At 63.8% G+C, this 56,838-nt stretch carries 52 protein-coding genes; 30 read left to right on the forward strand and 22 right to left on the reverse strand.

What is annotated here, in order from left to right; all coding sequences use genetic code 11:
* Positions 1-657 (forward strand): amidohydrolase family protein (locus VIM95_RS19695; RefSeq protein WP_331989134.1); only part of this gene is annotated, 657 nt, incomplete at its 5' end.
* Positions 658-666: 9 nt separating this feature from the next.
* Here VIM95_RS19695 and VIM95_RS19700 read toward each other — a convergent pair.
* On the reverse strand, positions 667-1,938 hold the full coding sequence (locus VIM95_RS19700) for a mechanosensitive ion channel family protein (RefSeq protein ID WP_331989136.1): 1,272 nt from the start codon (positions 1,936-1,938) through the stop codon (positions 667-669).
* A gap of 75 nt (positions 1,939-2,013) precedes the next feature.
* Here VIM95_RS19700 and pcaC point away from each other — a divergent pair, with 75 nt between their 5' ends.
* From pcaC to VIM95_RS19720, 4 genes are all read left to right on the forward strand, one after another.
* Positions 2,014-2,391, forward strand: a complete 378-nt coding sequence (pcaC, locus tag VIM95_RS19705) for a 4-carboxymuconolactone decarboxylase (protein ID WP_331989138.1) — start codon at positions 2,014-2,016, stop codon at positions 2,389-2,391.
* Positions 2,384-2,965 carry an adenylate/guanylate cyclase domain-containing protein gene (locus VIM95_RS19710; RefSeq protein WP_331989140.1) on the forward strand — a complete coding sequence of 194 codons (582 nt, stop codon included), beginning with the start codon at positions 2,384-2,386 and terminating at the stop codon, positions 2,963-2,965. Before pcaC ends, VIM95_RS19710 begins: the two co-directional genes overlap by 8 nt.
* 129 nt (positions 2,966-3,094) lie before the next feature.
* Positions 3,095-4,393, forward strand: a complete 1,299-nt coding sequence (locus VIM95_RS19715) for an HD-GYP domain-containing protein (protein WP_331989142.1) — start codon at positions 3,095-3,097, stop codon at positions 4,391-4,393.
* 80 nt (positions 4,394-4,473) lie between these two features.
* On the forward strand, positions 4,474-5,373 hold the full coding sequence (locus tag VIM95_RS19720; protein WP_331989144.1) for a DMT family transporter: 900 nt from the start codon (positions 4,474-4,476) through the stop codon (positions 5,371-5,373).
* Between the two features lie 11 nt (positions 5,374-5,384).
* On the opposite strand, the gene VIM95_RS19725 is transcribed toward VIM95_RS19720, so the two are convergent.
* Positions 5,385-5,852 (reverse strand): Dps family protein, encoded by a 468-nt coding sequence (locus VIM95_RS19725; protein ID WP_331989146.1) that lies wholly within the window; start codon positions 5,850-5,852, stop codon positions 5,385-5,387.
* Positions 5,853-6,100: 248 nt separating this feature from the next.
* On the opposite strand from VIM95_RS19725, the gene VIM95_RS19730 reads away from it, so the two are divergent.
* The gene (locus VIM95_RS19730) at positions 6,101-6,946 is read left to right on the forward strand and encodes a tryptophan 2,3-dioxygenase (RefSeq protein WP_331989148.1); all 846 of its coding nucleotides are present in this window, start codon (positions 6,101-6,103) and stop codon (positions 6,944-6,946) included.
* 48 nt (positions 6,947-6,994) lie between these two features.
* Here the strand turns inward: VIM95_RS19730 and VIM95_RS19735 are convergent, their stop codons facing one another.
* Genes VIM95_RS19735 through VIM95_RS19745 form a run of 3 tightly spaced genes read right to left on the reverse strand, consistent with a single transcriptional unit; the run spans position 6,995 to position 8,684 of the window.
* Positions 6,995-7,387 (reverse strand): group II truncated hemoglobin, encoded by a 393-nt coding sequence (locus tag VIM95_RS19735; protein ID WP_331989150.1) that lies wholly within the window; start codon positions 7,385-7,387, stop codon positions 6,995-6,997.
* 20 nt (positions 7,388-7,407) lie between these two features.
* Positions 7,408-7,746, reverse strand: a complete 339-nt coding sequence (locus tag VIM95_RS19740) for a YkgJ family cysteine cluster protein (RefSeq protein WP_331989151.1) — start codon at positions 7,744-7,746, stop codon at positions 7,408-7,410.
* An 8-nt stretch (positions 7,747-7,754) separates the two neighbouring features.
* Positions 7,755-8,684 (reverse strand): tRNA dihydrouridine synthase, encoded by a 930-nt coding sequence (locus VIM95_RS19745; RefSeq protein WP_331989152.1) that lies wholly within the window; start codon positions 8,682-8,684, stop codon positions 7,755-7,757.
* 212 nt (positions 8,685-8,896) lie between these two features.
* Here VIM95_RS19745 and VIM95_RS19750 point away from each other — a divergent pair, with 212 nt between their 5' ends.
* Positions 8,897-10,525: a methyl-accepting chemotaxis protein gene (locus tag VIM95_RS19750; protein WP_331989154.1), complete on the forward strand. Its 1,629-nt coding sequence runs from the start codon at positions 8,897-8,899 to the stop codon at positions 10,523-10,525.
* On the opposite strand, the gene VIM95_RS19755 is transcribed toward VIM95_RS19750, so the two are convergent.
* Entirely contained in the window at positions 10,507-11,127 is a 621-nt protein-coding gene (locus tag VIM95_RS19755) for a GNAT family N-acetyltransferase (protein ID WP_331989156.1), read from the reverse strand. The genes VIM95_RS19750 and VIM95_RS19755 overlap by 19 nt on opposite strands.
* 10 nt (positions 11,128-11,137) lie before the next feature.
* Positions 11,138-11,671: a peptide-methionine (S)-S-oxide reductase MsrA gene (gene msrA, locus VIM95_RS19760; RefSeq protein WP_331989158.1), complete on the reverse strand. Its 534-nt coding sequence runs from the start codon at positions 11,669-11,671 to the stop codon at positions 11,138-11,140.
* Positions 11,672-12,029: 358 nt separating this feature from the next.
* Between msrA and VIM95_RS19765 the strand changes: the two genes are divergently transcribed.
* The 4 genes from VIM95_RS19765 to VIM95_RS19780 all read left to right on the forward strand — a co-directional run bounded on the left by VIM95_RS19765 (position 12,030) and on the right by VIM95_RS19780 (position 18,499).
* Positions 12,030-13,211, forward strand: coding sequence for an efflux RND transporter periplasmic adaptor subunit (locus tag VIM95_RS19765; protein ID WP_331989160.1), 1,182 nt, complete (start codon positions 12,030-12,032; stop codon positions 13,209-13,211).
* A 12-nt stretch (positions 13,212-13,223) separates the two neighbouring features.
* Positions 13,224-16,364 (forward strand): efflux RND transporter permease subunit, encoded by a 3,141-nt coding sequence (locus VIM95_RS19770; RefSeq protein WP_331989162.1) that lies wholly within the window; start codon positions 13,224-13,226, stop codon positions 16,362-16,364.
* Positions 16,361-17,806: an AdeC/AdeK/OprM family multidrug efflux complex outer membrane factor gene (gene adeC / locus VIM95_RS19775; RefSeq protein WP_331989164.1), complete on the forward strand. Its 1,446-nt coding sequence runs from the start codon at positions 16,361-16,363 to the stop codon at positions 17,804-17,806. Before VIM95_RS19770 ends, adeC begins: the two co-directional genes overlap by 4 nt.
* Before the next feature lie 78 nt (positions 17,807-17,884).
* Complete coding sequence (locus tag VIM95_RS19780; protein WP_331989166.1) at positions 17,885-18,499, forward strand: TetR/AcrR family transcriptional regulator; 615 nt, start codon at positions 17,885-17,887, stop codon at positions 18,497-18,499.
* Between the two features lie 2 nt (positions 18,500-18,501).
* Here VIM95_RS19780 and VIM95_RS19785 read toward each other — a convergent pair whose 3' ends face one another.
* The 4 genes from VIM95_RS19785 to VIM95_RS19800 form a co-directional block, all read right to left on the reverse strand.
* Positions 18,502-19,398 carry a DMT family transporter gene (locus VIM95_RS19785; protein ID WP_331989168.1) on the reverse strand — a complete coding sequence of 299 codons (897 nt, stop codon included), beginning with the start codon at positions 19,396-19,398 and terminating at the stop codon, positions 18,502-18,504.
* A complete protein-coding gene (locus tag VIM95_RS19790) occupies positions 19,349-20,641 on the reverse strand; it encodes an MFS transporter (protein WP_331989170.1) in 1,293 nt (430 codons plus the stop codon). The genes VIM95_RS19785 and VIM95_RS19790 overlap by 50 nt, the downstream gene beginning before the upstream one ends.
* A gap of 21 nt (positions 20,642-20,662) precedes the next feature.
* The gene (locus VIM95_RS19795) at positions 20,663-21,853 is read right to left on the reverse strand and encodes an aminotransferase class V-fold PLP-dependent enzyme (protein WP_331989172.1); all 1,191 of its coding nucleotides are present in this window, start codon (positions 21,851-21,853) and stop codon (positions 20,663-20,665) included.
* Positions 21,854-22,027: 174 nt separating this feature from the next.
* Positions 22,028-22,732, reverse strand: coding sequence for a putative metalloprotease CJM1_0395 family protein (locus VIM95_RS19800; RefSeq protein WP_331989174.1), 705 nt, complete (start codon positions 22,730-22,732; stop codon positions 22,028-22,030).
* Between the two features lie 246 nt (positions 22,733-22,978).
* Between VIM95_RS19800 and VIM95_RS19805 the strand changes: the two genes are divergently transcribed.
* The 17 genes from VIM95_RS19805 to VIM95_RS19885 all read left to right on the forward strand — a co-directional run bounded on the left by VIM95_RS19805 (position 22,979) and on the right by VIM95_RS19885 (position 40,461).
* Positions 22,979-24,730, forward strand: a complete 1,752-nt coding sequence (locus VIM95_RS19805) for an autotransporter assembly complex family protein (RefSeq protein WP_331989176.1) — start codon at positions 22,979-22,981, stop codon at positions 24,728-24,730.
* A 3-nt stretch (positions 24,731-24,733) separates the two neighbouring features.
* Complete coding sequence (locus VIM95_RS19810; RefSeq protein WP_331989178.1) at positions 24,734-28,636, forward strand: translocation/assembly module TamB domain-containing protein; 3,903 nt, start codon at positions 24,734-24,736, stop codon at positions 28,634-28,636.
* A 74-nt stretch (positions 28,637-28,710) separates the two neighbouring features.
* A complete protein-coding gene (locus VIM95_RS19815) occupies positions 28,711-30,147 on the forward strand; it encodes a 3'-5' exonuclease family protein (protein ID WP_331989180.1) in 1,437 nt (478 codons plus the stop codon).
* A 97-nt stretch (positions 30,148-30,244) separates the two neighbouring features.
* Positions 30,245-31,339: a bifunctional 3,4-dihydroxy-2-butanone-4-phosphate synthase/GTP cyclohydrolase II gene (gene ribBA, locus VIM95_RS19820; protein WP_331989182.1), complete on the forward strand. Its 1,095-nt coding sequence runs from the start codon at positions 30,245-30,247 to the stop codon at positions 31,337-31,339.
* A gap of 70 nt (positions 31,340-31,409) precedes the next feature.
* Complete coding sequence (gene ribH, locus VIM95_RS19825; RefSeq protein ID WP_331989184.1) at positions 31,410-31,895, forward strand: 6,7-dimethyl-8-ribityllumazine synthase; 486 nt, start codon at positions 31,410-31,412, stop codon at positions 31,893-31,895.
* A gap of 116 nt (positions 31,896-32,011) precedes the next feature.
* On the forward strand, positions 32,012-32,497 hold the full coding sequence (gene nusB / locus VIM95_RS19830; protein WP_331989186.1) for a transcription antitermination factor NusB: 486 nt from the start codon (positions 32,012-32,014) through the stop codon (positions 32,495-32,497).
* 51 nt (positions 32,498-32,548) lie between these two features.
* Positions 32,549-33,508, forward strand: coding sequence for a thiamine-phosphate kinase (gene thiL / locus VIM95_RS19835; protein WP_331989188.1), 960 nt, complete (start codon positions 32,549-32,551; stop codon positions 33,506-33,508).
* Positions 33,509-33,520: 12 nt separating this feature from the next.
* The gene (locus tag VIM95_RS19840) at positions 33,521-34,012 is read left to right on the forward strand and encodes a phosphatidylglycerophosphatase A (RefSeq protein ID WP_331989190.1); all 492 of its coding nucleotides are present in this window, start codon (positions 33,521-33,523) and stop codon (positions 34,010-34,012) included.
* A 117-nt stretch (positions 34,013-34,129) separates the two neighbouring features.
* Entirely contained in the window at positions 34,130-35,146 is a 1,017-nt protein-coding gene (locus tag VIM95_RS19845) for a LacI family DNA-binding transcriptional regulator (RefSeq protein ID WP_331989192.1), read from the forward strand.
* A 156-nt stretch (positions 35,147-35,302) separates the two neighbouring features.
* Positions 35,303-36,001 carry a pirin family protein gene (locus tag VIM95_RS19850; RefSeq protein ID WP_331989194.1) on the forward strand — a complete coding sequence of 233 codons (699 nt, stop codon included), beginning with the start codon at positions 35,303-35,305 and terminating at the stop codon, positions 35,999-36,001.
* A gap of 31 nt (positions 36,002-36,032) precedes the next feature.
* Entirely contained in the window at positions 36,033-36,419 is a 387-nt protein-coding gene (locus VIM95_RS19855; protein WP_331989196.1) for an OsmC family protein, read from the forward strand.
* A 44-nt stretch (positions 36,420-36,463) separates the two neighbouring features.
* The gene (locus tag VIM95_RS19860; RefSeq protein WP_331989198.1) at positions 36,464-37,030 is read left to right on the forward strand and encodes an NAD(P)H-dependent oxidoreductase; all 567 of its coding nucleotides are present in this window, start codon (positions 36,464-36,466) and stop codon (positions 37,028-37,030) included.
* 54 nt (positions 37,031-37,084) lie between these two features.
* Positions 37,085-37,408: a hypothetical protein gene (locus tag VIM95_RS19865; protein ID WP_331989200.1), complete on the forward strand. Its 324-nt coding sequence runs from the start codon at positions 37,085-37,087 to the stop codon at positions 37,406-37,408.
* Between the two features lie 159 nt (positions 37,409-37,567).
* Positions 37,568-37,912, forward strand: a complete 345-nt coding sequence (locus VIM95_RS19870) for a metalloregulator ArsR/SmtB family transcription factor (RefSeq protein WP_331989202.1) — start codon at positions 37,568-37,570, stop codon at positions 37,910-37,912.
* Positions 37,902-38,345, forward strand: coding sequence for a YeeE/YedE family protein (locus VIM95_RS19875; RefSeq protein ID WP_331989204.1), 444 nt, complete (start codon positions 37,902-37,904; stop codon positions 38,343-38,345). The genes VIM95_RS19870 and VIM95_RS19875 overlap by 11 nt, the downstream gene beginning before the upstream one ends.
* Positions 38,342-38,752, forward strand: coding sequence for a DUF6691 family protein (locus tag VIM95_RS19880; protein WP_331989206.1), 411 nt, complete (start codon positions 38,342-38,344; stop codon positions 38,750-38,752). Before VIM95_RS19875 ends, VIM95_RS19880 begins: the two co-directional genes overlap by 4 nt.
* Positions 38,749-40,461 (forward strand): SulP family inorganic anion transporter, encoded by a 1,713-nt coding sequence (locus VIM95_RS19885; RefSeq protein WP_331989208.1) that lies wholly within the window; start codon positions 38,749-38,751, stop codon positions 40,459-40,461. The genes VIM95_RS19880 and VIM95_RS19885 overlap by 4 nt, the downstream gene beginning before the upstream one ends.
* A gap of 12 nt (positions 40,462-40,473) precedes the next feature.
* On the opposite strand, the gene VIM95_RS19890 is transcribed toward VIM95_RS19885, so the two are convergent.
* Positions 40,474-41,574, reverse strand: coding sequence for an anhydro-N-acetylmuramic acid kinase (locus tag VIM95_RS19890; protein ID WP_331989210.1), 1,101 nt, complete (start codon positions 41,572-41,574; stop codon positions 40,474-40,476).
* A gap of 80 nt (positions 41,575-41,654) precedes the next feature.
* Positions 41,655-42,758 (reverse strand): aldo/keto reductase, encoded by a 1,104-nt coding sequence (locus VIM95_RS19895; RefSeq protein WP_331989212.1) that lies wholly within the window; start codon positions 42,756-42,758, stop codon positions 41,655-41,657.
* 109 nt (positions 42,759-42,867) lie between these two features.
* Between VIM95_RS19895 and VIM95_RS19900 the strand changes: the two genes are divergently transcribed.
* Positions 42,868-43,770, forward strand: coding sequence for a LysR family transcriptional regulator (locus tag VIM95_RS19900; protein ID WP_331989214.1), 903 nt, complete (start codon positions 42,868-42,870; stop codon positions 43,768-43,770).
* 87 nt (positions 43,771-43,857) lie between these two features.
* Complete coding sequence (gene tyrS, locus VIM95_RS19905; protein ID WP_331989216.1) at positions 43,858-45,132, forward strand: tyrosine--tRNA ligase; 1,275 nt, start codon at positions 43,858-43,860, stop codon at positions 45,130-45,132.
* A 7-nt stretch (positions 45,133-45,139) separates the two neighbouring features.
* Here tyrS and VIM95_RS19910 read toward each other — a convergent pair whose 3' ends face one another.
* The 9 genes from VIM95_RS19910 to VIM95_RS19950 form a co-directional block, all read right to left on the reverse strand.
* The gene (locus VIM95_RS19910; protein ID WP_331989218.1) at positions 45,140-46,561 is read right to left on the reverse strand and encodes a CoA transferase; all 1,422 of its coding nucleotides are present in this window, start codon (positions 46,559-46,561) and stop codon (positions 45,140-45,142) included.
* A gap of 39 nt (positions 46,562-46,600) precedes the next feature.
* On the reverse strand, positions 46,601-49,024 hold the full coding sequence (locus tag VIM95_RS19915) for a PBP1A family penicillin-binding protein (protein ID WP_331989220.1): 2,424 nt from the start codon (positions 49,022-49,024) through the stop codon (positions 46,601-46,603).
* Between the two features lie 92 nt (positions 49,025-49,116).
* Positions 49,117-50,604 carry a glycerol kinase GlpK gene (gene glpK / locus VIM95_RS19920; RefSeq protein ID WP_331989222.1) on the reverse strand — a complete coding sequence of 496 codons (1,488 nt, stop codon included), beginning with the start codon at positions 50,602-50,604 and terminating at the stop codon, positions 49,117-49,119.
* Between the two features lie 126 nt (positions 50,605-50,730).
* The gene (locus tag VIM95_RS19925; RefSeq protein WP_331989224.1) at positions 50,731-52,455 is read right to left on the reverse strand and encodes an ABC transporter substrate-binding protein; all 1,725 of its coding nucleotides are present in this window, start codon (positions 52,453-52,455) and stop codon (positions 50,731-50,733) included.
* Positions 52,456-52,550: 95 nt separating this feature from the next.
* Positions 52,551-52,823 (reverse strand): DUF2160 domain-containing protein, encoded by a 273-nt coding sequence (locus VIM95_RS19930; RefSeq protein WP_331989226.1) that lies wholly within the window; start codon positions 52,821-52,823, stop codon positions 52,551-52,553.
* Positions 52,824-52,848: 25 nt separating this feature from the next.
* The gene (locus VIM95_RS19935; protein ID WP_331989228.1) at positions 52,849-53,646 is read right to left on the reverse strand and encodes a carbohydrate ABC transporter permease; all 798 of its coding nucleotides are present in this window, start codon (positions 53,644-53,646) and stop codon (positions 52,849-52,851) included.
* A 2-nt stretch (positions 53,647-53,648) separates the two neighbouring features.
* Complete coding sequence (locus tag VIM95_RS19940; RefSeq protein ID WP_331989230.1) at positions 53,649-54,527, reverse strand: sugar ABC transporter permease; 879 nt, start codon at positions 54,525-54,527, stop codon at positions 53,649-53,651.
* Positions 54,528-54,537: 10 nt separating this feature from the next.
* The gene (locus tag VIM95_RS19945; RefSeq protein WP_331989232.1) at positions 54,538-55,608 is read right to left on the reverse strand and encodes an ABC transporter ATP-binding protein; all 1,071 of its coding nucleotides are present in this window, start codon (positions 55,606-55,608) and stop codon (positions 54,538-54,540) included.
* Between the two features lie 2 nt (positions 55,609-55,610).
* Positions 55,611-56,735, reverse strand: a complete 1,125-nt coding sequence (locus VIM95_RS19950) for an ABC transporter ATP-binding protein (protein ID WP_331989234.1) — start codon at positions 56,733-56,735, stop codon at positions 55,611-55,613.
* Between the last annotated feature and the right edge of the window lie 103 nt (positions 56,736-56,838).

The raw sequence follows: 56,838 nt of genomic DNA on the forward strand, positions 1-56,838 counted from the left end.
GCGGGCAAGCCGGCCGACACCTGTCCGAATGGCGATACCGTGCCCAAGAGTCTGAATGCACTGACGGTGGACAGCCCCGAGATGCAGGCACTGCAGCAGCACCTGCTTGAACGCAAGGTGGCCCTGACCTCGACCCTGACCATATTCGAGACCTTCGCCAGCGGTCGGCCCATTGCCCCGCAGGGCGCGCTGGACCTGTTGATGCCGCAGCTCAAGGAGATGTACCTGAGCCGCTGGTCCGCCATCGCGGCCCAGCCGGGCAATGTCTGGAGCGCCCTGCTGCCCAAGGAGATGGCCTGGGAGAAGCAGTTCTTCGACGCAGGTGGGCTGCTGGTGGCCGGTACCGATCCGACCGGCTACGGCGGCGTGGTACCGGGCTATTCCAATGTGCGGCAGATCGAGCTGCTGGAGGAAGCCGGCCTGAGTCGTGCCCAGGCCCTGCAGGTGGCTACCCTCAACGGTGCTCGCTACCTGGGGCGTGAGCAGGAGATCGGTTCGGTCGCCGTCGGCAAGCGGGCTGACCTGGTGCTGTTCCAGGGCAGCCTCGCGGACGAGCCGGCTAGCCTGCGGCGCATCGTCTGGACCATGAAGGCGGGCGTTGCCTACGACGCGGCCAAGATCCGTGCCGCTTACAAAGGCAAGGTCGGCCTCATGTAGGTCAGCTTGCTAACCCCGCTCCCGGCTATCGGCGGGAGTGGGTGGATACCAGCGCTCGGGCGGGGTCAATACATCGCCGCGCTCCCGGTCATAGTAGTGCGGCGACATGATCTGCACGCCCGCACGGTTGAAGCTGTCTTGCACGCTGGCATTCAGGGCCGATAGTACAAAGGGCAAGCGCTCGGGCTGGTTGGTATAGGCGTTGAGCTCGTAGCGGATATAGAAGTCCTGCAGCTCGGTCTGTAGCACGAAGGGCGACGGGCTGTTCATCACCTCCTCGGTATCGGCCGCCGCCTGCAAGAGCAGGGCATGCACCTGTCGCCAGGGCGTGTCGTAACCTATGGTGACTGCGGTCGTTACCAGGGCGCCGCGCGAAGCTCCGCTGGAGGAGAGATTGGTCACAGCCCCCTGCAGTACCACGGAGTTGGGGATGGTGATCTCCTGATTGCGTATGGTGTGCAGCTTGGTCACCAGCAGCGAGTGACTGGTCACCACGCCCTGTACCTCGCCTATGCGCACCAAGTCGCCAGCCCGATAGGCGCGCATATAGGTCAGGATCACGCCGGCCACCACATTGGAGACGGCGCCGGTGGAGCCCAGCGAGAACAGCACCCCGATAAACAGCGAGACCCCCTTGAAGGCGTCCGAGCTGGAGCCCGGGATATAGGGGTAGGCTACCATCAGGGCAAACACGATCAGGAGGAAACTCACGATCTTCTGTGTCGGCCCGGCCCAGTCCGGGTAAAAGCCCTCCACCCGCAAATTGCCGCGGGCGATCTCGCGGAACAGGTAGCGCACGACCCGTAGCAGGTAACGGGTCACCAGCACGACCACCATCAGGAACAGTAGCTGGGGCAGGGCGGTCAGGAGCGCGAGTCCACCGTCGGCCAGTGGGTCCAGCAGCCAGCCGGCAAGCTGTGCCGCCATGGGCCGGGTGGTGGGGAAGTAGCTCAGCACCTGGCTCAAGGTCAGATAGAACAGCAGCAGTTGCAGCAGCAACTTGCCCAGTTTGAGCAGACCGCTTTCAAGTTGCAGCAGCGGTATGGCCCTGAATACCCGGTGACTGCGCCGTTCCAGCGCACGGGCGGTACGCCGGCTCCGTTTGACGATTAGCGCATGCAGGCGGCGATAGAGGCGGCCGAGGAGCGCCGTTGCCAGCAAGGCTGCGACCACGGTCAGAAGGGCATAGAGCAGGCGGTAACCGGTTGCGGCATCGAGGGTATCGGCAGCCTGGGCGGCAGTGGCGCAGAGGGCAAGGATGCTGGCGGTGAGTGTGCGCATGGACGGTGAGCGAGTGAGGACTGCAGCTATTATGGGAACCCTTTGCGACCGACGCCAAAAATAGGGAGGGCAACAATGAGCGAGCAATTCGAACGGGGTCTCAAGGTACGCCGCGAAGTGATGGGCGATGCCTTTGTCGACAAGGCCTTTGCCGATGCCGACGACTTTACCCGCCCGCTGCAGGAATTCGTGACCGAGCATGCCTGGGGCACGGTATGGAACCGCGAGGGGCTGGACCGCAAGACCCGCAGCTTCATCACCCTGGCCATGCTGGCTGCGCTGGGTCGCACCCAGGAGCTCAAGGGTCATGTGCGTGGTGCGCTGAACAACGGCGCCACGGTGGATGAGATTCGCGAAGTGTTGATGCATTCGGCGATCTACGCCGGTGTACCACTGTGCATCGATGCCGTCCGGGCCGCCCGCGAAGTGATCGCGGAGGTAAGCGGTGGCTGAAGCCGACGAGCTGCGCGCCCTTTTACGCCAGCGGCAAGCGCCCGGTGCCGATCAGCGTGCGATTGAAGTGGAGATCACCCGTCGCTTTGGCTGCCAGCGGGCGGTGATGTTCACCGATCTGGTGGGATTTTCGCGACAGGTCGAGGCGTTTGGCATCGTGCATTTCCTGCAACTGATCGAGGAATCGGAAGCGCTGTTCCTGCCGCTGATCACTCAGCATGGCGGCAACTGTCTCAAGCGCGAGGGTGACTCCATGCTGGTCCTGTTCGATACCGCGGGTGCGGCACTTGCCACCGCCCGTGCCATGGTGGCCGCAACCGTGGCACGCAACCGGGCACGCGCAGCCGACGAATGCATTGAAGTCTGCATAGGGCTGGGCCTGGGTGAAGTGCTGCTGATCGATGGCCGCGAGGTCTGGGGGGCAGAGGTCAACGCCGCCTCCAAGCTGGGCGAGGATAAGGCCAAGGGTGGCGAGATTCTGGCAACCGGGCCGTTCCGGCAAGCGCTGCCGACGGAACACTTTGTCGAACACGGCCTGCTCTTTGGTAGTCGCCCGGTTTACCGTCTGAGCTAGGGAAACGCCGCACAAGCATCGGGCCACGGCCGCCAGGAGTACGGCTTGCTTAGTGATGGGCTATGTTGGCATTGGAAGAGGAGCGCAGCATGCCTTCTAAGGCCCGGCCCGTCACAATGAGCCGCGACCGTGCCCGACCTACAGCTTGAGAATCCCAATCCGCACCTGCTGGATAGGGTGATGGCGCTCGCCGACAGCAAAGAGGTGCTGGCGGCTGAGGATATCTACACGGACAAAGGTATCAAATTGCTGTCGCGCGGCAGCCAGCTCGACCGCGCCATGCAGGAGCGGTTGCTGTCGCACAAGCTCAAGCGCCCCTTGGTGCAGAGTTTGAGCGTTGCGGAGCAGATCACGGGCGAAGCACTGGGGCTCTTGGCGCAGATACTGCTCGAAGAGCAACCCATGCTGGTGCGGCTGTGCGCGCCTTATGGGGTGGAGAGCCTCTTGGCCGATCTTGCGGCCGCGCCGCTGAGCAAAGTCTCCCTGCTGCTCCTGACCTTGTCGCAAAGGACCGAGGGGGCGGCCATGCGGCACGCGGTCATGGTGTCATTGATTGCCCTCTCGCTGGGCCGCAGCCTCAGACTGTCGCCCGATGCCATGCGCCAGCTGGCGGTGGCGGGGCTGCTGCACGATATAGGCGAACTCTATATCGACCCGGCCGTACTGGCCGCGAGTCACCATGTCACACAGGAAGAGTGGCGCAGTCTGGCGGTCCACCCGGTGGTAGGACACCGGCTTATCCTTGAGACCACGGACCTGGGCGACATGGTTGCCCGCATCGTGCTGGAGCACCATGAGCGCATCGACGGCAGTGGCTATCCGCGAGGCTTGCTCGAAGCAGCGATCAGTCCGGCAGGACAGGCCTTGGCGGCGGCCGAGATGGTCGTGGGCCTGTTGGGCAAGGTGTCCGACAGTGGCAACCGCCTGGATCTTGCGCTCAAAGTGGTCTCCTCGGGCCATGCACCGCCCGTCATGCTCAAGCTGCGAGATTCGCTGGTGGCCGAATCAGCCATGTGCGGCCTGCCGCTTTACAGTTCAGAAGGTGTGATCGGTGCACTTGATCGTCTGGTCGGCAACCTCGACATCATCCATAACGCGCTGATCCGCTCTCACGACGAGGCCACGGTGGCTGAGACACGAGAGCTGGTGGCGGGCGCGGTGGAGCGCTTCGGTGTCATACGCCGCGCCTTCCTGCGCACCGGTCTGGGCAGTATCCCGGCCGCCGAGATCCGTACCTTGTTGGCCGATACCCCAGCCGAAGAGCTGGCCGAGGCCATGGGCATCGTCGATGAGCTCAACTGGCGGGTGCGCGAGCTGTCGCGAGCCGTGTCCTTGCGCATCAGCATGCTGCCGGTTGACGAGCGCAACCACCTCGCCCCCTTGCTATCCACCCTTGCCGACCCGCTGGCACACCGGGTACCGGCTTGAGGCCTGAGCAAGAATCGGATGTCCACCCCGGTCGGCCGGCCTTACACTAGACCCTTGTTCAAATGGGCTTAGGGACAGGCATGCGCTCAAGCGATATGGTGGAGCTGGTCGTACTGGCAGCAATCTGGGGCGCATCCTTTCTGTTCATGCGGGTGGCGGCCCCGGCCTTCGGGCCGCTTGCGCTGATCTTTGTGCGGGTGGGGGTTGCCACGCTCTGCCTTTTGCCCGTGCTGTTCTGGCGCGGTGAGGGAGCGGGGCTGTTGACGCACTGGCGCGGTCTGGCCGTGGTCGGCCTGCTCAATTCCGCCTTGCCCTTCTGCCTGTTTGCCTGGGCGGCGCTGTCCCTGTCGGCGGGTTTTACGGCAGTGCTCAATGCCACCACGCCACTCTGGGGCGCAGTGGTTGCCTTTGCGTGGCTGGGTATGGTGCTGCCGCGTTTGCGGGTTGCCGGGCTGGTGATCGGCTTTGTGGGTGTATTGGTGCTGGTGTGGGGAAAGATCAGCTTCAAGCCGGGTGGTGATGGGCTGGCGGTATTGGCGGCCCTGGCGGCACCGGTGTCCTATGGCATTGCTGCCAACTACACCAAGCAGAAGCTAACCGCGGCCTCGCCACTCCTGGTGGCAACGGGCAGCCAACTGACGGCGAGCCTGATGTTGCTGCCACTGGCCAGCTTCGCCTGGCCCCAGACAACAGTACCGGCACAAGCGTGGCAGGCAGCGCTGGCGCTGGCTGTGGTCTGTACCGCGGTTGCGTACCTGATGTTCTTTCGCCTGATCGCTCATATCGGCCCCAGCAAGGCGATCTCGGTGACCTTTTTGATCCCGCTCTTTGCCGTGGTCTGGGGCGGCATCTTCCTGGGTGAACGCCTGACCCCCAGCATGGTGCTGGGTGGGCTGGTGATATTGCTGGGTACGGCACTGTCCACGGGACTGTGGCAGCCTCGCCGGGCACCCAGCCAGCAGTCGGGCGCTGCCGGTTGAGCGGCCCGCGCTCAATCGAGCATGGCGCGCAGCATCCAGGCGGTCTTTTCGTGTACTTGCAAGCGCTGGGTCAGGAGGTCGGCGCTGGCTTCATCGTTGACCTCCTCCAGCAGCGGGAACAAGCCACGCGCGGTGCGGACCACGGTTTCCTGACCCTTGAGCAGGATGGCGATCATGTCGCGTGCTGCGGGCACGCCTTCAACCTCGTCCACGCTTGATAGCTTGGCAAAGGCGGAATAGGTGCCAGGAGCGGGGAAGCCTAGCGCCCTTATCCGTTCGGCAATCAGGTCCACCGCCAGGGCAAGCTCGGTGTATTGGGTCTCGAACATCAGGTGCAGGCTGTTGAACATCGGCCCGCTGACATTCCAGTGGAAGTTGTGGGTTTGCAGATAGAGGCTGTAGGTATCGGCCAGCAGCCAGCTCAGGCCGTCGGCAATGGCTTTGCGCTGGGTTTCGGGTATGCCGAGATGGATGTCCATACTGTGTTCCTGTCCTCAAGTTGACATGCCAGGGTTGGCCGCACTTTGGATGTGGCCTGTCGGGCTGCCATTTGTTCCGGTTGCTTGGCGGCCAAGCCGGCTGTGCCCTTGCAGTATGGTCAGGCGATCGTCATTGTTGAAGTTGATTTAATTCAATAAATAGATAGCAGTTCTCTATGTCGCGCTGCGGCTTGAGTCCGAGCTCGCCTGCGCGCATCATCGCGGCCTTGCTTTCAAGGACGTCGTCCATGCAGCCCAATCAACGTGATCTCGAAGCCGGCATCCAGACCGACTTTACCGACCGGCTCAGCTACGGCGGCTATCTGCGGCTGGACCAGCTGCTGGCCGCGCAGCAACCGCTATCGAGCCCCATGCAGCACGATGAGATGCTGTTCATCATCCAGCATCAGGTCTCCGAACTGTGGCTCAAACAACTGATCCACGAACTGCGCGCCGCAGTGGAGCACGTGCGGCACGATGAGCTTGAGCCCTGTTTCAAGATCCTGGCCCGGGCCAAGCTGATCCAGCAGCAGCTGTTCAATATGTGGGCAGTGCTTGAGACCATGACCCCGTCGGAGTATGCCGAATTCCGGCCGGTACTCGGGCAATCATCTGGCTTTCAATCGCATCAGTACCGCACGCTGGAATTCCTGCTGGGTAACAAGCATGCTGGCCAGGCGGATGTCTTCAAGTACGACCCGGCCCTGCACGCGGAAATCCTGCGCGACCTGAATGCGCCCAGCCTATGGGACGAGTTTTTGCGCCATCTGGCGCGACGTGGTTTTGCGATCCCGCAGGACAGGCTGGAGCGCGATTTTAGCCAGCCCTATACCGCCAGCGAAGACGTGGTAGCGGCGCTCAAGATTATCTACCAGGCACCGCGCCAACACTGGGATGCCTACGAGATGGCGGAAAAGCTGGTGGATGTGGAAGAGGCCTTCCAGCTCTGGCGCTTCCGCCATATGAAGACGGTAGAGCGCATCATCGGCTTCAAGCAGGGCACAGGCGGTTCCAGCGGCGTCGCCTTCCTCAAGCGTGCGCTGGAGCTGACCTTCTTCCCCGAACTGATACAGGTCCGCTCAGCCTTGGGCTGAGCGTTGAGCGTCGCCAACTGAACCTTGCCGGCGGCGCTTGAGTTCAGTCTATTGCGCGTTGCGCATGAAATCCGCGGTGCGCCAGAACGCCTGTTCCAGGTGTTCGCGCAGCGCGGTTTCCAGGTTCATCTGCTCCATCGCCTTGTACATGCAGTACAGCCACTCATCCCGCATACGTTCGTCGATGCGGAAGGGTAGGTGGCGGGCGCGCAGCATAGGGTGGCCGTACTTCTCGACATAGAGCGCCGGGCCACCCATCCAACCGGTCAAAAAGAGCCGCAGCTTCTCGCGCGCACTGCTCAGGTCTTCGGTGTGGGCTTTGCGTACACCGGCCGCGACCGGGTCGCTATCCATGATGTCGTAGAAGCGTTGGACCAGCTCGGCGACGCGGGCTTCGCCACCAATCAATTCAAAAGGGGTTGCTTCGAGTATCTGGCTCATGGTGCTTATAGGGCTGGGAGTTATTCGTGGCTGACCGCCAGGGGTGGCAGGCCGTGGCGGGCGCGGGCCCGGTTGCAGGCCGGCGGGAAGATGCCGTGCTCGGCCAAGGGGGCGAACTCGCGGCAGGGGCCGGGCCGCTCGGCATAGATGCCGCACTGCACGGCCTCGCCAATGCGCCCGACGAGGGCAATACAGCGGGGCTTCAGGTAGTCCGTGCCGCGTAGACGGCACAGGGTGTCGTTCTCATAGTCGACCAGGCCGCTGGGCACCCGGCCACCTTCCTCGTCCAGCTCGCTGCGATCAAAACTGACACGAAAGGCGGCGCAGCAAGCACCGCAGCTCAGGCAGGGGTTGCTCATGGGGCGGCTCAGGCGGGCAGGGCGCCCAGCTGCTGCTGGGTGCGGATCTCTCGGAACAGGGCGGTCGCTTCCGGGTAGCTGCGGCGCAGATAGCCCAGCCACTGCTTGAGCCTGCCCGGGGCATAGGTGGGAGCTCCGGTACCGATCAGACCGTTGTGGAAGCGCCGGATGATGCCCAAGAGCTCCGGCCATTCCACCGTATCAGGTGCCTCGCCCGCAATCGCCGCGCGGATCTGTCGCGCCAGGTCCGGCCGGGCCACCAGGCCGCGACCGAGCATCACGTCGTCGCAGGCCGATTCGCTACGGCAGCGGAAATAGTCCTCCACGGTCCAGATCTCGCCATTGGCCACCACCGGCGCCTTGACCACGTCCTTGATGCGGGCAATCCAGTGCCAGTGGGCCGGCGGCTTGTAGCCGTCCGCTTTGGTACGGGCGTGTACCACCAGTTCGGCACTGCCCCCTTCATCCAGGGCGCGCGCGCAATCTAGTACCAGCGCGGTGTCGGTATAGCCCAGCCGCATCTTGCTGGTGACCGGAATATGGGCGGGCACTGCGCGGCGCACCTCCCGCACAATGGCGTGCAACAACTCGGGCTCCTGCAGCAGCACGGCGCCGCCGCGATGGCGGTTTACCGTCTTGGCCGGGCAGCCGAAGTTGAGGTCTATGCCTGATGCACCCAGCTCGGCCGCGCGGGCGGCATTGTCGGCTAGGCAAACGGGATCCGAACCCAGCAGCTGCATCTTGAGCAGCACGCCGGCCGGGGTTTTCCAGCCATGCTGCGACTCAGGCGCGACGCGCCGGAAGTAGCGCGGTGGCAGCAGGGTGCTGGTGACGCGCACGAACTCGGTCACGCACCAGTCCACGCCGCCGATCTCGGTCAGGGCGGTGCGTAACGGGGCGTCGACGAGCCCTTCCATGGGTGCCAGGGCAATGCGCAAGATACGGTCCAAGCCTTTGAAAAGCCGGCGATTTTAACAAAATCCCGAGGGGCGTGCCGAATATCAAGCCTGCCTATGATTTGGCGCATGATTGCTTATGCTTTAAGCAGCCCCCGTCCAATTGGCGGGAGCTTGGCGTAAACCGCACCGCCCAGGCCCGGGATGAGATAGCGGGTAGCCAACCAGCTTAGGGTCATAGCGGAGAAGTAACCATGAACAACCTCAGTTTTGCGGTACGAATAGGCGCGGGTTTTGCGCTGCTCTTGGCGCTGATGCTGGCGGTGGCGCTGATCGGCTCGTGGGGCGTGGAGAGCCAGTACGAAAGGGTCAAGGCATTGGTGGAAGGCGATATCGCGCTGAACACGGCCGCTGGCGATGCCCGCTACCACATGGGCAATCTAAGACGCTTCGAGAAAGACAGCTTCATCAATATCACCAGCCCTGACAAGGTCAAGGAGTACCGTGAGAAGTGGGCCGATTCGCTGGCAAAAGCCCAGGAAAGCCTGCAGCGGGCCGAGGGGTTGGCAGGTAGTGAGGACAAGCAGCGCATAGGCGAGCTACGGGGTCAGATGCAGCAGTACGCCGAAGGCTTTGGCAAGGTGGCGGGGCAGTTGGGGCAGGGGCTGGCCAGCACGGCTGACGCCAACAAGGCCATGGGCGAGTACAAAGCCTATGTGCATGGGATGGAAGAATCCCTGAATGCTTTGCTCAAGAGTACCAGCGAGAAGGCGGCCGGCGTAACCAAGGAGTTGGCCGGCACCCGCGCCAATACCGAACGGGCGTTGTGGGTACTGGCTGGTATCGCCCTCTTGCTTGGCGTTGGCGTGGCTGCTGCGGTGGCGCAGTCGATACGACGCCCGCTGAACGCTGCAGAGCATGCAGCCCAGCGTATCTCGGCCGGCAATGATCTGACCGTGCCCATGCCCAGCAGCGGCGACAATGAGATCGGCCGTACGGTCACGGCCTTCCATCGCGTCCTGCAGGGGCTGCGCGGCCTGGTGATCGATACCCGCGGCGGGGCGCGGCAGGTGGCGGAATCGGCAACCGAGATGGGCACCATTTCCGAGCAGGTTGCCAGCGCGTCTTCGACCCAGGCGCAGGCCTCGGCTGCAGTGGCCGCGGCCATCGAGGAGCTCACTACCAGCATCGCCGTGGTAGCCGACAATGCCGATTCAGTCCGGACTGCCGCGACCGATGCAGTAGGCCAGGCTGGCGATGGGGAGGCTCTGGCAGGCAGGACGGCGGAGGAGATTGCCCAGATTGCCGAAGCCTTGGCCCGTGCTTCGGTGGCTATCAGCGCGCTGAACGCCCGTTCCGATGAGATTGGCGACATTGTGCGGGTGATCAAGGAGATTGCCGACCAGACCAATCTGCTGGCCCTCAATGCCGCAATCGAGGCTGCCCGCGCGGGTGAACAGGGCCGTGGCTTTGCGGTGGTGGCGGATGAAGTGCGCAAGCTGGCCGAGCGCACTGCCAATGCCACTGCCGATATTTCCGGCAAGATCGAGACGGTCCAGCAGGACACCATCAGTGCCGGCAACCTGATGCAGGTGGCCAGCAGCAAGATACAGGGCGGCGTGACCCAGGCGCAGGAACTGGCAGCCGCCATGGAGCGCATCCGCGCCAGCTCATCCTGTACCTTGCAGACCTTGACCGAGATCGCCAGTGCGGTGCGGGAGCAACGCATTGCCGCCACCCAGATCGCGCAAAATGTGGAGCAGATTGCGCAGATGAGCGAGGAAAACCATGCCTCGGTCTCGTCCGCCAATATGCTGGCCAAGCGTTTGGGCGAGCTGTCGCGGGGCCTCAATGCCCAGATTGGTCAGTTCGTGGTCGATTGAGCTTGGGCGGCCGCTGGCTGGAAGGTCAGGCCCAGCCAGTGGCAGCCAGGCTGGCTGAACAGGGGGCTAAATCCCCAGCGTGCATACCAGCTAAGGGCCCGCGTGTTGCGCGGGTCCACTCCCAGGTGCGCCCCCGGTGCACCCGCTGCCTGCAACTGTGCCAGCAGTTGCTGTATCAGTACGGCGCCCGCGCCACGGCCCTGCGCCCGTGGCAACAGGTCGACATGCAGATGAGCCGGCCAGTCTGCGAGGCGCGAGTCGGTCTGCCAGTTCGCGTGTAGTTGCGATACCAGCCAGGCATCCTCCGGTGCCCGCGGCACCGGATGGCGCTGGCGCAAGGGTGGCAGCCAGTCTGTCGTCATGCGGGCATAGAAGCGCGTCGAATCTGGTGTGCCCAGCGCATAGCCGCATACACCCAGCTCATCTTCCACCACCCAGGCGTAGGCCGGTTCCAGCGCAAGATAGGGGCCGGCATACAAATGGCCGTAGAGTTCACCCTCGCGGCCTGGCTGGGCCGCGTTCTCTCCTGCGTTGCCGGTGGCGAGGCAGATGGCGTAAAGCGCGGCTTCGTCGGCCGGTGTCGCCAGCCTGGGTCTGGGCATGGTCATGGGCCTATTTGAGCTTGGCGGAGAACTTGTCGATCGCCTTGCGTACCTTGGGTGCCACCACCGCCATGCAATAGGGCTGGTAGGGGTTGGCATCGAAATAACCCTGGTGATAGCCCTCGGCCGGCCAGAAGGTAGTAGCAGGCACGACTTCGGTCACGATGGGGTTGTGGTAAGCCTGTTCGGCCGTCAGCGTGGCAATGGTCTCGCGCGCCTGCTTTTCCTGCCCGGCATCGTGGAAGAAGATGGCCGAGCGGTATTGCGTGCCCACGTCATTACCCTGGCGGTTCAGGGTGGTCGGGTCGTGGATGACGAAGAACACCTCCAGCAGGTCGGCAAAGCTGATCACTGCCGGGTCGTAATGGATCTGCACGACCTCGGCGTGGCCGGTATCGCCATTGCAGACCTGCTTGTAGGTCGGGTTCTGCAGCGGTCCACCCATATAGCCCGATACCACCTTGTCGATGCCGCGCAGGCGCAGGAAGACGCCGTCGAGACACCAGAAGCAACCGCCAGCCAGCGTGGCAATTTCATGCGCCATGATTGATCAACTCCTTGTTGGGATGCGTGACACTTGGTCGATATAAGCGTGCCGGCATTACATCTGGGCCCCAGCGGCAAAGTACAAGATGGCGGAGGTCCGGGCCATGGGAGGGTTACCGGATCAATGCCTGACAGCGCACGATCGTAAAACTCCTCGCTGCTTGTGTAAAAAAGCGTTACAGGCTGGAACCGTAATCCGCCTTGCAAGCCTTTAGCAGACTGAGTTTGCGGGCCATGCCATGGCTGCGGGCAATTTTAGAATGATCGTTCACTCTAGCGTTGGCGGGCGGTAGAATCCGGCCATCGTTCCGTAGGCGGGTCGGTGGACCTGCCTCTTTTTTCCTGACAGGTGCTCTATGCATATCAAGAACAAGACCATGCTGGCCACGACCTTGGTTGCGGTGGCGGGCGGGCTGGCGCTCAGCGCCTGCGGCAAGGCCAAGTCCGAGGACAAGCCCGGTGGTGGGCCAGCCGAGGTCAGTGTCTATACCGTCAAGGCGGCGGCCTTGCCGATCAGTACCGAGTTGAACGGCCGTACGGCGGCCTTCCGGGTTGCCGAGGTGCGACCGCAGGTCGGTGGCATCATCCAGCGTCGGCAATTCAATGAGGGCGGGGAGATACGGCAGGGCGAATCGCTCTACCAGATCGACCCGGCCAGCTACCAGGCTGCGCTCGATAGCGCCCAGGCTACCCTGGCCAAGGTCGAAGCCAACGTCACAGTGAGCCGGCTCAAGGTGGAGCGCTACCAGGAGCTGGTCAAGATCAAGGCCGTCAGCCAGCAGGACTATGACGAGGCCTCCGCCACGCTCAAGCAGGGCGAGGCAGACGTCGCGGCGGCCAAGGCGGCCGTGGCCAACGCCCGCATCAATCTGGGCTACACCCGCATCCTGGCCCCCATCGCCGGCCGGGTGGGCCGTTCCGCCGTCACGCCGGGCGCCTTGGTGACCGCCAACCAGGCCAATGCGCTGGCCACCATCCAGCAGCTTGATCCCATCTATGTGGACGTGACCCAGACCAGCACCGAGCTGATGCGGCTGCGGCGCGATCTGGCCAGCGGCGCGCTCAAGCGTAGCGGCAAGGACGCTGCCAAGGTGTCCCTGGTGCTGGAGGATGGCACGGTCTACCCGCTGCCGGGCAGCCTGCAGTTCTCCGAAGTGAGCGTAGACCCCGGTACCGGCAGTGTGACCCTGCGCGCCGTCTTCCCCAACCCCAAGCAGGAACTGTTGCCCGGCATGTATGTGCGTGCGCGGCTGGAGGAGGGCATAGACGAGGCCGCCATCCTGGTGCCGCAGCAAGGCGTGACGCGTGATGCCAAGGGCAACGCGGTAGCGCTGGTGCTCAATGGCGAAGACAAGGTTGAGCAGCGCCAACTCAAGACGCGTCGTGCGCTGGGCGACCAATGGCAGGTGACCGATGGCCTCAAGGAAGGTGATCGCCTGATTGTGGAAGGCCTGCAGAAGGTGAAGCCGGGCGCCAGCGCCAAGCCGGTACCGTTCCAGCCTGCCGGCAGCGCCGCTGCGCCTGCGGCCAAGCCCTAAGGAGGCCGGCGCATGTCCCGTTTCTTTATCAACCGGCCCATCTTTGCCTGGGTGATCGCCATCGTGATCATGCTGGCGGGGATACTGTCCATCACGGCGCTGCCGATCTCGCAGTACCCGGCCATCGCACCGCCGGCCATCGCCATCACCGGCACCTACCCGGGTGCGTCTGCCCAGACGGTGCAGGATTCGGTCACCCAGGTGATCGAACAGAAGATGAAGGGCATCGACGGCCTGCACTACATGGCCTCGAGCAGCGACTCTTCCGGTGCGGTCACCATCACGCTGACCTTCGATAGCGGTACCAATCCCGACATCGCCCAGGTGCAGGTGCAGAACAAGCTGCAGCTGGCCATGCCCTTGCTGCCGCAGGAAGTGCAGAAGCAGGGCCTGAGCGTAGCCAAGTCCACCAAGAACTTCCTCATGGTGATGGCTTTCGTGTCTGAAGACGGCAGCATGAAGCAGTCCGACCTTGCCGACTACGTGTCCGCCAACGTGCTCGACACCGTAAGCCGGGTCAAGGGCGTGGGCGACGTGACGCTGTTCGGCGCCCAGTACGCCATGCGTATCTGGCTGGACCCGGCCAAGCTCTTCAACTACCAGCTGACCACGACCGACGTCAGCAACGCCATCCAGGCCCAGAACGCCCAGGTATCTGCCGGCCAACTGGGTGGTACGCCGGCGGTCAAGGGTCAGGCGCTGAACGCCACCATCACCGCGCAGAGCCGCTTGCAGACGCCGGAGCAGTTCGGCGAGATCGTGATAAAGGGCAATAGCGCCGGCGCCAGCGTCAAGCTCAAGGATGTCGCCCGGATCGAGCTGGGGGCTGAAAACTACGGCACGGTGGCACGCTTCAACGGCAAGCCGGCGACCGGTATCGCCATCAAGATGGCGACCGGTGCCAATGCGCTCGACACCGCCGATGCGGTCAAGGCGAAGATCGACGAATTGTCCAAGTTCTTCCCGACCGGCATGAAGGCCGTGGTCGCCTACGACACCACGCCCTTTGTGAAGATCTCGATCGAGGAAGTGGTCAAGACCCTGGCGGAAGCCGTGGTGCTGGTCTTCCTGGTGATGTACCTGTTCCTGCAGAACTTCCGCGCCACCCTGATCCCCACGATCGCGGTACCGGTGGTGCTGCTGGGTACCTTCGGCATCCTCGCGGCCTGCGGCTTCTCCATCAACACCCTGACCATGTTCGGCATGGTGCTGGCCATCGGCCTTCTGGTGGACGATGCCATCGTGGTGGTCGAGAACGTCGAGCGGGTCATGAGCGAGGATGGTCTGCCACCCAAGGCGGCCACCAGCAAGTCCATGGGCCAGATCACCGGCGCCCTGGTCGGCATTGCGCTGGTGTTGTCGGCGGTATTCGTACCCATGGCCTTCTTCGGTGGCTCCGCAGGTGTGATCTATCGCCAGTTCTCCATCACCATTGTCTCGGCCATGGTGCTGTCGGTTATCGTTGCCATGGTGCTGACCCCGGCGCTGTGCGCCACCTTGCTCAAGCCGGTCGAAAAGGGCCACCACCTGAGCGAGCGCGGCTTCTTTGGCTGGTTCAACCGCAACTTCGACCGCTCCAGCCGCGGCTACCAGAGCGCAGTCAGCCGCATCATCCAGCGCGGTGTGCCTTATCTGCTGATCTATGGCGCCATCGTCGCAGGCATGGGCTTCCTGCTGGCCCGCCAGGCCAGCGGCTTCTTGCCGGACGAGGATCAGGGCATTCTGTATTCCCAGATCGTGCTACCTGCCGGCGCCACCCAGGAGCGTACGCTGCGCGTGATCGAGCAGGTCGAGCACCACTTCATGGTGGAGGAGAAGGATTCCGTCGCCACCATGTTCGGCGTGGCCGGCTTCAGCTTTGGCGGTAGCGGCCAGAACGCCGGCCTGGCCTTTGTGCGGCTCAAGCACTGGGATGAGCGTCCGCGTCCTGACCAGAAGGCGCAGGCGGTTGTGGCGCGCGCCATGGCCAAGTTCTCCAAGATCCGCGATGCGATGGTGTTTGCCTTTGCACCGCCGGCGGCGCTGGAGCTAGGTAATGCCTCGGGTTTTGACCTGCAGCTGCAGGACCGGGCCGGCCTCGGCCACGACAAGCTGATCGCTGCCCGTAACCAGCTGCTGGGTCTCGCGGCCAAGCATCCGGCCCTGGTTGCGGTGCGCCCCAATGGGCAGGACGATACGCCCGAGTTCCGGGTAGATATCGACCGCAACAAGGCCAGTGCGCTGGGGATCTCGCAGTCCGATATCAACAGTGTGCTGACCACCGCCTGGGGTAGCAGCTACGTCAACGACTTTATCGACAAGGGCCGGGTCAAGAAGGTCTACCTGCAAGGCGACGCACCGTCGCGCATGCTGCCGTCCGATCTCAACAAGTGGTATGTGCGTAATGCCGCTGGCGACATGGTGCCCTTCAGCGCCTTCTCCAGCACCCGCTGGTCCTACGCTTCACCGCGGCTGGAGCGTTACAACGGCATGCCCTCAGTGGAAATCCTCGGTGCACCGGCGCCGGGCCATAGCTCGGGAGAGGCCCTGCTGGCCATGGAGTCGCTGATCGCCCAACTGCCCGAGGGCATAGGCTTTGAGTGGACCGGTCTGTCGGATCAGGAACGCAGCTCGGGTTCGCAAGCACCGGCGCTGTATACCATCTCCATGTTGGTCGTGTTCCTCTGTCTGGCCGCGCTCTATGAGAGCTGGTCCATCCCCTTTGCGGTCATGCTGGTGGTGCCCTTGGGCATTGTCGGTACCGCCCTGGCGGCTTTCGGCCGTGGGCTTGCCAACGATGTCTACTTCCAGGTGGGCCTTTTGACCACGGTGGGTCTTTCGGCCAAGAACGCCATCCTGATCGTGGAATTTGCCAAGGAGCAGATGGAGCACGGCGTGGGGCTGATAGAAGCAACCTTGGAGGCGGTGCGGATGCGTCTGCGCCCCATTTTGATGACCTCGCTGGCCTTCATCTTTGGCGTGCTGCCATTGGCGATCAGCAAGGGTGCCGGTTCGGGTAGCCAGAACGCCATTGGTACCAGCGTGCTGGGTGGCATGATCAGCGCCACGATGTTGGGCCTCTTCTTCGTGCCCCTGTTCTTCGTGCTGGTGCGCCGTGTGTTCAAGGGCACGCGGCCGGACGAAGCGGAAACCATCGCGGAGGAAAGACGATGAACAAGCCGAACCTGACAATCGCCGCGGCAGTCGCCGCCGCCCTGCTGGGTGGCTGCGGCACCCTGGCACCCGACTACCAACGGCCAGTTGCGCCGGTGCCCGAGCAATGGGTCGGTAGCCAGGGCAGCGGTGCTGCCGCTGCCGACATAGGCTGGCGCAATTTCTTTGCCGATGCGCGCTTGCAGAAACTGATTGAGCTCTCGCTCGCCAATAACCGTGACCTCAGGGTAGCCGCACTCAATATCGAGAAGGCTCGCGCGCAGTACCAGATCCAGCGTGCGGCACAGCTGCCGACGTTGAACCTCGGTGCTGGGGAGAACGCCAGTCGTACGCCAGGCGACCTCAGCAGCAGCGGTGTCAGCACGGTCAGTCGCCAGTACAGCGCCAATGTCGGCTTCAGCAGCTACGAGCTAGATTTCTTCGGCCGCGTGCGCAGCCTGCGGGATGCTGCACTGGAGCAGTATCTTGGGACGGAAGAAGCTCGCCGCAGCAGCCAGATCACCCTGGTGGCCGATGTGGCCGGCGCCTGGTTGGCCTTGGCGGCCGATAGCGAACGGCTGGATTTGGCCAAACGTACACTGGAGAGCCGGCAATCCTCCCTGCAACTCACCCAACGCAGCTTCGAGCTGGGCAGCGCTTCGCAGCTGAGCCTGAGCCAGGCGCAGACCGGGGTGGAGTCGGCCCGGGCTGATTTTGCGCGCTATACCAGCCAGGTTGCGCTCGATCGCAATGCGCTGCTGGTGCTGGTGGGGACAACCCCGCCTGTCGATCTACTGCCTGACCAGCTGACGGGGCAGGTCGCCAGTGTCAGCGAACTGCCAGTTGGTTTGCCGTCACAGACCTTGCAGCGTCGCCCCGACGTGCGTCAGGCCGAACATGTGCTGCAAGCCAGCTACGCCAATATCGGTGCAGTCCGCGCAGCCTTCTTCCCGAGTATCAGTCTGACCGCCAGTGCTGGTACAGCCAGCCGTGAGCTCTCTGGCTTGTTCGATACCGGTTCGCGCGCCTGGAGCTTTGTACCGCAGTTGCGGCTGCCCATCTTCGACGGCGGTAGCAATCGCGCCAACCTTGAGGTGGCGCAGGCTGATCGAGACATCAAGCTGGCACAGTACGAAAAGGCCATCCAGACCGCCTTCCGTGAAGTGGCCGATGCACTGGCCCAGCAGGGTACGCTGGATGAGCAACTGGCAGCTCAGACGGCGCTGGTTGACGCCAGCAGGCGGAGCTACGAACTGTCCGAGGCGCGCTTTCGTAAGGGCGTGGACAGCTACCTGACGCTCTTGGATGCACAGCGCACGCTCTATAGCGCCGAACAGGGCTTGATTACGATAAGGCAATCGCGCCAGGGCAACCTTGTCACTTTGTACAAGGTGCTGGGCGGTGGTTGGCAGGAGACGGGTTCGGCGAATCCGGCTAAGATCGCGGCCGCCGAGCATGGCTAGAATATAAAATCATGCCTAAGCCAAGGCCAGCGAGGCCTCCAGCCTCGCTGGACGGCTGCGGCGATTGAGGATGTACCCGTGGCAGCCCCTGACAACAAACCCACTTCCGTCGATTCCAGCCGAGCTGCGAGCCGCTGCGCGCAGGTGCTCGATGCAGCCGCCGAGTGCTTCCGGCTGAAGGGCTTTCATGGTGCCAGCATGGCCGATATCTCGCGTACCGCGGGCATGAGTGCCGGCCATATCTACAACTATTTCGACAGCAAGGACGCCATTATCGGCGGCATCGTCAAACGTGAGCTGCGCGAGATCATGGCCAATATCGAATCGCTGGAAGCGGCCCCCGACACCTTCCACGCCATGATCGAACACGCCGATGAAGGTATGAACCGTAGCCTGGATACCCGCAGCTCGGCGCTCAAGCTGGAAGTGCTGGTCGAATCCACCCGCAACGCCGAGCTTGCTACCCTGGTGCACGAAGCCGATAGGGCTGCCTTGGCACGGCTGTGCGAGCTGATCCGCAAAGGGCGGGGCGACCGCCCGGCACTGCCCGAGGATGAGCTGTTCGCCCGTGCCGAGCTGCTGATCGCAACCTTCGATGGCCTGCGCATCCGTGCGTTGCGCAACCCGCAGCTCAACCAGGATGCCATTCTGCAGGTGCTGCGCCAGCAACTGGACCGTCTGCTCAACGATTAACGCTAGCGACTCCGGCCCAGCCAGGCTCCGGTCAGAATCAGTAACAGGGCCAGTCCGGCCTGCCAGGCAAAGCGGCCGCCGCCGAACAGCGCCAAGAGGCCGGTAGAAAGCAGCGGGGTCAAATAGGCCAGGGTGCCAATCGCGCGTGGATCGCCACGCTTGAGCGCAGCATCCCAGAGGAAGAAGGCCGCACCCATGGGGCCGATGCCCAGGAGCAACAGCCAGGCCCATTGCGAGCCGGTAGGCTGATAGCTGGGCTCCAGCAGGGCATGCGCCAGTAGCGACAACACGCCCGAAACCAGACAAAAGCCACCGATGGCACCGGTCGAGAAGGGCGGTACCCGGCGTGTGAGCAGCGAATAGCTGGACCACATCAGAGCGGCGACGACGGCGAGTGCATAGCCTACCGCATGCTGGCCACTCAGCGAGAGTTCTCCCTTGCCCAGGATCACCAGTACACAACCGCTCATGCCCAAGAGGCCGGCCAGCCAATGTCGGGGAGCCAGTTTGGTGGGGGGCAAGAGCCATGGCGAGAGCAGCACGATCAGCAGCGGCCATAGATAGTTGATGAGATTGGCCTCCAGTGGCGGGGCATAACGCAGCGCCATGAAAAGGCAGAAGTGGTAGCCAAACAGGCCATAGCAGCCCAGGAGCAGGGTACGTAGCGGTACACGCCATTCACGCCAGCGTGGCAGGCCGCACAGGCTGCCTATGCACAGCGCCAGCCCTACCAGCAGAAAAGGCGGCACCTGCACCAGTTGTACCGAGAGCAAGGCGAGTGAGGCCCACAGCAGAATGGCGGCAAGGGCGTAGAGCGTGGCAGGGGACATAAGCGGATAGTTGAGGGTGTCAGGAGGTAGCCCGGCCGCGTAGAAAGGCGGCAGGGTACTGTTTGCCATACCAGTTCCTGGCGGTATCGTGGTCCAGGCTCAAGAACGCCCGATAGCCAGGCAACAACGGGTAGCAGAGCGCGCAGAGCAACAGCGCAGCGCCATAGATCAGATAGACATGGGCCACGCTGGTCTGAAGCAGCAGGATGCCGCTCAAGGTGGGCCCCAGCGAGTTGGCGACATACATGATCATCAGGTTGCTGGCAGTGAAGCGGGCGCGGAAGTCCTCGGGCACGGCCAACATGCGGTGGGTCTGCCCCACCAGTTGCACGACGGAGAGGCAGGCGCCAGTCACAAAGAAGCAGAGCGGCAGCCCCAGTCTTGCATCGAGCAAGCCAACCAGGCCTAACGCCAGCCCCTCGCCGACCAGGGCGGCGACCGCTGCGCGGAAACGCCCCAGCCGCTCGGTAGCCAAGCGGGCAAAGCAGAACGCACCGACCAGCATACCGGCGGCCAAGGATGCCTCGCACCAGCCTAGCCAGACGGCAGACCATTGCAGGGATTGGATGCGCAGCGGTACCAACATGCCGACCGCGGGGGCGAAGAACACCATGGTGAAGAAGGCAAGGCCGGTCCAGTAACGCTCGACCGGGATGATCCACTTGGCACGCAGGCCTGCGGTCATCTCGGCCCACCAACCGTGCTGCGCGCTCGGTGTGTGCTTCAGCCCGGCGGGGATACGGAAGGTGGCCCATGCCGCTATGGCAAGCAGAATGGTATGCAGCCAGAGTGCCGATTTGACGCCTGCGACGGCCAGCGCCATGCCGCCCAGGGCTGGGCCCAGCATCCGTCCCAGCGCTTGGGCGGTCTTCTGCAGGCTCATGGCATCGGCCAACTGGTCGCTTGCCACCAATTCGGCGGCGACCGTCATGCTGGCCGGCTGGATCACGGCCAAGGCCATCACAGCTACCATTTCCAGTGCAATTACGCTGGGCAGGTGGTAGCCGAAGAACTGCGCCATGGTGGCCAGCAGCAAGGTCTCCACCAAGAAGACCACCAACCCCAGGCCCAACAGATTGCGCTTGGCATGCCGGTCGCCCAGAGGCGACAGCAGCGGCATGGAGATGAACATGGTGACCGACATGGCGGCGCCGTAGATCGCCAGGTGATGGGCCCCACCCGCACCGGCGATCCACCATGCCACGCTGACATGTCCCACCATCAGCGAGAGCAGGGTCAGCACCTCGCTGACCAGCAACAGCTCAAAAGGAGTGCCCAGCTCGGCGACACGCCGTCGAGTGGCTTCCAGCATAAAGAGTCCCGGTGGGCGTGGTCAGGCCAAGAGACGGGCCAGGCTATCGGCGGCAGTGATCATCTGTGCCTCGGTGTTGAGTATGTCCGGGCATAGCCTCAGGCCTGCCGAACGCGCGTCGCCGTTCACGCCAGCCTCCTGCAGCTGCTCGGCCAGGGCCTTGGGCTGGGCGTGCGGGATGGTCAGGAAGGCACCATATTGGGCGTCCGCACCGAAATGGGTGATGCCACGTTCGCTCAGTAACCGGGACAGGAAGCCCTTTTGCTGTAGGGAATAGGCCCGCAGGCGGGCCACCCCCAACTCGCCAGCCAACGCAAGGCCGGCCCGGGCCTGATAGAAGCCCAATGGGTTGAAGGTCGACTCCAGCCAGCCGTCACCCCCGGCGGCAAACTCGGGCGGCATGGGCCGGCGGTAGGTGAAAGGGTCTTTTTTGGCAAACCAGCCGGTGTCGAGTGTGGTCGCGCCACTGGCCAGAATCTCAGGCGCCACATAGAGCCAGCACACACCGGGGCCGCCACGCAGGTATTTGTAGCTGCCGGCAATGGCGAAGTCGACGTCGAGTGTGGCGAGGTCCAGCGGCAGCACGCCATAGCCGTGGTAGACGTCGATCAGTACCTGCGCTCCGGCTTCGTGGGCGGCCTCCACCAGCTTGGGGAGCTCCTGCAGCACCTGGCCGGTGCTGAAGAAGACTTGCGACACCACCACCAGATCGATGCTGTCCAGTTTTGCGATCAGGTCGTCCACTTGGTAGCAGCCATCCGCGCGGCTCGGCACGGTAGTCAGCACCGCCCGGCCTCGGTGTTCGTATTGCTTGAGGATATGGTCGATGGAGTCAAATTCCCCGTCGGTGCTCAGCACGCGCGGTACGGTGGCATAGCTGTTGAGCACCGCCCGCAGGCCTTGTCCGGCACTGGTCTTGGGGACGATGCAGTCGGCGCGGGCCGCGCCGGTCAGTGCTGCGGTGGCGGCCCGCCAGTCCTCCATCTCGCTCCACCAGGGCATCCAGGCGCCATCGAGCTGCTCAAACCATAGCCGGCTGCCTTTCGCCAGGTGCTCTGCGGTCGCATCCAGCGGCCGGCCCAGCGAATGGTTGGCCAAGTAGATCTCACGTGTATCGCGCTGCAGTACCTGGCTGAACAGAGGCCAGACGTGTTCGGCCAGCACGGCTTCGGAAAGCGGTGTGCTGCTGCCGAGAGTAGATAGGAAAGACATGGTGGGCTCCACGCAAGACGGGCGAAGGTCGCCCTTTTGGGGCGGCGCATCCAAACCCCCATGCTAGCGGAGAGCGCAGCCCGGCGACAGGCTCGGCGCCGGGTATCAATCTAACTGTTTGAAAAGATGGTGCTTGCCAGGGGCCTGGGTACGACGCCAGCATGGTGGATGGCGTTAAGCGTAGGCGCTGATCAGATTGTAGATCGCGCCCTGACCTTGCCCGGCCTGGTAAGCCTGCTGGGCCCGGCTGCCAGCCCGGTTCTGACCTGCATCGGTACCCGTGTCGGGAACGGTGCCTGCGGCGTTAGCGGAACCGGCGTCCTTGCCGGTCGCTGCTGCGCCATCGGGACCACTGGCATGCTGTTCGGCAGCCATTTGCGCCTGCGCTTCCTGCAGCATCTGCCGGGCACGCGCCGCCACGGCCCGGTCCGGCCCGCTCGGGTCTTTGGGCGCCAAGGCCGCCCGCTCAATCTGCTGGGCCTTGCGCAGGGTTTCCTGGGGGGTTTTGCCGGGCGAGGTGTCGATATTGACTTCGCCCCCTATGGCGTAGTTCACACCATCGGGACCACGCTGGTAAGAGAAGCTGGGGCCGCTGATGGTCAGGCCGCCGGCAGCGGTAAGGTGGGCCTGTTCATGCTGCCTTACCTCGCGGTCGCGGGCGCGCAGCTTTTCGACCTGGTCTTCCTCTTCGGGCGTCAGCTGTTTGCCGATCTGGGTGAGCTGGGTCTTGCCCTCCTGAGACTGGATATCGGCTGAGGGATTACTGGTATCGACCCGGGCAGGACTGCAGAGCGAGCAAGTACAGCCTGGGCTGTGCAGGCGCATACTGCTGGACGCGTAATAGATGCTGCTGATGCCTGAAGTGCCCGACACATTCATGGCGCACACCTTCGCTCAAACGGGATACGACCTAGGCTCCCAAAAGCTTCCGCTTAGTTATGGTACGCCCTAAGTCTTGGCCTGGAAACGCCGAGTGTCGTTAAAAAGTCACGTGCTGATGCGGATATCCGGCCGTTTCCGGCGCTGGGGATGGTGGGGGTGACCGGCCTATGTGGGGAACGCTACGGCGGCGGATGGCTCACATCAGCCATGACGATCTCATGCCGCATCGCTACACTCCTTGCCGTGCTTCGTTCCCAACGCCTTATCCCCTTGCTGCCGCTGACGCTGTTTCTGACTGCGCCAGCGCAGGCTGCCGGCCTCGACTATCACGTTGAGGTCGACGCGCCTTCGCCGCTTGCTGATCTCTTGCGCCACAACCTGGGGGTGATCCGCTGGCAGGGCAGCGACTATATCGACAAAGAGCAGCTGGACCGGCTTTACGAGGCGACCCCGCGGGAGATCGAAACCCTGCTGGCGCCGCAGGGCTACTTCAAGCCCAAGATCAAATCGGTCATGCAGCCCGAGCGAGGCGGCTACCGTTTGCGCTTTACGGTCGAGCCGGGCGAGGCAGCCAGCATTCACGATGTGGACCTGCAGATCGAAGGAGCTATCCGCCAGGAGCCGGATTTCCAGAGCCGCTGGGCCGAACTCCTGGAGGTCTGGCCTTTGCCTATTGGTGCAGATTTTACCCAGCCGGACTGGGATGCGGCCAAGCGGCGCGGTTTGCAGGCGCTGCTGATCGACCGCTTCCCGGCCGCCAAGATTCGTGACAGCCGTGCCGAGATCGACCCGGACAAGGCCAGTGCGGATCTTTCGGTACTCTACAACTCTGGCCCACGCTTTACCTTTGGTGAGCTGGCCGTGCATGGGCTGAGCAAATTTCCCCGGCAGTTGGTGGACCGCTTGCAGACCTTCCGCCCGGGTGAGCCATACAGCCAGCAAAAGTTGTTGGATTTCCAGACTGCGCTGCAGAGTACCCCATACTTCGCCAGCGCCCTGGTGGACATGCCTTTCGATCCCGGCCAACCGGACAACGTGCCGGTCCGGCTGGAGGTGGTGGAGGCGCCACGCTACAAGACCGATGCGGGCCTCGGTTTCGATACCGACAAGGGGCCGCGCGCGAGCCTGGCCTTTCGCGACAGCAATCTGCGTCAGCTGGGGTGGATAGGCACGCTCAACCTCAACCTGCAGCGCCGCGAGCAGACCTTCAATGCCGGGGTTGAGCTGCCGCAGGATATGGACGGTTATCGTTATGGCAGCAGTTACAAGATCGAGCACTCAGATGTGGCCGGCCTCGAAAAGAGCACCCAGACCTTGGGGGTGCAGCGCACCCGGCTCAAGGGCAAGATCGAGGTCACCCAGGCTATCCAATATACCAATGCTTGGGAACAGCTCGATGGTGAACCGCAAAAGCTCAACAAGGCGTTGATCTTCTCGCAGTCCTGGACCCGTAACGGCCTCGACAAACCCACCGACCCACAGCACGGTCTGCTGCTCAGCTGGCAGCTGGGCGGGGCGGCCAAGGCCCTGCTATCCGATACCAACTTCGTACGTGCCTGGGGCCGTGCCGCCTGGTACCACCCCTTGGGTGACAAGGGCCTGGTGCTGCTGCGTGGCGAGGCGGGGCAGGTACTGGCCAACGATACCGCCAGCGTGCCCAGCGACTGGTTGTTCCGGGCGGGTGGCGCCGGTTCGGTACGGGGCTATAGCTACCAATCCCTGGGTGTGAAGTCCGAAACCGGTGCAGTGCAGGGCGGCAGACTGCTGCTCACCGGCAGTGTGGAATACCAGCATCGCCTGTTCGGCCCCTGGCGGGCTGCGGTGTTCACCGACGCCGGCAATGCCGCCAACGACTGGCTGTCGTTCAAGGCTTACAAGGGCTACGGCATGGGTGCCCGCTATATGAGCCCGGTCGGTCCGTTTGCATTGGATGTGGCCTATGGCGCGGCCGACCACAAGGCCCGTCTGCACTTCTCGCTGGGTGTGGGTTTCTAGACCATGACCGAGAACGCGAATATGCCCGCCACCCCGCCAGCCAAGCCGCGTCGTCGCTGGCGTCTGGGGCCTTTGTGGCTGGAGCTGATCCTGTTTCTGCTGGTCGCCACGGTCGCGGCCTTGGTGCTCCTGTCGGCCAGTGAGCGGGGGACTCGCCTGCTGGTCCGGCTGACGGAACAGCTATCGGGCGGTGCAGTCAGCGTGGCGCATGTTGAGGGTACGCTCTGGCGACAGCTTCTGCTCCTGGATCTCAAGGTCGCTTCCGGCAAGACCCAGGTGCGGCTGGATAGGGCTGAGTTGCGCTGGCAGCCGGCCGCTTTGCTGGTCGGCGAGGTGGATATCGAGCGGCTGACCTTGGGCAGGCTGGAGGTCGACAGCCAGCCCAGCAATGAGCCGGTGACCGTGCCGGAGAGCCTGTCCCTGCCGCTGGGCCTGCGTTTGCGCGAGGCCACCCTGGCCGAACTCAAGGTCGACGGCGTCCATATTCTGGGAACGACCCGTTTGCGGGGTAGCAGTGATGGCGTTCAACACCGGCTTGAGCTTCTGCAGGTACAGACTCCCTGGTTTGGTGGCAGCGGCACGTTGGCGCTGCGGGGCCAGCGACCCTACAAGGTAGAAGGACAATTGGCGCTGCGGGGTGAGGCAGAAGGTGCCCCCTGGTTGGTAGATGCCAAACTTGCCAATACGCTTGAATCGCTCCGCCTTACCGGCAAGGGCGCCGGTGGCCCGCAGGGAGTCAAGCCCTTCAGGGCTGACTTCGACCTGGCACTCAGGCCCTTCTCGCCTTCACCCTACGGCATCTTGCAGGCCGGCTATCTCGATACCGAGGCCATGGACCTGCGTGCGCTTTCTACTGCCTTGCCACGTACCGCCTTGGATCTGGTGCTGCGGGCCCAGCCGCAGGGCGAAGCCGTGGCGGCTACGCTCAAGATCGACAATCCCCTGGTTGGGGACTGGCCGGCTGGCCGCCTGCCGCTCAGCCGCGCCGAGGCGGGTCTGCTGCTGGATGCCAATGCGCTGCAGGTGCGGCAATTCAGTCTGGATACCGCGGGTGGCAAGCTCGGTCTGGCCGGTCAGGTCAGTCTGCAGCGGTTGGCGCTGGATTTGACCCTCGATAAGCTGGATGTCCGCCGCTTTGGCGGCCCTGCCATGGTACTGAACGGCAAGCTGGCCCTCGGCGGTAGCCCGGCGCAGCCCACCCTGCAGGGCGAGTTGAGCGACAAGCGGCTGTCGGCCAAGCTCGACCTGGCCTTGCTCGGCGCTGGCGAGCAACGACTGTTGGATGCGAGACAGATTGAGTTGAGAACGGGCGGTGGTGATCTGCAGCTTGCCGGCAAACTGGGCCTGGCCGGTAAGCGTAGCTGGGCCCTCAAGGGCCAACTGACCCACTTTGATCCGGCGGCACTTTCTGAACTGCTTGGTCACCGTCTGCCCACGGGTGACCTGAATGCCGAGCTGGGACTCAACGGCACCTTGGTTGCGCCCCTCGCCTTAGGCGGTAAGCTGGCTTTCCAACCCAGCCGTCTCAATGGCCAGCCGCTGGGTGGGCAGCTGGAGGGTGACTGGCAGGGCGAACAGCTACGCAATATCAAGGTGGGATTGCAACTGGGTGCCAACCGGCTGGCCGCGCAAGGAAATTTTGGCCGGCAGGGTGATGCGTTGCGCGTGGACGCGTTGATGCCGGATCTCGCGGACATCGGCAAGGACTTCAAAGGCCGCCTGGATGCCCAGCTGACGATCGCCGGCAGCTTGCGACGGCCTTCGCTTGATGGCACGGCGCATGGCGAGGGTGTGCAGCTACCTGGCAAGATCGCGTTGGGACGGGCCAACCTCTATGCGCGCTTTGATGCCGCGCCGGACAAACCGGCCAACAGCCCGGTGGCGCTGAAGCTGGAAGTCATGAATCTGACCGCGCCGCAGACCGAGTTGGCGAGTGCCCGCCTCAATATCGGTGGTGCCCAGTCGGCCCATAGCTTGGACCTGACCGGCAACGGCAATCTGGCCAACCAGCCTTTCGACCTGGTCATGCGTGCCGCAGGTAGCCTGGACAAGCAAGGCTGGCGGGGTAGGGTGGAAAGCTTGGAGAACCGTGGTCACTGGCCCTTGCGATTGAACGCGGCCATGCAACTGGGCATTACCTCGGACGGAGCCAGCCTCTCCGGTCTGGATGCCAACGCGGTGGGCGCCAAGATCAAAGTACAGCAGGCCGAATGGCATGCCGGCCGTTTTGCCGGGCAGGGCGAGATCCGCGATGTGGCGCTGGCTGAATGGCTGGGGCGTTTGCCTGATCTGAGCAAGCATGTGGCGACCGATCTGGTGCTGGGGGCGCGTTTTGACTTGCGCGGTGACGAGCGCCTGGCGGGCAGTCTCTTGATTGAGCGCCAATCGGGTGATCTTGCCCTGTCGGTAGATGACCCGACCATCAAGCCCATGCCACTCAAGCTGGCCAATGCCCGGGCGCAGCTGGATCTGAATGGCGAGCAGGCCAGCATCGCGCTGGATCTCAAGTCTGCTTCCTTCGGCTCTGCCGCCGGCAAGGTAGCAACCCGCTTTGAACGTACCGAGAACGGTTGGCGACCAGCACGTGGCGCACCATTGGAGGGCAAGCTGCAGGCGGAGATGCCCTCGCTGGCCTGGGTAGGACCGCTGCTGGGACCGACCGCCAAGGTCGAGGGCAAACTCTCGGCTGAGCTGAGCGTGGGTGGCGTGATAGGCGCGCCGCGCTGGTTCGGCAATCTCAAGGCGCAGGATGCCGCTTTGCGCCTGCCGGAAACCGGCATCAACTGGCACGAGGGCCAGCTTGAGGCCACGCTGGATGGCGATACTGCCCAGTTGGCGACCTTTTCGCTCAAGGGCGGCAAGGGTGGCGTAACGGCGGCGGGCAAGATGGCACTGCGGGATGCCGGCCCCGAAGGCGGTCTGGATGTCACCTTCGAGCACTTTGGTGCGCTGACGAGACCGGACCGCAATCTGGTGGTATCCGGCACCACCAGCCTGGGGGTGCAAGGAGAGGCCCTGACCCTGACCGGCAAGTTGACCGCCGACGAGGGACTGATCGAGCTGCCCAAGAGCGATGCGCCGGTCCTGGGTGAGGATGTAGTGGTCAAGGGCAAGCCGCAGCAAGAGAAACGTAAATCCAAACCGCTGCTCTTGACCTTGCGGCTGGACCTGGACCTGGGGCAGAAATTCATCTTCAAGGGGCAGGGCGTGGATGCGCGCCTGTCCGGCCTGGTGCGGCTGACTGCCAGTCCCACCCAGGCGCTGGGTGCCAGCGGCGTGCTCAAGGTGGAGGAGGGACGCTACGCAGCGCACGGCCAGAACCTGGCCATCACCCGCGGCATCGTGACCTTCCAGGGGCCGCTCGACAATCCGGCGCTGGATATCCTGGCCGAGCGCAAGAACCTGCCGGTCGAGGTGGGGGTCAAGATCGTCGGCACCGCGCTCGCTCCCACGGTGACGCTGACCTCCGACACTGCCATGCCGGATGCCGAAAAGCTTTCCTGGTTGATACTCGGACGGGGTTCGGCCGCCGGTGGCGGTGACGCCGACCTGCTGTTGACCGCCGCCGACGCACTCTTTACCGCTGGCGATTCGGTCAGCCTGCGCCAGCAGATGGCCGGCCGGCTGGGGCTGGACGACATCAGCATCGGCCGCTCCGATGCCTACAGCAACAACAAGACCGACAACAAGTCCGATAGCACCGGCAATACCAGCACGGTGGCCGGCCGGGTGGTCAGCTTGGGCAAGCGCCTGTCGGACCGCGCCTATGTGAGCTACGAGCAGAGCCTGGACGGCGTGGGCTATGCGGTCAAGCTGACCTACCAGCTTACCCGCCGGGTCTCGGTGGCGCTGACGGCCGGCGAGACCAGTTCGGCCGACGTGCTCTATTCCTGGGTCTTCGACTGAGCCGGTAGGGGCAAGGGTGGGCACGGCCGGCGACATTGTTTAAGCTTGCCGGTCCGCTTCTGCCTTCCCTAGTCATGACTAGCTTGCTTGAACGCCCCTTTGTCTTTGTCGACCTTGAAACCACCGGTGCCAACGCCCAGCGTGACCGCATCACCGAGGTTGGCATCGTGCATTGGGATGGCGAGAACGCCAGCGAGTGGAGCAGCCTGGTCAATCCCGAGACGGCTATCCCGCCCTTTATCAGCCAACTGACAGGCATCACCGATCAGATGGTGGCCGATGCACCGGTCTTTGCCGCCCTGGCGCCGGCCTTGCTGGCCCAGTTGGAGGGCAGGGTGTTCGTGGCCCATAACGCCCGCTTTGACTACGGTTTTCTACGCAACGAATTCCGCCGCGTGGGCCTGGACTTCAAAGCCCGCGTGCTGTGCACGGTCAAGCTCTCTAAACGGCTCTTCCCCGGCGAATACAAACACAACCTCGATGCGGTGGCAGCCCGTAACGGTCTGGTGGCCAATGGCGAGCGGCACCGTGCGTTGACCGATGCGCAACTGATCCACCAGTTCCTGGTCAAGCTCAAGGGCGAGCTTACGCGTGAGGCCCTGGAGGAGGCGCTGGAGGGCATCAGCCGGCAGGCCAATATGCCTGCGGGGCTGGAGCCGGAAATACTGGACGATATGCCCGAGGGGCATGGCGTCTACCTGCTGTATGGCGAGGGTGACCAGCCACTCTTTGTGGGCCGCAGCGACAACCTCAAGCGGCGTGTGACTGCGCTGTTTGCCGGTACCACAAGAGCCGCCAAGGAAGCGCGCATGGCGCAGCTGGTGCGCCGGCTCGATTGGATTTCCACCGCTGGCGAGCTGGGTGCCTCCTTGCTTGAAACCGAGCTGCTGCAGCGCCTGCAACCGAGCCAGAACAGCAAGGCCCAGAGCCAGGCCGAGCTTTGCGCCTGGCGCTACGAGCCCAATGCCGACGGCACGGCCCAGCCGGAACTGGTCTATGCGCGAGACCTGCCGTTTGGTCGGCAGCGCAATCTCTACGGCCTCTACGGCAGTGGCAAAGAGGCCCTCAATACGTTGCGCAAGATCGCCGAGGCCAACAAGCTCTGCATGATGGCGCTGGGCCTGGAGCGGGCCAGCCGGCGTGCGGGTACGCCCTGCTTTGGCATGCAGATCGGCAAGTGCCGCGGTGCCTGCGTGGGCAAGGAACCGCTGCTCACCCACCAGGCGCGCGTCTGTGCCATCTTCGCCAAGCTCAAATTGGCACCCTGGCCCTACGGCGGGCCCATTGTGGTGCGCGAGCAGGGCGAGGCTAGCGTGGCGGCCGACCTGCATCTGATCGACCACTGGTGCCACCTGGGTTCGGTCAGTTCGGAGGCCGATCTGCAGACCTTGCTGGCCGAACCAGCAGAACCGGTGTTTGACGCCGATGTCTACCGCATCCTGCAAAAGCAGCTGCGCAGTGGCGGTGCGCTGAAGATACTGTCCGTCGAGGCAGCGCGCCCCGGTCTATAATTGGCGCCTGTCCCTATCAACCCGGGGTGGATGCCGTCAGGCGGCCGCCATCCTGTCTGGGAGCTTGCCGCAGCAGGTTCCGGAAAGTCCGTCCGCCATGTCCGTCAGTATTTCCTCCGTCCCTGATCTGATTGCCGATCTGGCCGCTGGCCGCATGATCATCCTGATGGATGACGAGGATCGCGAGAACGAAGGCGACATTGTCATGGCCGCCGAGCATGTGACGCCCGAAGCCATCAACTTCATGGCCAAGCACGCCCGAGGCTTGATCTGCCTGACCTTGACCGAACAGCGCTGCCGGCAACTGCAGCTGCCCCTGATGGTGACCCGCAACGGCGCTTCGCACGGCACCAATTTCACCGTCTCCATCGAGGCGGCCGAGGGCGTCAGTACCGGTATCTCGGCGGCCGACCGTGCACGTACCGTGCAAGCCGCCGTGGCACAGGATGCCCAGCCGTCCGACATTGTCCAGCCCGGCCACGTCTTTCCCCTGATGGCCCGTGAGGGTGGGGTGCTGGCGCGTGCTGGCCACACTGAGGCTGGTTGTGATCTGGCCCGCATGGCCGGCTGCCTGCCGGCCTCCGTCATCTGCGAGATCATGAACGACGACGGCAGCATGGCTCGCCTGCCAGAACTGCTGCCCTTTGCCGCCCAACACGGCCTCAAGATCGGCACCATTGCCGACCTGATCCAGTACCGCAGCCGTACCGAATCGCTGGTGGAGCGTGCCGGCGAGCGTATGGTGCAGACCCCGGCCGGCGAATTCCGCCTGGTGGCGTTTCGCGAGCGCGGCAGTGCCGCTACCCACCTGGCCCTGGTCAAGGGTAGCTTCCGCTGCGAAGACGAGGTGCTGGTGCGGGTGCACGAGCCCTTGAGCGTGATGGACTGGATGGATGTGGGCCAGTCGCGCCACTCCTGGGGCATCTACCAGAGCCTGACCGCCATCAACGAGGCGGGCCGCGGTGTGCTGGTGCTGTTGCACCGCGACGAGAGCGGTGACGACCTGCTGGCCCGTGCGCTGCCCGAGCTCAAGCTCAACAACCCGACCAAGTGGGACCTGCGCACCTATGGCGTGGGTGCCCAGATGCTCAAGTCACTGGGCGTAGGCAAGATGAAGCTGCTCTCGCCTGAGCGCAAGATGCCCAGCATGACCGGCTTCGGCCTTGAAGTCACCGGCTTTCTGGCGCCCTGACTTTGACCGGCGGGCGGTAAGTCTTTAGAATTTCGACCCTTTTTGAATAATCTCCTCGTAGAGGCCGTGCATGCCGCGCTTTGAACACATTCCCGAGATCGAGTCCAATTTCGACGGCGCCGGCCTCAAGATCGGCATCGTGACCGCCCGCTTCAACAGCGACGTGTGCGACGGCCTCCTGACCGCCTGCCGCGATGAACTCAAGCGTCTGGGCGTGGCGGATGCCGACCTGCTACTGACCAGCGTGCCCGGTGCGCTGGAGATTCCGCTGGTGCTGCAGACCATGGCCAAGTCGGGTCGTTTCGATGCCCTGATCGCGCTCGGCGCCATTATCCGTGGTGAGACGTACCATTTCGAGCTGGTCTCCAACGAGTCGGGCTCCGGCGTGACCCAGGTTGGCCTGGACTTCGGCATTCCCGTCGCCAATGCCATCCTGACCACCGAGAACGACGACCAGGCCCTGGTGCGCATGAAGGAGAAGGGTAGCGACGCCGCCAAGGTAGCCGTCGAGATGGCCCGCCTGCAGGCTACCCTGCGCGAACGCTTCAAGATGTAAACACCGTCGGTCCTGGGTGGCGCCAGCTCGCGTATCTCGCGCCGGCTGCCGCCCACCGACATGCAGAATCAACCTTAGCGCGGCCTGGCCGCGCTTGCTCTTTGACAGGAAACACCATGAGCCAAGCCCCGCAGTCCCCTGATGCCAAGAAGACCCCGCAGAAATCGTCCCGTCGCCGGGCACGCGAATTTGCCGTACAGGGCCTGTACCAATGGCAGCTGACGGGGGATGGCGTCGCCAGCATCGAGCGTTTCCTGCGTGATAGCAGTACCAGTTTTGTGCGCGCCGATGAGGCGCTGTTCCGCGACCTGTTCTACAACGCCCTGCGCGAGGCTGCCTCGCTCAAGGACGCGCTGGCGCCGCATCTGGACCGCGAGGAGATCGACGTCAGCCCGGTCGAGCGTGCCGTGCTGCTGGTTGCCGCCTACGAGCTGATCCACAAGCCGGAAACCCCCTATGCCGTGGTGATCAACGAGGCGATCGAGATCGCCAAGACCTTTGGCGGCACCGACGGTCACCGTTTCGTCAACGGCGTGCTGGATAAGCTGGCACTTGATGTGCGCGCCGCCGAAGTGGCCGAGAGCCGCAACAAGCGTCGCTGATCGCCGGTCGGCGGCCATGCCGCCGATCTGCCTGCCTACGCGACCGCAGCCATGCCGCTCGACGAATTCGACCTGATCCGGCGCTATTTCACCCGCCCCCTGGCCAACACGGTGCTGGGCGTCGGTGACGACGCCGCCTTGGTGGCGCCTACCCCGGGCCAGCAACTGGCCATCTCGGCCGATACGCTGGTGGAGGGCCGTCACTTCTTTGCCGGTGCCGACCCTGAGTCGCTGGGCTGGAAGAGCCTGGCCGTCAATCTCTCCGACATGGCTGCCATGGGGGCGGTACCGCGCTGGTACACCCTCTGCCTGACCCTGCCCAGTGCCGACCCGGTATGGCTGGCCGGCTTTGCTCGCGGCCTCAACCTGCTGGCGGATCGCGCGGGCGTGGAGTTGATTGGCGGCGATACCACCAGTGGTCCCTTGGCTATCTCCATCCAGATCCTCGGTGAAGTGCCGCCGGACCGGGCCTTGCGACGAGGCGGCGCCCAGGCGGGCGACGAAGTCTGGCTCTCGGGTCCCACCGGTGCGGCGGCCATGGCGGTGCGCCATCGCTATGGCCAGCTAAGGCTGGAAGGTGACGATCTGCGCCTTTGCGAGGCCAGGCTGGATCGACCTGAGCCCCGGCTGGCACTGGGGCGTGCCCTGCAGGGCTTGGCCACTGCCGCCATCGACGTCTCGGATGGCCTGCTCGCCGATCTGGGCCATATTGCCCGCCGCTCAGGTCTTGCGGCTACCCTGGAACTGGGCGACCTGCCACAGCCCCCGCTGAGCGACGAGGCTTGTGCGCTGCCGGACTTTGACGCCTGCCTGCTGGCGGGTGGCGACGACTACGAATTGTGTTTCACCGTGCCGGCTGAGCGCCACGCGGAGGTGCTTGCGCTGGGCCGCCAACTGGGCCTGCCGCTCGCTTGCATAGGCCGCATGTCGGTCGGCGAAGGGGTGTCGGTGCTGGATTGCACTGGCCGCCCAGTCACGCTGGCGGCACACGGCTTCAACCACTTCGCCTAAGCCACCTAAATCATGGCCGCCATCCGTCAGCCCGATCTGCGCTTCCTGCTCCAGCATCCCTACCACTTCCTGGCCTTGGGCTTTGGTAGTGGTCTTTCGCCCAAGGCGCCAGGTACCTTCGGTTCGCTGGCGGCCATTCCTTTCTATCTGCTGCTGAGTCTCATCTGCCCGGCGTGGCTGATCGCCTGTCTTGCCGTGCCTCTGTTCCTCTGGGGTATCCCAATCTGTGGCAAGGCGGGTGACGAGCTGGGAGTCAGCGATCATGGTGCCATCGTCTGGGATGAGATCGTGGCCATGCTGCCGCTCTTGGCCATGGTGCCGCAGACAGTACTGGGCTGGGCAGCGGCCTTTGTGCTGTTCCGCATCTTCGACATCCTCAAGCCCTGGCCAATACGCTGGGTGGACGCCAAGGTAAAAGGCGGCCTGGGCGTGATGCTGGATGATGTGCTGGCAGCCCTGCCCGCGGCGGCTATCCTCTATTTCCTGAATCCCTACCTGCACTGATTGCCTGGCGCGCGAGCGTCGATATTGTCGGGATTGAAAACCGCAGGCGCTTCTGGGAAAGTAGCTGCGCCAAGGCCTGGCTTGCGTTGCAAGCCGCCTGAGTCGCCAGGAATCCCCATGCTGCATGTCCCAACTGCCCATTCGACCTCGACCCTGCACGAAGTAGCCAGGGCGGCAGGTGTCTCGCCCAGTACGGTATCCCGCATCCTCAATGGCACGGCCAAGGTCTCCGACGACAAGCGCAAGGCGGTCGAGGCGGCCATTGCCAAGCTCAACTACAAGCCCAATCTCTTGGCGCAGGGCTTGAAGAAGGGCCGAGGCATGACCATAGGCATCCTGACCCAGGACCTCGCCAGCCCCTTCTTTGCCAACGCCTTGCGCGGTGTGGAGGCGGCCTTGGCCGGTACCGGCTATGCGCCGCTGGTCGTTAGCGGTCACTGGCAGGCGGATGAGGAGGCGGAACGGGTTGAGTTGCTGATCGCCCGTCGCATGGATGGCATCATCATCCTCTCCGGTTGTCTGAGTGACGCGCAGATCGACGAGTTTGCGCAGCGTTTGCCTATCGTGGTCACGGGCCGTCCCGTTGTAGCTGCCCACGCCTGCAATATTGCGCTGGACCAGGAGGCGGGAGCGCGTCTTGCGGTCGAATACCTGTTGGCCCGCGGACACCGGCGCATCGCTTTTATCGCCGGACCGCCCGATCATGACGATGCCCAGGCTCGGCTCAAGGGCTATCGCGCGGTGCTCGAAGCGGCTGGTATAGCCTATGAGCCGGCCATGGTGGCCCAGGGTAACTTTCTTGAATCGGGCGGGCTCGACGGGGTCGAGACCCTGCTGGCCCGCCAGCAGCAGTTCAGTGCCTTGCTTTGCGCCAACGATCAGACCGCCTACGGGGCCCGCTTGGCGCTGTATCGGCGCGGCATCGCGGTGCCGGACGAGGTCTCCATCATCGGTTTTGATGATCTACACTACTCCAGCTATACCACGCCACCATTGACCACTGTCCGCCAGCCGGTCTACGAGGTAGGCAGGCAGGCTGCCGAGTCCGTGCTGCAGATGTTGGCCGGACTGCCAGCCGAACCGCGCCAGCTCTTGTTGGAGCTGGTGGAGAGGGAATCGGTAAAGCCGCGCTGACCGCCGCATGGGAAGCGGCGAAGGGGTCGCTACGGCGCGGTTTTTGGTTTATTCAAAAAATTCGTCTGATCTGCTCAGATCATTCCGCTATCAGCCAGGGATCACGAGCTATAGCATGCAAAGCGTCTATTCAAATTACTTGAAAAGGAGTTTTCCATGCTTACCCTGCGCCCCGGACATGAACGCGGTTATGCCGACCACGGTTGGCTCAAGTCCTTCCATAGCTTCTCCTTTGCCGACTACTACGATCCGGCCCATATGGGTTTTGGTCCGCTGCGCGTGATCAACGAAGACCGCGTTGCCGCCGGTGCTGGCTTTGGTACCCACGGCCATCGCGATATGGAGATCATCAGCTATGTGCTGTCGGGGGGCTTGGCACACAAGGACAGCATCGGCAACGGCTCCACCATCCGCCCGGGTGATGTGCAGCGCATGAGTGCCGGGCGTGGGGTGATGCACTCGGAGTTCAACGGCTCGCAAGAGGAGAATGTCCATTTCCTGCAGATCTGGGTCATCCCCAATGTGACCGGCATCGCCCCAAGCTACGAGGAAAAGCACTTCGCACCGGCCGAAAAGCGTGGCCGTCTGCGCCTGATCGGCAGCCCCGATGCGGCCGAGGGTTCGGTACTGCTGCACCAGGATGCGCGCCTCTATGCCGGCCTCTTTGACGGCGACGAGACCGCCACCTTGACCTTGGCCCAGGGCCGCCGTGCCTATGTTCACCTGGCTCGTGGCAGCCTTACGGTCAATGGCGAGCAACTGAAGGCTGGCGATGCTGCCATGCTGGAGGGTGAGACCGCCGTGACACTAACGGGGGGTGATGGCGCGGAAGTTTTGGTGTTTGATCTCGCCTGACCGTTTTAATCGATTTATTGAGGAGCAGAGCATGACCGTAGAAGCCCGCAAGTCGCCGCAAGGGCGTTTTCTGACCGAATTGACTGCCGGAGATGCGCGCTGGTTGGCGGATGCTGATCAACCCGCCGGCGGCGCCGGTACCGCGCCCGATCCGCACCAGCTATTGGATGCGGCGCTTGCGGCCTGCACCTCGATTACGGTTCGCATGTATGCTGAACGCAAGGGCATGGCGCTCGACGACGTGCAGGTTGCGATCAACCATGTGGAAGAAGGCGGGGTCTATCGCATCGACCGCAAGGTGACGCTGGTCGGCCGGCTGGATGAGGCCGAGCGCAAGCGGCTGCTCGAGATCGCCAACAAGTGTCCTATCCACAAGGCCCTGTCCGGGCGGTTTGAGATCGCTACGCGGACTGAGTGAGTTTGCGGATATCAAGGGTGGATAACGATCGATCAGGAGGTGGCATGGCAGCGCGCATATTGGTCTTTGCCGGCAGTACGCGGCGGGCTTCTCTGAACCGGCAACTGGCTGCAGTCGTTGCGGCATCCATACAGGCTGCCGGTGGCAGTGCCACCCTGATCGAACTGGCGGATTACGACATGCCGCTTTACCAGGGTGATTGGGAGAGCGACCATGGCGTGCCGGAGGCGGCACGCCGGCTTTCCAGTCTATTGATCGAGCATGATGGCTTGGCCATCGCCTCGCCCGAGAACAATGCCTCCATCTCCGCGCTCACCAAGAACACCCTGGATTGGCTCTCCCGGGTCAACGGCGGGCAGGCGTTGCAGGGCAAGGTTGCGCTGTTGACGGCGGCCTCGCCGGGTGCGCTGGGCGGGATGCGTGGCTTGAACCATTTGCGCGACATCCTGCACACACTGGGTGTGCTCACGCTGCCGCGTACCCTGGCATTGGGTCGGGCCAATGAAGCATTTGCAGCCGACGGCCGCTTGAGCAATGATCATACTCAGGTCCAGCTTGATGCCCTCGCGGCCCAGCTTGTCACAGTTGCTGGCTCGCTAGCGCAGCGCTAGCGGGCACTTCTTGTGCTGGAATGGGTCTGAGTGACTAGTTCCCTGGAGTTCGTCATGCGCCGTCTTTACCTACTTGTGCTGCCTTTGTTCCTCTTGTTGGGGGCGTGTGCCACCTTGCCGCCACCGGTTTCGGTCGATGAGGCCGTCAAGCTCAGCAAGGAGGGTGTCAAGCCCGACGCCTTGATTGCGATGATGCGCGAGAGTCGGTCGACCTACCGGCTGACCGCCAGCGATATCGTGCGCCTGAATAAGGAGGGTTTGCCTGAGCCGGTGTTGGACTATATGCAGCAGACGCAGCTTGATGACGTCCGGCGCGAAGAGCGCCTGAACGACTGGGATCGTCGGCCGCGTTTCTGGTACGGCTGGTATCGCTGGTAGTGCCCTTGGCTTTCTGTGCCATCAAAGGCCATCCCTCGGGATGGCTTTTTTGTTGCCGGTCTCCCGGCTCACGCCCGCTTTGCTGAGGGCGGGCAGGGGTTCAATTGTCAATATACTTGTTAATATAATATTATTTGATATAGTGATTATCGGAGGCAGATGCATGCCTCGCCCTCTGCCATGAACGAACAACAACTGAACTCTCTCCGTGCGGCCAGTGCCGCTGCCGCGGGCCTGCTCAAAGCCCTGTCCAATGAAGACAGGTTGCTGCTGCTTTGCCAGTTGGTCGAGGGCGAGAAGGCCGTATCCGAGCTGGAGGCGGCCACCGGCATCCATCAACCCACCCTCAGTCAGCAACTCGGCGTACTGCGCCAAGAGCGGCTCGTGTCCACGCGGCGCGAGGGCAAATTCATCTACTATCAGTTGGCCAGCGGCCATGCAGAGCGCGTATTGGCCCTGCTGTACGAGCTGTACTGCCTGCCAGAAAGACCCCATGCAGATTGACCTGATCCACTTCACCCCCTGGCTGTCCTTGGCTGGGGGCGCCCTGATCGGCCTTGCGGCCGCAGCCCTGTTCCTCTTGCCTGGCCGTATCCTCGGCGTTTCCGGCATCGTCGGTGGTTTGTTGCAGCCCCTGCCGGCCAAGGAGCGCAACTGGCGCTTTGCCTTTGTCGCCGGGCTGATCGCCGCGCCCATGCTGTGGCGGCTGATTGCACCACTGCCTGCCATCGAGGTGAAGGCCAGCATGCCTGTCCTGCTGCTGGCGGGTCTCTTGGTCGGTGTCGGTACCCGCTACGCTGGCGGCTGTACCAGCGGTCACGGCGTCTGCGGTTTGGCTAGGCTTTCTCCGCGCTCCTTGTTGGCTACGCTCTGCTTTATGGCAGCAGGCTTTGCGACGGTCTATCTGGTTCGTCATGTTCTGGAGCGCGCCGCATGACCATCGCCGCCTTGTTGGGCCTGCTGTTCGGTATCGGCCTGTTGCTGGCCGGCATGGCCAACCCTGCCAAGGTGCAGGGCTTTCTTGACCTGGCCGGTAGCTGGGACCCGAGCCTTGCCTTGGTCATGGCCGGTGCCATCGCCGTGGCCTTGCCGGCTTTCATGCTGGCTCGTCGACGCCGGCTCAGCCTCTCGGGCCAGGTTTTCCAGTGGCCGCAAGCGCGCCAGCTGGACCGTCGCCTGGTGTTGGGCAGCCTGCTGTTCGGCGTGGGCTGGGGGCTGGCCGGCATCTGCCCGGGGCCGGCCTTGCTGGGCCTGGGTGCCGGCGTGTTTGGCTTCGTTCCCTTTGTGGCGGCCATGTTGCTGGGTATGGCGCTGTTTGAACTGCTGGCAAGGCGCAAACCATGATGGCCCGCTTGCTGCCAGACTGGTTGCGGCACTACCGGGGTGCAGATCTGCCCCATGATCTGGTGGCCAGCCTGACCCTGCTGGTACTACTCATTCCGCAGGGCTTGGCCTACGCATTGCTGGCCGGCTTGCCACCGCAGGCTGGCCTTTACGCCAGCATCGTGCCGGTGCTGGTCTATGCCCTGTTCGGCTCCAGCGCCACCTTGTCGGTCGGGCCGGCGGCGCTACCTTCCTTGATGACTGCAACTGCGTTGGCTGGTTTGAGCGTGGTCAAGCCGGCTGACTACGCGGCCATCGCCGCCATGGTCGCGCTGCTTTCCGGCGTACTGCGCCTGGTGTTGGCTGGGCTGCGCTTTGGTTTTGTTGCCAACTTCCTGTCGCAGTCGGTGGTTGGTGGCTTTGTCAGCGGCTCGGCGGTATTGATCGTGCTGAGCCAGGTGCCGCAGCTCTTTGGGGTTTCAGCCCATGGCAGTACGGCCTGGCAGATCGCTGAGGCCCTGCTTGCTGCCTTGCCCAAGCTCAATGTGGAGGCCTTGGCGCTGTCGGCTGCGGCCTTGCTGCTGCTCTATGCCGGCAAGCGCTGGAGCAAGCCATTGCTGCGCCGGCTGGGCTTGGCCGAGCAGCGGGCCGATCTGCTGGCCAAGGCCTTTCCCATTGTGGTCGTGGCGCTGGGTGGCGTAGCGGTGACGGCGCTGCAGCTACAGGTCAAGGTGGTGGGGGTGCTGCCTGCCGGCCTGCCGCCCTTGCGCTGGCCTGTGGCGGATGTTGAGGTGATGCGCGGCCTGCTACCCGCGGTATTGGCCATTGGCCTCGTCGGCTTTGTCGACAGCTTCTTCATTGCCCAGTCACTCGCACTCAAGCGACGAGAGAGCGTGAACCCGGACCGCGAGCTGTTTGCCCTGGGGGCGGCCAATGCCGCAGCCGGTTTGACTGGCGGCTTCCCGGTCTCGGCCAGCTTTGGCCGCTCGGCCGCCAATGAGCTGGCCGGCGCCCGCAGCCAGCTGGCCGGCGTGATCGCCGCAGGCTGGATGCTGCTGATCCTGGTGGGGATGACCGGCATCTTCGCCAGTCTGCCATTGGCGGTACTGGCGGCCACCATCGTCATGGCGGTGTCGCAAATGATAGATCTGTCCATCCTGCGCCTGGCGTGGCGTTACGACCGGCGCGACGCAGCGGTCTATCTGGCCACCCTGGCTGGCGTGTTGCTCCTGGGGGTGGTGGATGCCATCCTGATCGGTGTTGCGCTCTCCCTGGCCCTCTTTATCTGGCGCACCAGCCAACCCCACCTGGCGGTGCTGGGGCGGGTTCCGGGCACCGAGCATTACCGCAACATCCTGCGCTATGAGGTGGAGACTAACCCGCAGGTACTGGCGGTACGGGTGGACGAGAGCCTCTACTTTGCCAACATTCGCTTTGTCCGCACCCGGCTGGTGGCCTTGCTGCGCGAGCGGCCGGCCACTCGTGACCTGCTGCTGGTGCTGTCTGCTGTCAATGTGATCGATGTTTCGGCCTTGCAAGGGCTGCGTGAGATGAACCGCGGCCTCGCCGAGCAGGGGGTGCGCTTGCACCTTGCCGTGGTGAAGGGGCCGGTCATGGACCAGCTCAAACGCAGCGGCTTCCTGGATGAACTGTCGGGCGAAATCCATCTTTCCACCCATGCCGCCATGCAGGCACTGGTGGCCGCGCAGTACGCCGACTACGTCATCTAAGCTGGATTGATTTCAAGCCGGGTAGATTGCGCCCAATATCCGTGGACCGCGTGCGCCGGTCACCGCCGGCAGGTTGCCGGGCAGGCCCTGCAGGCATTGTCTGGCGAGCCAGGCGAAGGCAACCGCCTCCACCCAGTCAGGATGTAGGCCCAATTCTTCGGTACTGGCCAGCTTGCGCGGCCCCAGGCGCTTTGCCAGGCCGGTCATCAAGGCGCCATTGCGCGCGCCGCCACCGCAGACGTAGATCTCCTGGGCAGATGTTGCCTCACGCTCGATCTCACGAGCTATGGTCTCGGCGGTATGGGCCAGCAAGGTGGCCTGTACATCGGCTGCATGGAGCGGCCCCAGCTTGGCAAGGTGGCCGTCCAGCCAAGCCAGGTGGAACAGGTCGCGCCCGGTGCTCTTGGGTGGCGGCAAGGCCCCATAAGGCTCGGCCAGCAGCAGGGCCAGCAACCCGGGCACGACCTGCCCGCTGGCCGCCCAGCTACCGTCGGCATCAAAAGCCCGGCCCTGGTGGCGGGCTATCCAGCCATCCAGCAATACATTGCCAGGGCCGGTGTCCCAGCCGCGTACCGGCCCCTGCGGAGGAAGGTCGGTCACATTGCCTATGCCGCCGATATTGACGATCACCCGGTGCACGGCCCCACCGAACAAGCCTTGATGGAACGCCGGCACCAGCGGCGCGCCCTGGCCGCCGGCGGCGATATCACGGCTGCGGAAGTCACTGACCACCGTAACGCCACACTGCTCCGCCAGCCGCGCCGCATTGCCGATCTGCGAGGTATAACCGCGCTCGGGCCGGTGGCGTATGGTCTGGCCATGCATGCCTACCGCCGCGACCTCGCTTGGCGCAACACGCGCGTCAGCCAGCACCTTGGCGACCGAAGCGGTATACAGGTCCGCCAAGGCGTTGCCGGCCAGCGCCATGCGATCGAGCTCGTTCTCGCCGGGCGCCTGCAGGCTTAGCAGGTCTGCGCGCAAATCGGTGGGAAAGGGAAGCAGTACCTGCGCCAGCAGGCGCGGTCGGTCGGCCGAGAAATCGACCAGTGCGGCGTCGATGCCGTCTAGGCTGGTACCGGACATCAGTCCGACATAGAGGCAGGAGGAGGGCATGCGGATGCAGATAGATGGGGTGGGAGCGCTAGCGTAGCAAAAACCGGCGCTCCCGTTTATCGCGAGGTCTGGGTAACGTCTTATTCCACGCCGCTACCTGTGCCGCTTACGAGTACCGAGCTGCGGTAACCTTCGGGCTTGTCGCCCACCGTGGCCCCGCCGTACATCATGCCCTGCATGGCATTGGTAAAGAAATAGTAGGGGAAGGGCGTTTCCGGTGCGCTTACCGCATCGAGTCGGCTGATCAGCTCAGGTGGCAGCACGAAGTCCAGCGCGCCAAGGTTGACCGCCAACTGCTCCGGCTTGCTGGCACCTACGATGACGCTGGCTACGCCGGGTCGGTTGGCTACCCAGTTCAGGGCTACCTGCGCCATGGGGCGGTCTATCTCATTGGCCACCTTTTCCAGCTCGGCCACAATGCGCCAGTTGCGCTCGTTCAGATGCTGGAAGGCCGGGTTGCCGTTGTCCCGCATGGCCGCCAGCCGACCTTCCGGCTGTTCGTTGGGCCGGTATTTGCCCGACAGCATGCCGCTCGCCAATGGGCTCCAGACCGTGATGCCCATGCCAAGCTCGGTGGCCATCCGTACATGCTCGTGCTCGATATTGCGCTCCACCAGCGAGTACTGCATCTGCAGGGCCGATACCGGCTCGAAGCCACGCCAATCTGCCAGCGTCTGGGCGCGTGCCGCATACCAGGCTGGCACATCCGAAAGGCCGATATGACGGATCTTGCCGGCGCGTACCAGGTCGTCCAGGGTGCGCATCACTTCCTCGGCCGGAGTGATCTGGTCCCAGGCGTGCAGGTAGTAGACGTCCAGGTAGTCGGTGCCCAGCCGCTTGAGCGAGCTTTCCACCGCCCGCAGAATGTTTTTGCGGCCATTGCCACCGGCGTTGGGGTTCTTGTCACCGAGGTTGAAGGTGAACTTGCTGGCGAGCACCACCTTGTCGCGTGCTTCGCGGGCGCGGACGAATTCACCCAGCCAGCTCTCGCTGGTGCCGTTGGTGTAGACGTCGGCGGTATCGAAGAAATTGCCGCCAGCGTCTAGATAGCTGTTGAACAGCCTTTGCGCGGCGTTCTTGTCGGCACCCCAGCCCCATTCGGTACCGAAGGTCATGACCCCCAGTGAGAGGCGGCTTACGCGTAGACCGGTCTTGCCCAGGGTGTAGTAGCCATGCTGTTCCATCGTGCTTCCTTTCTTGGTTGAGGAGGTGTTGCGATGGATGCAGTCTAGACAAGGAAATTAAGCAGAAATATCCGGATAATGTGTTTGTTCTATTAACCAGGGCTTCATAATGAAACTCGACCAGCTCGATGGCCTGGTTGCCTTCATCACGGTGGCGCAAAAGCGTAGCTTTACCGCCGCCGCAGCCCAGCTGGAGGTTACGCCGCCGGCTGTGAGTCAGGCGGTACGCACCTTGGAGCAACGGCTGGGCGTGCGCTTGCTCAACCGTACTACCCGCAGTGTTGGGCTGACCGAGGCTGGGGCACGCTTCCTGGCCCGGGTCGGACCGGCCGTCAGCGAACTGGCCGATGCCACGGGCGAACTGGACGACTACCGCGGCCGGCCTGCCGGCCGCTTGCGCCTGACCTTGCCGCGCATAGCCCACCGCATGCTGATCCGCCCCTGGCTGGCTGAATTCCTGGCCGCCTTTCCTGAACTGCAGCTGGAACTGAGCGTGGATGACAGCATGGTCGACATTGTCGAGCAGGGCTTCGACGCGGGCATACGCCTGGGGGAGTCGATTGCGCAGGACATGGTGGCACTGCCTCTGGGGGGCGAGATGCAGATGGTCGTCGTTGCCTCGCCGGCCTATCTCGCGCGCCATGGCGTGCCGGCCAGCCTGGAAGCGTTACGGGAACATGACTGCGTGCGCTACCGCTTTCGCAGCAGCGGGGCAATTTATCGTTGGGAGCTGCTGCGCGAGGGGCGCCTCGTGGAGGTGGAAGTGGATGGTTCGCTTATCGTCAGCGACAGTGAAGGCTTGGTGGAGGGGGCCCTCGACGGTATTGGGCTGTCCTATCTGTTCGAAGGGCTGGTCGCGCAGGAGCTGGTCGATGGGCGCCTGGTGCGCGTACTGCCGGAGGCCAGTCCGCGCTTTGCCGGTTTCCATCTCTACTATCCCAGCCGTCACCAGCTGGCGCCCAAGCTACGCTGCTTTATCGACTTCTGGCGCGCTCGCCTTGGCAATTGCTGAGGTGAGCAGGGCGGGTAGATTGCGCTAAAATGCGCGGTTTCGATTGATGTCGCGGTGCCGCTGCGCCGCCCTCTGGAGAGTCCGAGTATGTCCCAGTCCCCCCTGATCCAGGATCTGCAGGATCGTGGCCTTGTCGCCCAGGCAACCGATGCCGCGGCCCTCGACGAGTTGTTGGCCAAGGAGTCGGTGACCCTCTATTGTGGCTTCGACCCGACGGCGGACAGCCTGCATATCGGTAGCCTGGTGCCCATTCTGGTGCTCAAGCGCTTCCAGCTGGCCGGCCACAAGCCTATCGCCCTGGTTGGTGGCGCCACCGGCATGATCGGCGACCCGAGCTTCAAGGCTACCGAGCGCAAGCTCAACACCCCCGATGTGATCGAAGGCTGGGTGGCCAAGATCCGCAAGCAGGTCGAGCCCTTCCTGAGCTTCGAAGGCAGCAACGCCGCCATCATGGCCAACAACCACGACTGGTTCGGCCCCATGAGCGTGCTCGACTTCCTGCGCGATATCGGCAAGCACTTCTCGGTCAATGCCATGATCAAGAAGGAGTCGGTACAGCAGCGTATCAATCGTGACGACCAGGGTATCTCCTACACCGAGTTCTCCTACAGCCTGTTGCAGGGCTACGACTTCACCGAGCTGAACCGTCGCCACGGCTGCAAGCTGCAGATCGGTGGCTCGGACCAGTGGGGCAATATCACCGCCGGTACCGATCTGACCCGTCGCCTCAACCAGCAGCAGGTATTCGGCCTGACCCTGCCGTTGGTGACCAAGTCCGACGGTACCAAGTTCGGCAAGACCGAGACCGGTACCATCTGGCTGGATGCGAAGAAGACCTCGCCCTACGCCTTCTACCAATTCTGGTTGAGCACGGCAGATGCGGACGTCTACAAATTTCTGCGCTACTTCACCTTCCTGACCCCGGCCGAGATCGATGCCATCGAGGCTGCCGACAAGGCGCGCGAAGGCAAGCCCGAGGCACAGCGCATCCTGGCTGAGCAGGTCACCGCCATTGTCCACGGCCAATCTGCGGTCGAGGCGGCCCAGCGCATCAGCCAGAGCCTGTTTAGCGACAGTCTCTCGGTGCTGACCGAGTCGGACCTTGAGCAACTGGCGCAGGACGGTATGCCGGGCATCGTGCTGGAGCGTAGCGTGGGTAGCCTGATCGACGCGCTGGCCGCTGCCGGTCTTGCCAAGTCCAAGAGCGAAGCCCGCACTTTTATCCAGAGCGGCGCAGTCAGTATCAACGGCCAGAAGGCCGACAGTCTTGAGCACCAGTTTGCCGACAGCGAACGGCTGTTCGGTCGTTTTACGGTGATCAAGCGAGGGAAGAAGAACTACGGCCTGATCAGCTGGCAATAACGCGCACTCATTCCCACCAGGCCGCCGGCGCCGAGCCGAGCGGCATGGAGGGAAGAGGCCAGTGGGCCGGGGTTGCCGACAGCTTGGCGGCATGGTGGATAGCGCTCAGCTCACCAAAGCCGGAGGCGGAAATTTGCCGCCAGGCGGTGATCTCTTCGGCACTGAAGTCGGTCGCTGCCAGGCCATCCACTGGTCGACCCAGCCCGCGCAGCCATTGCGCGGTCTGCGCCAGCGATACCCGCACATGCCAGCTGCCACCCTCGCGGGCACGCCGTGCCAGCGCGGCCATGGCGCCCAGCGCCATCAAATAGCCCGAAGCGTGATCCAGCACCTGCATGGGCAGCGGCCTGGGGGCATTCTCTCCAAAGGCGCTCATCTCGGCGTGGTTGAAGCCGCAGGCTGTCTGTACCAGTGAATCGAAGCCGCGCTTGTCTGCCCAGGGGCCGAGGTGCCCATAGGCAGATAGCGAGACATAGACGATGCCCGGCCGCACGCTGGCGGCCTCCTCAGGTCCGAAACCCTTCGCAGCCAGGCCCCCAGGGCGATACCCCTGTACGAATACATCCGTAGCACCGAGCAAGGCCCTCAGTTGTACCCGGTCGCTCGCTTCGGTGAGGTCCAGGTAGGCATTGTGTTTGCCCCGGCTGGTGTCGATCACCAAGGCTGGAATGCTGGGCAGCTTGGACGAGCTGATCGCCAGCACGTCGGCACCGTGGGCAGCGAGAGTACGACCGCAGACCGGCCCGGCGATCACCCGGGTCAGATCCAGTACTTTTACACCGGACAGCGGCCGCTCGGCCGGTGGCAAGGGGGCGGCCGGTGCCTCGCCTATGCGCTCCAGGCTGAAGATGGGCAGGCCGGCGAGCGCCGCCGCCTGCGGATGGGCGTCCCATTCCGCAAAGCTGCGCATGGCGGCGACCACCATGCCCCGTGCCGAGGCGGCGGTTTCAAATGCTTCTGCCTCCCAACCCAGCAGCGCCTGTGCCACGCTGGCCTTGTCGTGCTCGCAGCCGAGGATGGCCAGCACGCCGTCACGGTGGTGCGGGAAGTTGGTGTGCAGCCTTATCCAGCGGCCATCGCCACAACGGTAGGCACCGGCAATCCTGTCCCAGGGGTCCGCCGGCGGTGCGCCATCTACCAGCAGGTAGCGCTCACTGCGAAACTCCGCCACCGCATGCCGTCGGTCCACTGCCACCGTCTGCGGCCGACCACCGCGCTCGCGCCACAGCATGGCAGCCGCCAGCCCGGCGGCGGCAATGCTGGCTTGCGCCGCTGTCGCCGCCGCAAAGGAGGAGGGCAGTACCGCATCGCTACCGGCCAGTTTGAGCCAATCCAGTGGGGCATCATCTAGGCCGGTACATTGCCACAGGGCCGCGACGGCATCCCGGTTGCTGACTGAGGGACTGGGGGGCTGCTGGGCGGTAACCATGGCGGTACTCGTTGTTGGTGTATGGTCAGCTTGGCAGGTCTAGCGATCCCGGGCGGTGCGCGAGATGACCACGGGCTGTACCACCGGCGTGGCAGCGGCAGTCGGTGCTTCGGGCGCAGCCTCTGCGCCGGGGTCGGTATCGTCGGCCGGCATCTCGCTGTCTTCGCTGCCCGGCATGGGCACGCCTTCCATACCTATGCGGGCAACAAAACCGTTACCGGGTGTGAAGGCCGAGAGATAAAGCTCGCCGCCCAGATTGCGGACACCCTCCGGCGGAATGGCCTCGTAACGCGGCACGCCCTTGAGTGCCTGACCCATGAAGCGCATCCACATGGGCAGGGCCAGCTGCGCACCCCCGCCGCCGAGTGGCCGTGGTTGGTCGAAGCCGAACCAGCTCACCGCTACCAACTGGTGCTGATAGCCGGCAAACCAGCCATCGCGGCCGTCATTGGTAGTGCCGGTCTTGCCGGCAAGATCGGTGCGCCCCAGGTTGTTGCTCTGGTAGGCGGTGCCGTGCTGGGCCACCCCGGTCAGCAGGCTGTCCATCACATAGGCGTTGGCGGCAGAGATCGCCTGCGGCGCGTTCTGCGCCGCCACCTGCGGCTTGGCCACCATCAAGAGACGGCCCTGGCCATCGCGCACTTCCCGGATCAGGTAGGGGCGGACCAGATAGCCGCCGTTGGCAAAGACAGCGTAGCCGCGCGCCAACTGCAAGGGCGTAACCTGGCCGGCGCCAAGCGCCATGGGCAGATAGGGTGGCACCTGCCTGGGGTCGAAGCCGAAGCGGCCAACGTACTCGCGGGCATAGGGTACCCCGATCTGCTGCGCTACCCGGAGGGCCACCAGGTTCTTGGACTTTTGCAGGCCGCGCCGCAGGGTGATCGGGCCGGCTACGGTACCGTCATCGTTCTTGGGCTCCCAGACCTCGTCCCGCGCCGGGTCGAGCTTGATGGACAGCGGTGCGTCATTGACGATGGTGGCGGGGCCTATACCTTTTTCCAATGCAGCTGAATAGACGAAGGGTTTGAAGCTTGAGCCCGGTTGCCGCATGGCCTGCGTGACCCGGTTGAAGGGGTTGAGGCGGAAGTCATAGCCGCCAACCAGGGCCCGGATGGCACCGTCCTGCGGCTGCATGGCCACGAGTGCACCCTGTACCTCAGGCAACTGGCTGATCTCGGGCTTACCCTGCGCGTTGTTGCTTAAACGGACGATGACGCCAGGCCGCAGGCGCAAGCGCTCGGGCGCGTCGCTACGCAGGCCGCTGGCAGCAAAGCGTTGGCTGCCAGGCGGCAGGGTGAGGGTGTCGCCGTCGCGCCGCATCAGGGTCAGCGCCTTGGATGTGACGGCGGTCAGGACCACCGCCTCCATGTCCTCGGTATCGGGGTGGCGCTCCAGTCCATCGGCGACCGCGTCTTCCAGTTCATCTTCTTCCTTGGGCAGCTTGATCTGGCCCTCCGCGCCGCGCCAGCCGCGTCGGCGGTCATATTCCAGCAAGCTGTCATGGACCGCCTGCCAGGCTTGGCTCTGGGCGGTGTAGTCCACCGTGGTGGTCACCGATATGCCACGGGCGTAGGCGGCCTCGCCGTACTGCGCCACCATCTGTTGGCGTACCATTTCGGCCAGGTAGGCCGCGTGCGGTCGCGCAACCTTGCTGCGGCCATTGGCCAGACGCAATGGCTCGGCCAGCGCCCGCTGGTACTCGGCCTCCTTGATATGCCCCAGCTCCAGCATGCGTTTGAGGATATACACCTGCCGCACGCGCGCGCGCTCGGGATTGATCACCGGGTTGTAGGCTGCAGGGGCCTTGGGCAGGCCGGCCAGCATGGCAGACTCGGCCAGTGTCAGTTGCTGCAGGTCCTTGTCGAAGTAGGCCCGGGCGGCACCGGCAAAACCGTAGGCGCGCTGGCCCAGGTAGATCTGGTTCATATAGAGCTCGAGCACACCATCCTTGCTGTGCACGAACTCGATCTTGTAGGCCAGCAGGATCTCGCGCAGCTTGCGGCTGATTTCCTTGTCCTTGGTCAGGAAAAGATCGCGCGCCAGTTGCATGGTGATGGTGCTGGCACCTTGGCTGCGACCGCCACTGGCGAGGTTGGCAAAGCCGGCACGGATGGCGCCGGTCAGGTCGATGGCGCCATGGTCATAGAAGCGGGCGTCCTCGATATCCAGCAGTGCTTGCTTGAGGTGTAGCGGCATCTCGGAGAGTTTGACCAGTTGCCGGCGTTCGCGGCCGAACTCGCCAATCAGAATGCCGTCGGCGCTGTAGATGCGCAGCGGGACCTTGGGCTGCAGGTTGTCGAGCTCATCGAGCGATGGCAGATCCTTCCACAGCCAAGCGATGCCGCCGGCCAGCAGCAGGAACGACACGAGGACCACGCCGCCCAAGAGCATGCGCCAGCGCCGCCATAGGCGCAGCCAGCGTGGGGTCGGAGGCGTGTCGGATTCTGGTAGCGGTGTGGTCACGGTCGGGTGGCGCGCGGCCTGGAGTCGGGCAGGGCGCTATTGTGCCCCGCCCAGCGCCTATTTGCTCCAGGACTTGCTGTCACTGCTGTCCCTCAGACCTGCCAGTTTTGCACTCGGACTACTGCAGAGCGCCATTTGGTGCGGCGTGCTGCCGCTTCATCACGGCTGATGGCCGGCTCGAAGGTGCGGTCCATCTGCCACTGGCTGGTCAGGGTGGCCATGTCCGGATAGACGCCGGTGGCGAGCCCGGCCAGCAGCGCAGCCCCCAGGGCGGTAGTTTCCAGGACCTTGGGCCGCACTACCGGCACACCCAGAAGGTCGGCCTGGCATTGCAGCAGCAGGTTGTTGGCGGCTGCGCCGCCGTCGGCACGCAACTCGTGCAGCGGTTCGCTGGCGTCGGCCTGCATGGCCTCAAGTAGATCGGCCGACTGGAAGGCAATGCCTTCGAGCGCAGCGCGGGCGATATGTGCCTGGGTGGTGCCGCGCGAAAGGCCCAAGAGGCCACCGCAGGCATGGGGGTCCCAGTGCGGGGCGCCCAGGCCGGTGAAGGCGGGCACGAAATAGACGCCGCCGCTATCGGGGACCGAGGCAGCCAGCGGCTCCACCGCCGAGGAGTTGGGCACCATGCCCAGCCCATCGCGCAGCCACTGCACCACCGCGCCACCGACAAATACGCTGCCCTCCAGGGCAAAGCGCGGTTTGCCATCGCCGCTGGCGGCCACGGTGGTCAATAGGCCATTGGCCGAGCGCATGGCCTGCTCTCCGGTCTGCAGCAACATAAAGCAGCCGGTGCCATAGGTATTCTTGGCCATGCCGGGCTTGTGGCAGGCCTGGCCGAACAAGGCGGCCTGCTGGTCACCGGCAATGCCGGCGATCTCGATGGGGCTGCCCAGGGGCTCGGCCATGGTCAAGCCATGGCGGCCGCTGGAGGGCACCACCTCGGGCAGGAGCTGGACCGGGATATTGAACAGTGCCAGCAGGTCCTCGTCCCAGCACTGACGATGGATATTGAACAGCAGGGTGCGGCAGGCATTGCTCGGGTCGGTGATATGACGCTGGCCGCCGGTCAGGTTCCAGATCAGCCAGCTGTCCACCGTACCAAAGGCCAGCTCACCGGCCTCGGCCCGGCGGCGGGCATCGGGCAGGTGGTCGAGCAGCCAGGCGAGCTTGGGGCCGGAGAAGTATGAGTCCAGCAAGAGGCCGGTCCGCTCGCGCACCATGGGGTCGTGCCCCTGCTCGGTCAGTTGCTTGCAAAGGTCGGCTGTACGCCGATCCTGCCAGACGATGGCATGATGCAGCGGCTTGCCGGTCTTGCGTTCCCACAGCACGGTGGTCTCGCGCTGGTTGGTGATGCCAAGGCCTGCGATCTGGTCGGCGCGCAAGCCGGCTTGTTGCAGCGCCTGCCGGGCCGTGGCCAGTTGGCTGTGCCATAGGTCCATGGGGTCGTGCTCGACCCAGCCCGGTTGCGGGAAGTGCTGCGGGAATTCCTGCTGCGCGCTGGCCACGGGCAAGCCCAGCTCGTTGAAGACGATGGCTCGGGAACTGGTAGTGCCCTGGTCCAGGGCGAGTACGTAGGGCATGCGCTTACCTTTGCTGCGACAGCCGCGCTAGGGCTGCCAACTTGCGGAGATATTGGGATTATCGCCTTCCGGCCTCGGCTTCGATAGCCGAAATGACTGGGGCGGCTTGTCGCCGCCCCACCTTGCTTACTTCACGCGGCCTTCCTTCCAGGCTTTGAGAAGCTGCTCATAGGGTACGGTTTCACCCTTGGGCTTTTCGTTGGCGAGCTTAGGCCAGGGCGCGGTGCCCTTGGCCTGCCATTGCTTGGGGTCGGTCTCCGGGTTGAGCTTGGGCGCGCAAACCTTCATGCCGGCGCGCTGCAAACGGGCCATGACGGCATCCATTTCCTTGGCCAGATTGTCCATGGCGTCCTGCGGGGTCTTCTCGCCGGTCACCGCGGTAGCCACGTTCTTCCACCACAGCTGGGCCAGCTTGGGGTAGTCAGGTACGTTGGTGCCGGTCGGCGTCCAGGCCACCCGGGCCGGGCTGCGGTAGAACTCCACCAGACCGCCGAGCTTGGGTGCCATATCCGTCATGGCCTGGCTCTGGATATCCGACTCGCGGATAAAGGTCAGACCGGTGACGCTCTTCTTCAGCGAGACTGTCTTGGAGGTCACGAACTGAGCATACAGCCAGGCGGCCTGACGGCGTTCCAGCGGGGTGGACTTGAAGAAGGTCCAGGAGCCCACGTCCTGGTAGCCGTTCTGCATGCCATCCTTCCAATACGGGCCGTGCGGGCCGGGAGCCATGCGCCACTTGGGCGTGCCGTCCTTGTTCACCACCGGTAGGCCGGGTTTGTTCATGGAGGCGGTAAAGGCGGTGTACCAGAAGACCTGTTGGGCGATAGCACCCTGCGCCGGTACCGGTCCGGCTTCGGAGAAGGTCATGCCCAGTGCTTGCGGCGGAGCGTACTTCTTCATCCAGTCGATGTACTTGGTCAGCGCGTAGACCGCAGCCGGGCTGTTGGTGGCGCCGCCGCGGCTCATGGAAGCACCGACCGGGGTGCACTTGTCGTCGGCAACGCGGATGCCCCACTCGTCCACCGGCAGGCCGTTCGGTGTGCCCTTGTCGGCTTCACCAGCCATGGACAGCCAGGCATCGGTAAAGCGCCAGCCCAGCGAAGGGTCCTTCTTGCCGTAGTCCATATGGCCGTAGACCTTGACGCCGTCGATGGTCTTCACGTCATTGGTGAAGAAGTTGGCAATGTCTTCATACGCCGACCAGTTGACCGGTACACCCAGGTCGTAGCCATACTTGGCCTTGAACTGCTTTTGCAGATCGGGCCGGGCAAACCAGTCGGCACGGAACCAGTACAGGTTGGCGAACTGCTGGTCGGGCAGTTGGTAGAGCTTGCCGTCGGGAGCTGTGGTGAACTTGGTGCCGATAAAGTCCTTGATGTCCAGGGTGGGGCTGGTGAAGTCCTTGCCTTCGCCGGCCATGAAGTCGGTCAGTGGCACGACCTGACCGTAGCGGTAGTGGGTGCCGATCAGGTCGGAATCGGAGATCCAGCCGTCGTAGATGTTCTTGCCCGACTGCATCTGGGTCTGCAATTTCTCGACCACGTCACCTTCCTGGATGATGTCGTGGTTGACCTTGATCCCGGTGATCTCGGCAAAGGCCTTGGCCAGGGTCTTGGATTCGTACACATGGGTGTCGATGGTCTCGGACACCACATTGATCTCGGTGATGCCGGCCTTCTTGAGCTTTTCGGCCGCGGCGATGAACCACTTCATCTCGTCGGCCTGCTGCTGCTTGGAAAGCGTGCTGGGCTGGAACTCGCTATCGATCCACTTTTGAGCTTCGGCGGTGCCGGCCATTACGACGGGGGCCGCAAAAGCGCAGGCTATTGCCACTACCAATTTCTTGACCACGGCTGTCTCCTGTTATGTGTGTATCTCGCCTTCGATCCAATTCGGTGCCGGCCGGAAGGCACGGCCGACACCGTCGTAACGGTTAATGGCCTGGCTCAGCCCCAGCGCATGATGACGAGCAACAGCAGCAAGGAGGCCGCTGCGCCGTACCACTGGTTGAGGTCGCTCACGCCAGCCCAAGCCAGGTTGACGTAGGCCGCGCTCAGGAGGCCCAGGAACAAGCGATCGCCACGCGTGGTGCGCAGGCGCAAAAAGCCGCGCCGGGCTACCGAGGGCCGGGCGATCTCCCAGACCGTCATGCCGGCCAGCATCACGCCGACCGAGATAAAGAACACTGCCACCGGCAGAGTCCATGCCATCCATTCCATTGCCTGCTCTCCTCTTGTATCTGGCTCAGACCCGGCCCATGGCAAAGCCCTTGGCGATGTAGTTGCGCACGAAGTAGATCACCAGTGCGCCCGGCACAATGGTCAATATCCCGGCCGCAGCCAGCACACCCCAGTCCATGCCGGCGGCGCTGACCGTGCGGGTCATGATGGCCACGATGGGCTTGGCATTGACCGAGGTCAGGGTGCGGGCCAGCAGCAGCTCAACCCAGCTGAACATGAAACAGAAAAAGGCGGTCACGCCGATGCCGGCGCTGATCAGCGGGATAAAGATGCGCACAAAGAAGTGTGGGAAGCGGTAACCGTCGATATAGGCCGTCTCGTCGATTTCCCGCGGCACACCGGACATAAAGCCTTCCAGGATCCAGACCGCCAGCGGCACGTTGAACAACATATGGGCCAGTGCCACGGCGATATGCGTATCAAACAGGTTGACGCTGGAATAGAGCTGGAAGAAGGGAAGCAGAAAGACCGCCGGTGGGCTCATACGGTTGGTCAGCAGCCAAAAGAACAGGTGCTTGTCGCCCAGAAACTCATAGCGCGAGAAGGCGTAGGCGGCGGGCAGGGCCACCAGCACCGAGCAGATGGTGTTGATGCCGACGTAGATCAGCGAATTGATATAGCCGCTGTACCAGGCCGGGTCGGTCAGGATGGTACGGAAGTTGGCCAGCGTAAGTTGCTGCGGCCACAGGCTGAAGACGCCGGTGATCTCCTCATTGGTCTTGAGCGACATATTCAGCATCCAATAGATCGGCAGGATGGCGAAGACGAGGTAGAGCAGGAGGCCGAGGTAGCGTTTTTTCATGGTCAGGCCTCCGGCTTGTTGTCGCTCTCGGCCTGGTTCTGCAGTAGCGTGTAGAACACGAAGCAGGCCAAAAGGATGATGAGGAAGTAAACCAGCGAGAAGGCGGCAGCCGGCCCCAGATCGAACTGGCCAACGGCTTTCTGGGTAAGGTACTGGCTCAAAAAGGTGGTGGCATTACCCGGCCCGCCACCCGTCAGCACAAAGGGCTCGGTGTAGATCATGAAGCTGTCCATAAAGCGCAGCAGCAGGCCGATCAAGAGCACGCCACGCAGCTTCGGCAGTTGGATATAGCGGAACACTGCCCAGCGCGAGGCGCCGTCGATACGCGCCGCCTGGTAGTAGGCTTCGGGGATGGCGCGCAGGCCTGCAAAAGCCAGCAGCGCGATCAAGGGCGTCCAGTGCCAGATATCCATGACCACCACCGTCAGCCAGGCGTCGGTCGGGTTGGAGGCGTAGTTGTAGTCGAACCCCAGCTTGGAGATCACGAGGCCGCCAAAGCCGATATCGGTGCGGCCATAGATCTGCCAGATGGTGCCGACCACGTTCTGGGGGATCAGCAAGGGCATGGCTAGCAACACCAGTGCCAAGGAGGAGCGCCAACCCTGTGCCGGCAGCGCCAGCGCGAGCAGGATACCGAGCGGGATCTCGATGGCGAGCACGGTGGCCGAGAAAACGATCTGCCGCCACAGTGCACCGTGCAGCTCGGGGTCGCGCAGCACATTCTTGAACCATTCCGTGCCGACGAATACCCGCTGGTCCGGCCCCAGGATGTCCTGTACCGAGTAGTTGACCACCGTCATGAGCGGGATGACTGCCGAGAAGGCCACGCAGAGCACCACCGGGAGCACCAGCAGCCAAGCCTTGTTGTTATAGGGTTTCATGCTGGCTCTCCTAGGCGATCCGGTGCCCATCGGCGTAGAACATGGTGCGCTCGGGCTGGAAGTCCAGTCGCACCCGCGTGCCTTCGACCGTCTGTTGTTCGGGCAGACGTATCCGTATCGGCTTACCGGCCAGGGTGACGGTCAGGATCTTGCTGGTACCCAGGTCCTCCAGCCGCACCACGTCGGCATCGAGCGCTGCGCTACCGCTGCTCGCCAGGCGGATGAATTCCGGCCGTATGCCCAGCATCAGCGGCTTGCCTACCTGGGCCAGGCGGACCGCAAGCGCTGGGGCCAGCGGCATCGATTGCTCGCCCAGCCGGATCGATTCGCCGTTGAGCTCGCAAGGCAGCAGATTCATGCCCGGGCTACCGATAAAGTGGCCAACAAAGGTATGGGCCGGCTCCTCGAACAAGGCCTGTGGCGTACCCATCTGCACCACCTCGCCTTCGTACATGACTACCACCTGGTTGGCGAAGGTCAGCGCCTCGATCTGGTCATGGGTGACGTAGATCAGCGAGAGCTTGAGCTGCTGGTGGATGCGCTTGAGCTGACGCCGCAGCAGCCACTTCACATGCGGGTCGATCACGGTCAGCGGCTCGTCGAACAGCACCGCCGCCACATCCTTGCGCACCAGGCCTCGGCCCAATGAGATGATCTGCTTTTCCTCGGCCGAAAGGCCGCTGGCTCGGCGCCTGAGTTCGCCACTCAGGTCCAGGATCTCGGCGATCTCCTGTACCCGGCTGCGTACTTCAGGTTCCGGCAGCTTGCGGTTGCGCAGCGGGAAGGCCAGGTTGTCGAACACGGTCATGGTGTCGTAGATGACCGGGAACTGGAAAACCTGGGCGATATTGCGTTTCTCCGGTGGCAGCTGGGTGACGTCACGGCCGTCGAACAGCACGCTGCCTTCGCTTGGGGTCAGAAGGCCGGAGATGATGTTGAGCAGGGTGGTCTTGCCGCAGCCGCTGGGGCCCAGCAGGGCATAGGCGCCGCCATCCTCCCAGACCATGGTTTGCGGTTGCAGCGCATATTGCTCGCTGCCAGGGTAGCGGTGGCCAAGGCCATTGAGTTCGATACGTGCCATGGCTAAGCCCCTACGCTGGCGGCGTTGGCCGCGAGAATCAGCCCACGATCAGGTGAGCCGGCCAGTCGACCTTGTTGGTCGAAGGCGAACACGTCGCCGGGGTGGAGGTAGATCTCTACATGGCTGCCCGGGTCGAGGTCACAGACGCCAGGTAGCTGCGCCACCCAATCCGCACCAGCCTGCTTGAGGTGCAGATAGGTATCCGAGCCGCTGATCTCGGCCAGTTCCACCTCGCACTGCAAGGCCACCTCGCCGCTGCGCTCGGGACGCAGGCGCAGATGGCTGGGGCGCACACCCAGCGTATATTGGCCGGCGGGAAGGGCAGTGAGATGCGGCCCCAGCGGGAGCACCAGCCCACCCGCCAGTCGCGCTTCGCCAGTGCCGGCGGGAATATGGGCCGGCAGCAGATTCATGGGTGGATCACTGAAGACTTGGGCGACCCGCTGGGTGGCGGGATGGTGGAAGACTTCCAGCGTGGGGGCGAACTGCAGCAAGCGACCTTCGTCCAGCACGGCGGTATGGCCACCCAAAAGCAGTGCCTCGTGGGGTTCTGTGGTGGCGTAGACCACCGTGGTGTGGCCGTCGGCGAACAAGTCCTTCAGTTCGGCGCGCAGCTCTTCACGCAGCTTGTAATCGAGGTTGACCAGCGGCTCGTCGAGCAGCAGCAAAGGTGCCTGCTTGACCATGGCGCGGGCCATGGCGGTACGTTGCTGCTGGCCGCCGGAAAGGGCGCTGGGCAGCCGGTCCAGCAGATGGGCGATGTGCAGCTTTTCGGCTACCGCTTCCACCCGCGTCTTGATTTCCTGCGGGCTCAGCTTGCCCGCCAACCGCAGGGGGGAGGCGATATTCTCGAAGACGGTAAAGGAGGGGTAGTTGACGAATTGCTGGTAGACCATGGCGAGGTCGCGGCGGCGTACAGAAACGCCGGTCACGTCGACGCCATCGACCAGCACCCGGCCGCCGCTAGGTCTGTCCAGGCCCGCCATCAGCCGCATCAGCGTGGTCTTGCCGGCACGCGTCTGGCCCAACAGCACATTGATCTTGCCGGCTTGCAGGTTCAGGTCGAGCGGATGGATGTGCACGTCCGCACCGGCCAGCTTGCTGATGCCGTCCAGTTTAAGCTGCATTGCGAGTTGTCTCCGTTGGGAGCCACTAACAAAACCTTCTGTCCTTGTTGTGCAAGCTTGCCGTACCACTCGTACTGTCAGCGCTTGCACGCCTGAATGTGCT

The sequence above is a fragment of the Chitinimonas sp. genome (genome assembly GCF_036568685.1).
GTDB lineage: Bacteria > Pseudomonadota > Gammaproteobacteria > Burkholderiales > Chitinimonadaceae > Chitinimonas.

Bases quoted from the DNA above. Each gene is read 5' to 3' on its own strand.
- VIM95_RS19700 (WP_331989136.1), bottom strand. From the start codon at position 1,938: ATGCGCACACTCACCGCCAGCATCCTTGCCCTCTGCGCCACTGCCGCC.
- pcaC (WP_331989138.1), top strand. From the start codon at position 2,014: ATGAGCGAGCAATTCGAACGGGGTCTCAAGGTACGCCGCGAAGTGATG.
- VIM95_RS19720 (WP_331989144.1), top strand. From the start codon at position 4,474: ATGCGCTCAAGCGATATGGTGGAGCTGGTCGTACTGGCAGCAATCTGG.
- VIM95_RS19725 (WP_331989146.1), bottom strand. From the start codon at position 5,852: ATGGACATCCATCTCGGCATACCCGAAACCCAGCGCAAAGCCATTGCC.
- VIM95_RS19730 (WP_331989148.1), top strand. From the start codon at position 6,101: ATGCAGCCCAATCAACGTGATCTCGAAGCCGGCATCCAGACCGACTTT.
- VIM95_RS19735 (WP_331989150.1), bottom strand. From the start codon at position 7,387: ATGAGCCAGATACTCGAAGCAACCCCTTTTGAATTGATTGGTGGCGAA.
- VIM95_RS19740 (WP_331989151.1), bottom strand. From the start codon at position 7,746: ATGAGCAACCCCTGCCTGAGCTGCGGTGCTTGCTGCGCCGCCTTTCGT.
- VIM95_RS19750 (WP_331989154.1), top strand. From the start codon at position 8,897: ATGAACAACCTCAGTTTTGCGGTACGAATAGGCGCGGGTTTTGCGCTG.
- VIM95_RS19755 (WP_331989156.1), bottom strand. From the start codon at position 11,127: ATGCCCAGACCCAGGCTGGCGACACCGGCCGACGAAGCCGCGCTTTAC.
- msrA (WP_331989158.1), bottom strand. From the start codon at position 11,671: ATGGCGCATGAAATTGCCACGCTGGCTGGCGGTTGCTTCTGGTGTCTC.
- VIM95_RS19765 (WP_331989160.1), top strand. From the start codon at position 12,030: ATGCATATCAAGAACAAGACCATGCTGGCCACGACCTTGGTTGCGGTG.
- VIM95_RS19770 (WP_331989162.1), top strand. From the start codon at position 13,224: ATGTCCCGTTTCTTTATCAACCGGCCCATCTTTGCCTGGGTGATCGCC.
- adeC (WP_331989164.1), top strand. From the start codon at position 16,361: ATGAACAAGCCGAACCTGACAATCGCCGCGGCAGTCGCCGCCGCCCTG.
- VIM95_RS19785 (WP_331989168.1), bottom strand. From the start codon at position 19,398: ATGGCAAACAGTACCCTGCCGCCTTTCTACGCGGCCGGGCTACCTCCT.
- VIM95_RS19790 (WP_331989170.1), bottom strand. From the start codon at position 20,641: ATGCTGGAAGCCACTCGACGGCGTGTCGCCGAGCTGGGCACTCCTTTT.
- VIM95_RS19795 (WP_331989172.1), bottom strand. From the start codon at position 21,853: ATGTCTTTCCTATCTACTCTCGGCAGCAGCACACCGCTTTCCGAAGCC.
- VIM95_RS19800 (WP_331989174.1), bottom strand. From the start codon at position 22,732: ATGAATGTGTCGGGCACTTCAGGCATCAGCAGCATCTATTACGCGTCC.
- VIM95_RS19810 (WP_331989178.1), top strand. From the start codon at position 24,734: ATGACCGAGAACGCGAATATGCCCGCCACCCCGCCAGCCAAGCCGCGT.
- VIM95_RS19815 (WP_331989180.1), top strand. From the start codon at position 28,711: ATGACTAGCTTGCTTGAACGCCCCTTTGTCTTTGTCGACCTTGAAACC.
- ribBA (WP_331989182.1), top strand. From the start codon at position 30,245: ATGTCCGTCAGTATTTCCTCCGTCCCTGATCTGATTGCCGATCTGGCC.
- ribH (WP_331989184.1), top strand. From the start codon at position 31,410: ATGCCGCGCTTTGAACACATTCCCGAGATCGAGTCCAATTTCGACGGC.
- nusB (WP_331989186.1), top strand. From the start codon at position 32,012: ATGAGCCAAGCCCCGCAGTCCCCTGATGCCAAGAAGACCCCGCAGAAA.
- thiL (WP_331989188.1), top strand. From the start codon at position 32,549: ATGCCGCTCGACGAATTCGACCTGATCCGGCGCTATTTCACCCGCCCC.
- VIM95_RS19840 (WP_331989190.1), top strand. From the start codon at position 33,521: ATGGCCGCCATCCGTCAGCCCGATCTGCGCTTCCTGCTCCAGCATCCC.
- VIM95_RS19845 (WP_331989192.1), top strand. From the start codon at position 34,130: ATGCTGCATGTCCCAACTGCCCATTCGACCTCGACCCTGCACGAAGTA.
- VIM95_RS19850 (WP_331989194.1), top strand. From the start codon at position 35,303: ATGCTTACCCTGCGCCCCGGACATGAACGCGGTTATGCCGACCACGGT.
- VIM95_RS19855 (WP_331989196.1), top strand. From the start codon at position 36,033: ATGACCGTAGAAGCCCGCAAGTCGCCGCAAGGGCGTTTTCTGACCGAA.
- VIM95_RS19860 (WP_331989198.1), top strand. From the start codon at position 36,464: ATGGCAGCGCGCATATTGGTCTTTGCCGGCAGTACGCGGCGGGCTTCT.
- VIM95_RS19865 (WP_331989200.1), top strand. From the start codon at position 37,085: ATGCGCCGTCTTTACCTACTTGTGCTGCCTTTGTTCCTCTTGTTGGGG.
- VIM95_RS19870 (WP_331989202.1), top strand. From the start codon at position 37,568: ATGCATGCCTCGCCCTCTGCCATGAACGAACAACAACTGAACTCTCTC.
- VIM95_RS19875 (WP_331989204.1), top strand. From the start codon at position 37,902: ATGCAGATTGACCTGATCCACTTCACCCCCTGGCTGTCCTTGGCTGGG.
- VIM95_RS19880 (WP_331989206.1), top strand. From the start codon at position 38,342: ATGACCATCGCCGCCTTGTTGGGCCTGCTGTTCGGTATCGGCCTGTTG.
- VIM95_RS19885 (WP_331989208.1), top strand. From the start codon at position 38,749: ATGATGGCCCGCTTGCTGCCAGACTGGTTGCGGCACTACCGGGGTGCA.
- VIM95_RS19890 (WP_331989210.1), bottom strand. From the start codon at position 41,574: ATGCCCTCCTCCTGCCTCTATGTCGGACTGATGTCCGGTACCAGCCTA.
- VIM95_RS19895 (WP_331989212.1), bottom strand. From the start codon at position 42,758: ATGGAACAGCATGGCTACTACACCCTGGGCAAGACCGGTCTACGCGTA.
- VIM95_RS19900 (WP_331989214.1), top strand. From the start codon at position 42,868: ATGAAACTCGACCAGCTCGATGGCCTGGTTGCCTTCATCACGGTGGCG.
- tyrS (WP_331989216.1), top strand. From the start codon at position 43,858: ATGTCCCAGTCCCCCCTGATCCAGGATCTGCAGGATCGTGGCCTTGTC.
- VIM95_RS19910 (WP_331989218.1), bottom strand. From the start codon at position 46,561: ATGGTTACCGCCCAGCAGCCCCCCAGTCCCTCAGTCAGCAACCGGGAT.
- glpK (WP_331989222.1), bottom strand. From the start codon at position 50,604: ATGCCCTACGTACTCGCCCTGGACCAGGGCACTACCAGTTCCCGAGCC.
- VIM95_RS19930 (WP_331989226.1), bottom strand. From the start codon at position 52,823: ATGGAATGGATGGCATGGACTCTGCCGGTGGCAGTGTTCTTTATCTCG.
- VIM95_RS19935 (WP_331989228.1), bottom strand. From the start codon at position 53,646: ATGAAAAAACGCTACCTCGGCCTCCTGCTCTACCTCGTCTTCGCCATC.
- VIM95_RS19940 (WP_331989230.1), bottom strand. From the start codon at position 54,527: ATGAAACCCTATAACAACAAGGCTTGGCTGCTGGTGCTCCCGGTGGTG.
- VIM95_RS19945 (WP_331989232.1), bottom strand. From the start codon at position 55,608: ATGGCACGTATCGAACTCAATGGCCTTGGCCACCGCTACCCTGGCAGC.
- VIM95_RS19950 (WP_331989234.1), bottom strand. From the start codon at position 56,735: ATGCAGCTTAAACTGGACGGCATCAGCAAGCTGGCCGGTGCGGACGTG.